Raw genomic sequence first — 57,671 nt, 5'->3', positions numbered from 1 at the left:
CTAACAATATCCATAAAATAAACCCATAGAAAAGCCCTAGTGAAAAATTACACTAGGGCTTAATTATTTTATGAGACCCTAGGAGCATATAAGAATATGTGACTAGGGCGAAGCAGCGCAGTTAACGCCGTTGTCGCTTCAGTGATGAAGAGTAATTATTGCGCTGCAGCCTCACGCGCTTCAATAAACTCAAGCGCCATTTGAATACGCGCCTTCACGCGATCTTTACCTACTAGCGCCATTACCGCATCGACTGATGGAGATTGACCACCACCTGTCACGGCTACGCGAAGTGGCATGCCGACTTTACCCATACCCACTTCTAGCTCAGTGCAAACTGCATTAATCACTTGCTCATGGATATTTTCAGTTGTGAAATCTTCTAGCGCTTCAACTTTTTCCAGTGCAAGTTCTAGTGGCGCTTTGGCTACGCCGCGAAGGTGTTTTTTAGCTGCCGCTGCATCAAACTCGCTAAAATCTTCATAGAAATAACGGATTTGGCTTGCAAGTTCAACTAGCGTATTACAACGCTCACCGACTAGCGCAATCACTTCTTTTACGTCTGGACCGTTTGCTGTATCGATTTGTTGCTCATCTAGGTGCCATTGTAAGTGCTCGGCAACATACGCAGGATCAGATGTTTTGATATAGTGGTTATTCAACCAGTTTAGCTTTTCAGTGTTAAATGCTGAAGCTGATTTAGAGATAGCATCTAGGCTAAATAGCTTGATCATTTCTTCTGTTGAGAAGATTTCTTGGTCGCCATGTGACCAACCTAAACGCACTAAATAGTTGTTCAGTGCATTTGGCAGATAACCTTGGTTGCGATATTCCATCACACCCACAGCGCCGTGACGTTTTGATAGTTTCGCACCATCATCACCTAAGATCATTGCACAGTGCGCAAAAGTAGGCACTGGTGCGCCAAGTGCGTTATAGATGTTGATTTGACGTGGCGTGTTGTTGATATGATCTTCACCACGTACAACATGTGTGATGCCCATATCCCAGTCATCAACCACAACGCAGAAGTTATAAGTTGGTGAACCATCGGTACGACGAATAATCAAATCATCAAGCTGGCTGTTTGAGATTTCAATGCGGCCACGGATTTGATCATCAAAAACAACGCTACCCTCAGTTGGGTTTTTAAAGCGGATCACACATGGATCACCATCTTTCGCAGCGTCATTCGCAGCTTTGATTTTTGGATGGTTCGCATCGTAACGCGCCATTTGTTTATTTGCTTCTTGCTCTGCGCGCACTTCATCTAAAAGCTCTTTGCTTGCATAACAAGGATAGGCTTTGCCTTCGGCAAGAAGTTTATCGACACATTCGTTATAACGGTCAAAACGCTTGGTTTGGTAATAAGGACCTTCATCCCAATTTAAACCCATCCACTCCATGCCTTCTAGAATAGCGTCGACAGCTTCTTGAGTTGAACGTTCAAGGTCTGTATCTTCAATACGCAGCACAAATTCGCCGCCTTGATTTTTCGCATAAAGCCAAGAGTACAGCGCAGTACGTGCGCCACCTACGTGCAGAAAGCCTGTTGGGCTTGGAGCAAAACGAGTTTTAACTGTCATTGAAGTTACCTTTAAATTGGGATCAATCAAATACTAAAGTTTTCGTGGCAGGAATTTGAAAGCCTGCCCTACCACTTAGAAAATCCACGCCATTCTAGCACTGCTCGCCACTTGGATAAAGTTGCAAAAATGTTTATCTCTGCAGAAAAGCGTCAAGCTAACCAAGCCTGCTCAAAATTCAACCTAAACATAGCCGTCATAAAACTGATTTAAACAGTTATGCTTTATCAAGATATATAGATATAGAAACTTATTCGATATGTTAAATATAAAAATTCACATCTAATTTAACAATCAAATAAATAATCCTTTACAAAAGGAACAAATTATTAATCTTATAAGAGTAAATACATTTTACCATTTCAATTTAAATATGATCTAGATTAACTATCAAATATATATGACGCTTATAATTAATTTTATAATAATAAATTAATATAATTGAAAGGCTATATTCTATGAAATTATTAAATAAAAATTCTTTACTTATTTTATTCTTATCACCTGTGCTTTTTACCTCTTTTCAGGTGAATGCTGAGCTTGTTGATACAGGGATAGCTTTTCATTTAGCTTATGGAGAAGATGGCAACACTAGTGGCGATACTAGAGGAGTGAAACTTGCATACCAAGGCTACTTTGATACCTTTAAAAAGTGGGCACCAGATCTTGAATTTATTACCGAAGCTAGCTTCAACTATTTTCATCTTGCGAATACAAAAATAGATGAAAGCAAGCATAATGATCTCTTTATTATATCCCTTGCTCCTATCTTTCGTTATCCCGTATATAAAACGCAATCAGTTGATGTCATGTTTGAAGGAGGAATAGCACCAGCCTTTTTATTAAATGATCATAAATTTGGAACTAAAAACTTAGGCGGCCATTTCATATTCGAAGATAGAATTGGACTTGCATTTAGATATGGCGCAGATCGTCGACATACTATTTCAACAACTTATTTGCATTACTCAAATGGAAGTATCTATAAACACAATCCTGGAATTGATTTCTTTAACTTGTCTTATAGCTACAAGTTTTAACTAGATCTAAGCTCGGAACTTGGTACAATCAAAGCTAAGTTTATGGATGATAAAGTGAATCAAATGAAGAAAATACTTGTTTTAGTTGCAGCGACACTAACACTGGCAGCCTGTGCCCCAGCGGTCGGAACACAGGCTTGGTGTGATCAAATTAAGGCGAAGCCAAAAGGCGATTTAACAGCAAATGAAATGATTGATTTTGCCCAACATTGTGTGTTCAAAACCAATCAAGAATCATAAACTACAATCATAAGTAGAAAAATAAGAGTCGAGTTAACTTGCAAGTCGTTTTTGATGACGCTCGCGGTTCTCGGCTTTTTTTTCAGCGCTTTTACGCAGCAATACATACACAGCGCCAGTGCCACCATGTTGCGGCAACGCCGAGTGATAACATAAGACTTCTTCAATTTGAGTCAGCCAATTAGCAATATGGCTTTTCATTAATGCGGGTGGGTTTGATTTGGCGCCTTTACCGTGGACGATAATCACGCTGCGGCTATCATATTTTTGCGCTTGGCGTAAAAAGCCAACCACTTCATCACGCGCTTGGGTTAGTGTCATCTTATGCAAATCAAGCCGCGCATTGAGCTGATACTTACCTAAACGCAGCTTTCTATGCACACCTTCTTGGACACCATCACGCTTAAAGCTAATCACATCTTCTGGCTTAACCGGTGGCGCATCATCAATCGACAAACCATCTTGAGTTTGCTGCATTAAGGTCACGGCTGCGTGTTGACGAATTTTATGTGTCTGGGTTACCTCATTTTTTTGTAAATTAATACAGGTATCTTGTTTCAGGGGTTTTACATCTTGCATCATCTCTTGAAAGAGTGCCATTTCATCATCATTTTCAAACATAATTGCCCCGCTTTTCCAGTGAACACTTTTTCTTTTATAGTCACTCTTTCGTTAAAAAACAACTCTTTTGCATCTGCTTTTTCACTAAGAATTCAATAATCCAACAACTTGGCTTGGAAAACGCCAAATTGAGCAAAAGATAAACATAAAACCTAGTGCCTAACAGTGACTTTATTTGCAAAACTTGCTACACTGCGCTGCCTAAAATCTAGCCACTCCTTGGTTATGATTGATTGTTGTGAAACTTACTTACCGTTGTGAAACGTTTATCGAGAAAATTATGCCCTCTACAAATCAAACTCCCCTTGTTCGTTTAAATAAATTTATTAGTGATTCTGGCTTTTGCTCACGTCGTGAAGCCGACAGACTAATTGCTGATGGTCGCGTCACGATTAATGGCAAAGTGCCTGAAATGGGAATGAAAGCCAGTCCAGATGATGAAGTTTGCGTGGATGGCAAGCCGATTCGCGCGAAAGAAAAACCTATCTACATTGCGCTAAATAAACCAACAGGGATCACTTGTACCACTGAGCGTGACGTGGAAGGCAATATCATTGATTTTATTGGTCATCATAAACGTATTTTCCCAATTGGACGTTTAGATAAACCCTCTGATGGTTTGATTTTCTTGACCAATGATGGCGATATCGTGAATAAAATTCTGCGCGCAGGGAATAATCACGAGAAAGAATATGTGGTACGTGTCGACAAGCCTATCACAGATGAATTTATCACCAAGATGTCGCAAGGCGTTGAGATTTTAGATACTGTGACCTTGCCTTGCGCAGTGGAAAAGGAAACGCCTTATTCATTTCGTATTACCTTAACCCAAGGTTTGAACCGTCAAATTCGCCGCATGTGTGAAGCGCTTGGCTATGATGTTTATAAACTGCGTCGCGTGCGCATTATGAATATCTCGATTGAAGGCCTGCCAAATGGCAAATGGCGTTATTTAACTCAAGATGAGATTGATGAAATTCATCGCTTGATTGCGGATTCGAGTAAAACCGAAGATGCGTCTAAGCTCGATGGGCATAAAAAAGCGACGGATGCAAAACTCTTTGATGCGCGTGAGCAAGATAAGCAAGCGCAAAAAGACAACCGCCCTTCTCAGCCACAAGAATTTAAAACTTACCGCGCGAAAGGTGAGTTTGAACGTCGCCCTGGCGCAAGCAAGCGATCTGGTGCAAATGCGAAATCAACTGGCAATCGCAGTTTAAATAAGAATCCGAAAGCGAAAGACTCGAAGCCAAGCTTTAGCCCAAATGCGAGTAAGATTAAGAAGTGGGTACCGAAGGCTAAGTAATTTGCTCTAATGACTTAGCGATATAGGCACTGATGTAGGTGTAGGGTCATTTCTTTTTGATTAAATGCTTTTGCGTAACTGATCTAGGTGTAGGTGGAAAAAATATCAGCGTAGCAAGGCAGCAAGATATAACAAATAGAATGAAGTGGCTTAGCATAGGTGGACCAATATCGACTAAGCAAAGCCGCTCTCAGCCATCCTTGGTACGCTCTGCTCACACATCCATGTGTTCGCTTTACTTTGCAGCGCTGATATTTGCTCCACCTATACTTTAAAGTTTCGCAATATTACTAATTGAAAATATTAACTTTTTAATTAATCAAAGCCGCAAACTTACCACGGGTAAGGCTCGCTAAATCTTTGGCTGCAAGTTCAATCTCAAGGCCACGTTTGCCGGCGCTAACGCAAATGGATTCAAAATTTAAGGCACTCTCATCGATAAATGTTGGGAGTGCTTTTTTTTGCCCCAAAGGACTAATTCCTCCCACGACATACCCCGTCACAGTTTGGGCTACTTTTGGGTCTGCCATTTCTGCTTTTTTCGCGCCAAAAGCTTTTGCCGCTTGCTTTAGATTTAACGTATGACTCACAGGGATCACAGCAACGCCTAAGTTTTTCGGTTCACCATTGACACTAAATAACAAAGTTTTGAACACTTGATCAGGATTTTGACCCAATGCATTGGCAGCTTCCAAACCATAGCTTTGCTCACTTGGATCATGCTGATATTGATGAATGGTGTGCGGGACTTTTTTCTTTTTCGCTAAGTTAATTGCCGGAGTCATCTGTTTTTCCTATTTCTAATCAATAGCTTTGCTTTGGGTATATAAAGTTTAGCGCATATAAAAAAACTCCCAAATATCAAATCCAATGATAGATGGGAGCTTAAATGTTAAACCTATTTATGTCAGATTTAAATGATTAAAGATAAGTGATCTCACCTTTTGGTTCAAAATCATTGACATCAATTGGGCTGTTTTGCTCAAGGAAATCTTTCAATACTTCAGCATCCACAAAGCCAGTGTTTACATAGCCAGCTTTGTCTGAAACTTTCGGATAACCGTCACCGCCGGCAGCGTTAAAGCTTGGGATAGTAAAACGATAGGTTTTGTTTAGATCAATCGCTTTGCCGCCAATCTTCACATTTGAAATCGTATCACCTTTGACCGTCATTGAAACATTTGCAAACTGAGCGTAAGCACCTGAATCAACTTGTTTTGTACCTACAACTTGTAAGTAATCTAAAACTTCACGACCTGTCATATCCATATAGCTGACAATATTGCCAAATGGCTGAACAGTTAACACATCTTTATATGTGATTGGCCCTGCTGCAATCGAGTCACGCACGCCACCTGAGTTCATGACCGCAAAGTCTGCGCCCACTTTTTGCATGTGCGCGGTTGCAATTAAACGCCCAAGGTTAGTTTGCTTAAAGCGAACCACATTACGGTCGCCTTCAAGTTTGCCATTCGACTCGGCAATCTGAACATTTAGCTTTTCTTGGCCTTGCTCTTGGTATTTTTCAAGCTCATTGCGCAGCTTTTGATCTTGCTTGATTTCTTCGCCGATAAATACTTTTTGCTCTTCACCGTTAAGCTCGATTTTCTTCTTCAAGTTAACTGGGATAAGATTATAGCTAACAAGGGTTAACTCACCGTTTTGGAAGGTGTAATCCGCGCGGCCAACATATTTGCCCCACTCGTGTGCTTGCACAATCCAAGTTCCGTTTTGTTTATCCGGCACACAAGCATCACCCGGTTGATAGTTCTCAACGCTACGCGCAGTGGTTTCCATACACACAGGATCTTGTGAGTGACCACCGATGATCATATCCAGATCACCTTCATTTAGATAACGTGCCAGCGCTACATCACCCGGTGCATTTGAGCCATGCTTGCCATTGTCATAGTGACCCATGTGGGTTGCAGCAAAGATAAGATCAGGCTTTTCATTTGCTTTTAGCTCTGCAATAACCTTTTTCGCTTCTTCTTTTGGATCACGAAACTCAACATCGCCAATATATTCTGGGTTACCAATTTTCGCTGTATCTTCCGTGGTTAAACCGATCACTGCGATTTTAATGCCTTGCTTATTGAAGATATGGTAAGCAGGGAAAAGACGCTCGCCGGTTTGCTTGTTATAAATATTTGCCGCAAGCATTGGGAAGTTCGCCCAATCTTCTTGCTTCATGAGGACATCAAGCGGGTTATCAAATTCATGGTTACCGACGGCCATCGCATCATAACCAATCGCATTCATGCCTTTAAAATCAGGTTCAGCGTCTAAAAGGTCTGATTCTGGTACACCTGTGTTGATGTCACCACCAGATAAAAGTAATACGCTACCACCTTCTGATTTAACTTCTTTGCGAATATTATCAACGAGTGTTTTACGTGCAGCCATGCCGTATTCACCGTCCTTGCTTTCCCAGAAACGACCATGGTGATCATTAGTATGTAAGACTGTGATTTGATAAATTTCGTCTTGTTGCCAATGATCTGGTGTACTTGAACAGCCCGCAATTGCGGCAATAGAAAGCGCTAACACTGAGGCTTTAAGTTTGAAGTTTTTCATCAAGAATAATCCTTTAATTGATAGAGGGACAAACAAGCTCAAATCATATCAGAATACGTCCTGACATGGAAAAGGTTAAGTTTAGGAAATATATAGGATTTTAAGCACAAAAAAAGCCAATCCTGCGATCGGCTTTAAAAATTTATAGATTCTTTTTTTAATATCTTAAATAGAGATAAAAATCCTATTTGATATCAATATGCTCAAAACCTTTAATCAAATCATCTAAAGACTTCATTTGAGCAAGGAAAGGCTCAAGCTTATCAAGTGGCAATGCAGATGGTCCATCACAGAGTGCTTTTTCTGGATTTGGGTGCGCCTCTAAAAATAGACCAGCGATGCCAGTTGCAAGACCTGCTTTAGCAAGTTCAACCGTTTGCTCACGACGACCACCAGATGCAGCGCCTGATGGGTCACGCATTTGCAAAGCATGGGTCACATCAAAAATGATTGGGCTACCGTTTGATACTTTCTTCATCACGCCAAAGCCAAGCATATCTACAACTAAGTTGTCATAACCCATGCACGCGCCACGCTCACAAAGGATGATTTTATCATTGCCACATTCAGCAAATTTATCAACGATATTGCCAACTTGGTTCGGGCTCATAAACTGAGGTTTCTTCACATTGATCACAGCACCAGTTTTTGCCATCGCTTCAACGAGATCAGTTTGACGCGCCAAAAATGCTGGCAATTGGATCACATCCACGACGTCCGCAACAGGTTGCGCTTGTGCTTCAGTGTGGATATCTGTGATGATTTTGACGCCAAACGTATCTTTTAGTTCTTGGAAGATTTTAAGACCTTCTTCCATGCCAGGACCACGATAAGAGTGAATCGAAGAGCGGTTGGCTTTATCAAAAGATGCTTTAAATACGTAAGGAATGCCTAACTTTTCAGTCACTTTGACATAATGCTCACAAATTTGCATCGCCAAATCGCGCGACTCAAGCACATTCATGCCTGCAAAAAGGGTAAATGGCTTGTCGTTGGCAACTGGAATATCACCAACCTGAACTGTTTTATGTTGCATTGCTAACCTCTAGAATATTAATGAAGCACGACACTATCATGCTTTAAAATTAATGCTTGCAAATGTAGCATCTTGGCTGCGGGATCGTCGGGACATTGCTCAACGAAATATTCAAAATCATCAGCAGCCATTTGATTATACTCGATCATTTGATAGATATGACCACGATCGCGAATTTCATGCGGATCATCTGGCGCAAAGCTTAAAGCTAAATCACAGCAATTTAAAGCTAAATCAAACTTTTTCTCGTTTAGCAGTGAGAACTTCATGATCGCAAGCCAGCGGCCTAAAATACTAGGTGGATCGATCGTTTCAAAATGCTCGGGTTTTAAACTTGCTAATGGGCCATAATAACCTTTGAGCCACGCAGTTAAGGTATGCTTGCTTAAGCGCTCACCATTGGACGGGTCGATGTAATAAGGATGTTGGCCTTCACAATCAACACGTAAAATCAGTTGGCTAGGGAAAAGTACCCCATGCACAGGTAAATTAAAGTGCTCACAAAAATACAATAAGACAGTGCCAAGGGAGACGGGAATGCCTTGACGGCTCTCGATAACCTTGTCTATAAATTGATTTTTTGAGAGATAACTGGTTTCAATATCCGCGCTAAATCCCCAAACTTGATAAAAATGGCGCAATAAAGCGTCTAAGCGTTGCGACTCATCTTGCTGCGCAATTAAGATATCTTCTAATTCAAACACCATTTGGGTTAGCTTGGCTTCAACCCAAAAGCGATCAAAGCTAGGATCGATAGCTGCATTTAACGCCATTGCGCCATCAAATAAACTTAAGCTGTCTAAATCTAGATCTAAAATAGATTCGAAATTCTCATCAGACATACAAGTTTCACCCATTTAAATAATGATAATTAAAACGTTGCGACTTTTGTCATCGCCAAGTGCGCCGCCCAATATAACCAGCCGAGTGCGCCAAAAAATGCAATACTGCGAATAAGCTTAGTGCGACCAAGTTTTAGCGCGACAAAACCAAGTGCGATATACACCAGCACACAAGTGATTTTTTGCGTCATCCATGGGAAGTTAGCGGTAAACGGCATAAAGCCTGTTAACATAACTAGCCCAATACCACTGGTTAATAAAATGGTATCAATAACATGCGGAACAACTTTCAAGAATTTCTTTTGTAATAATGGTGAGTCCATCATCATTAAGACATAGCGAATTGTCAAAAGAAGCACACTTAACGCAATGCTGGTTAAGTGAATGTGTTTGAGAGCCATGTACATAAAAGTTATCCTTTTCTTAGCTTATTATTTCAATTTTCGTGATAGTTAAGATAATTAGTTTTTAAACCATTGACCGAGCGTGACTCTGTCATTTTGCGCATAATCTTGGCTTGTGACGACATCTTGATAACCAAAACTATTTAAGATTTCTCTTACTGCTGCGCCTTGCTTATACCCGTGTTCGAGCAAAATCCAGCCTTGGTCATGCAAAAAATTACGTGCTTTGTCGCTAATATAACGCAAATCAGCAAGGCCTTTATCGGCGGCAACTAATGCGCTCATCGGCTCAAAACGCACATCACCGCGGGCAAGGTGCGGATCATGCTTGTCAATATACGGCGGGTTGCTCACAATACAAGAGAATTTAGGCCCAGCAAACAGCGTATTTTCAAAAGGCTCAAACCAACTGCCTTGTAAAAATTTCACATTTTGTATATTTAGATTTTGTGCATTACGCGTCGCCAACTCTTGCGCTTCTTGCATTAAATCAATTCCAATCACTTTGCGCTGTGGCAATTCACTGGCTAAAGCAAGCGCGATTGCACCTGTGCCTGTACCAAGATCCAAAATATCACCATCTTGATCAGAGGTTTTTTCGAGTGCGAGTTCAACCAAACGCTCAGTATCGGCGCGAGGGATCAAGGTTGCGCTGGAGACTTCAAGCGGCAATGACCAAAACTCACGCACACCTATAATATAAGCGATAGGTTCACCTTCCAAACGACGCTTAAGCACTTGTTGGAAGTGATTGGTTTGCTCTAATGTGAGCGTTTTTTCAGGCCAAGTAAGTAAATAACTGCGAGGCTTATCGAGCACATGGCAAAGCAAAACGCTGGCATCTAAGCGTGGCGTTTCACTTTTGTTTTCAGCAAGCAAACTTGCCGCAATTTGCAGTATGCGCTCAAGGGACAAATTTGGCGCATCAAATATTTCCATCTGCAGACCGATTTTAGACATCAATGCCTCGCTATTTTATTTCTTACTTTTGATTCAATTAGTTTTGCTCTGAAAGCGCTGCCAATTGATCCGCTTGATATTCTTGCATCACAGGATCAGCCAATGATTGCAAGTCACCTTCCATCACTTCAGATAGACGATATAAGGTTAAGTTGATGCGGTGATCCGATACGCGCCCTTGTGGGTAGTTATAGGTACGGATGCGGTCACTACGATCGCCCGAGCCAAGTAAGTTACGACGTGTGTCTGATACTTCAGCAGCGCGTTTTGCTTCTTCGGCTTGAATAATACGTGAAGCAAGCACGGCCATAGCTTTGGCTTTGTTTTTGTGCTGCGAGCGTTCATCTTGACACTCAACCACTGTACCTGTTGGTAAGTGGGTAATACGAATTGCAGAATCCGTGGTGTTAACGTGCTGACCACCAGCGCCCGATGAGCGGAAGGTATCAATTTTAAGATCCGATGCTTTGATTTCTGGCATATCTGCTTCTGGCACTTCAGGCATGACAGCAACAGTACATGCAGAAGTATGCACGCGACCTTGTGATTCTGTTGCCGGCACACGTTGCACGCGGTGACCGCCTGACTCAAATTTTAAAATGCCATATGCACCATCACCTGAAACTTTCGCGATCATCTCTTTATAACCGCCATGCTCAGATTCATTGCTGCTCATGACTTCAACACGCCAGCCTTTTTTCTCAGCAAAACGGCTATACATGCGGAATAAATCACCCGCAAAAATACCGGCTTCATCACCACCAGCGCCGGCGCGAATTTCTAAGAAGCAGTTACGCTCATCGTTTGGATCTTTTGGTAGCAGCAGAATTTGCAGCTCAGCTTCCAAGCGCTCAATGTCAGCTTTGGCTTGAGTGATTTCTTCTTGCGCCATTTCACGCATTTCAGCATCATCTTCATTCGCCATTTCATTGGCTTCAAGCAGGTTTTCTTGTGCTTGCTGATAGCTTTGGAAGCATTTAGTGATCTCTTCAAGCTGAGAGTATTCTTTTGAAAGTGCGCGGAACTTGTCTTGATCCCCAATCACGTCAGGATCGCCAAGAAGGTGTTGGACCTCTTCGTAGCGTTCAACTAAGGTTTCAAGTTTGGTTAAAATAGAAGGTTTCATAGGTTCTCTTAATCTATAAATCTTTAATAAAAAGATCTTAACAAAAATATCTTAAATAGGAAGTCGTTATCTTGGTCTGCTAAGGGCGTGCAAACACTAAGCTTTACATTGCGCTAAATATCGCGCTAAGGCTTTTCAAGGCCTAAGCTTTGGCGGATCACTTCAAGCTTTTCGACTTCACCTCGCTCTGCAACAACTTGCATCGCGCGTGTTGGGGTATGGATGAGACGGTTGGTTAGTTTATTGGCAAGTTCACGCAACACCTTTTCAGGATCGCCGCCTTGAGCAAGCGTGTTTAAGCTTTTGGCCACCAAATCTTCTTTTACTTGCGTGGCTTGATTTCGATAATCACGAATACTATCAACTGCTTGTAATGAGTTTAGCCAGCCCATAAAAGCGACACACTCTTCCATTACGATGGCTTCTGCTTGCACGGCTTCAACTTTACGCTGCGCCATATTTTGATTCACTATCCCTTGTAAGTCATCCACACTATATAAATATGCATCGCTCAAATCACCGACTTGTGGCTCGATGTCACGCGGCACCGCAATATCAACAAACAGCATAGGTTGATATTTACGTCTTTTTAATGCAGTTTCCACTGTCCCTTTGCCTATAATCGGCAATTGACTGGCGGTAGAGCTTATCACTATATCTGCGTGATGCAAGGTTTCAGGGATTTCGGCAAGGCTTATCACATCAGCGCCAAATTGGTCGGCAAGGGTATGTGCGCGCTCGATAGTGCGGTTGGCAACGATCATGCGTTTGCAGTTGGTATCCGCTAAATGCTTGGCGACCAGCTCAATCGTCTCGCCTGCGCCAACCAGTAGCACAGTGATGTTTTTCATTGATTCAAAGATTTGTTTTGCCAAGATACAAGCCGCATAAGCCACAGAAACGGCGCTACCACCAATCTCTGTTTCAGTGCGGATTCGTTTAGCAACCGAGAAGACTTTATGGAAGAATTTTTCAGTTAAGCCATTCACGGCTTTCATTTCTTGCGCTTTGGCATAGGCTTGCTTGACTTGGCCTAAGATCTGCGGCTCACCTAAAATAAGCGAATCAAGACCTGCGGCGACACGCATTAAATGCTTCACTGCGGCTTCTTCTGGATAGACATATACAGAAGGCATCACCAGTTCATGATCTAAGTCGTGAAACTCAACTAGCCAGTCGATCACATCTTGCTCTGTCGCACCTTGGGCAAGATCACAATAGATTTCTGTGCGATTACAGGTCGATAAGATCACACCGCTTTTGATTGCCTGACTCTCTCGAATGGCAGATAAAGCACTTTCAAGTTTTTCAGGTGAAAAGGCAACTTTTTCGCGGAGGTCGACCGAAGCTGTATTGTGATTGATTCCAATTGCAAGCAAAGACATGAAAAAAAATAATACTCAAAATGAATGAAAAAGACGCTTAATTTTACTTGATGCAATAAATGAATGAAAGCAACTTCCCCTTTAATTCGATAAAATAACAATATAAAGTGATATACTTCGCTTATATTCCTCTTATTGATAATCATTATTAATTAGAGATTGGTTTCAACTTGTTATTAACCGCTTATAAATACAAATAAGAATTAATATCAATTAAATAAATTGGTTTTTCCGATGAATATTATGCGCTTTAAAACGCCCTTTTTGATTTTATTTGTTTGCGCCTTGCTTAGCGCTTGTAGCACAACACCAGATAACTTACCCAAAACCTCATGGCCTGAGCATCAAGCGGCTTTGCAAGCTCTGGATACCTATCAAGCCAGCGGTAAGATTGCCTACCGCGATGCGCACCAAAAAAAGAGCTTAAACTTCTCTTTGAGCCAAAAACCAAATTACACCAAGCTACGTCTATTTAGTTTTATTGGCCAGACAGTGTTAACCGTTGAAATCACCGCGCAAGGCACTCAAATTGTTGATTTGCATAATCAAACCTATCAATCACAAGATGCTGATGCTTTAGTCGCTGAACTGTCTGGAATAAATGTTCCGGTTACCCAACTCCCAGACTGGCTCAAAGGCTTGCCAAGTGGCGCGGATACGATCCAGTTAAATCCAAATGGCCGCGTACAAAGCTTTACCAAGCAAATTGAGCATCAAAATTGGCAGCTGATTTATCAAAGTTATCAAAGCGCTGCGCAAACGACGCAAGCATTACTAGGCATGCCGAAAAGCATTGTCTTGCGCCAAGGCCAAACTGAACTCAAGCTCGCAATTACAAATTGGTATTATTAACTTTTATTTTAATGGTTACACATGCATTCAAAATATTGGGGACGTAAAACCCATTGGCCTGCCCCAGCCAAATTAAACTTATTTTTATATATCACCGGCCAGCGTGACAATGGTTATCACGATTTACAAACCTTGTTTCAGTTCCTCGATTATGCCGATACTTTAACCATTACTCCAAATCACTCTGGAGAAATCAGCATCTTGCCTGAAATTGAAGGAGTCGCACTGGAAGATAATTTGATTTATCGCGCAGCTAAATCTTTACTCGATGCCGCCCAAGCAACGCAAAACTATTCTATCTCTGATTTAGAGACACTTGGCGCACAGATTGAGCTTGAGAAAATCTTACCTATGGGCGGCGGTTTAGGGGGCGGCTCTTCAGATGCTGCAACCACTCTCGTTGCATTAAACTTTTTGTGGGGCTTTAAGTTTAGCTTAGATGAGCTGGCACAAATTGGGCTAAAACTTGGCGCTGATGTGCCAGTATTTGTCAAAGGCCAAGCAGCATTTGCCCAAGGCGTTGGCGAGGATCTTACCCCTGTCACGCCAAAACAAGATTGGTACTTAGTTGTAAAACCCGATCAACATATTTCGACAGCTGATATCTTTACGCACAAAGATTTAACTCGTAACACCCCAAAACGCCCACTAAATCAGCTTTTAGAGAGCAATTACGAAAACGATTGCGAAAAAATTGTGACTTTACTCTATCCTAAGGTTGCAAGTGCGCTTTCATCGCTGCTACAATATGCGCCGTCTAGACTGACAGGTACAGGTGCTTGTATTTTTGCTACTTTTTCCAGCAAAGAAGATGCCCTGCGCGCCCAACAAGCGCTCACTACCAAAGAAGAATTAGACCCAAATGCTGAAGTTTTTGTCGCGCAAGGTATCAACACCTCGTCGTTACATTTAGCATTAGAAAGCTATCTAAGCCAAGATACTCTCTAATTAAAGCTAGGTTGAATTAATTTAAAGCAATGCTGATTCAACTAATGCTTAAAAAAACAACAAATTTACTTTATACTTGTAAGGTAAATTCACAATCTATTTTAAAACTGGACGCAACCCGAGGTTTCCACCGTGCCTGATATGAAGCTATTTGCTGGTAACGCCACACCTGAACTAGCCCAACGTATTGCTGATCGTCTCTATATCTCTTTAGGAGATGCCACTGTTAACCGTTTCTCTGACGGCGAAGTCGCTGTACAGATCAACGAAAATGTCCGTGGTAGTGATGTATTCATCATTCAATCAACTTGTGCCCCAACCAACGATAACCTTATGGAACTAGTTGTAATGATCGATGCAATGCGCCGCGCATCAGCCGGTCGTATTACTGCTGTGATCCCATACTTTGGTTATGCGCGTCAAGACCGCCGTGTGCGTTCTGCTCGTGTGCCAATTACGGCTAAAGTTGTTGCTGATTTCCTTTCTAACGTTGGTGTTGACCGCGTCCTAACTATCGACCTACACGCAGAGCAAATCCAAGGCTTCTTCGATGTACCTGTAGACAATATCTTCGGTACACCTGTACTAATGGAAGATATGCGCTCTCGTGGTCTTGAAGATCCAGTTGTGGTTTCTCCTGATCTAGGCGGCGTTGTACGTGCTCGCGCAACAGCGAAAATGCTCGATGACACAGATATCGCTATCGTTGATAAGCGTCGCCCACGTGCAAACGTTTCTGAAGTCATGAACCTTATCGGTGATGTGAAAGGTCGCGATTGCGTGATCGTTGATGACATGATTGATACAGGTGGCACACTTTGTAAAGCTGCTGAAGCACTAAAAGAGCGTGGCGCGAAGCGTGTATTCGCTTATGCAACGCACCCAGTATTCTCTGGTACAGCCGCGCAAAACATTGCAAACTCAGTGCTTGACCAAGTGATTGTAACTGACTCAATTACCCTATCTCCAGAAATGGCAGCAACAGGTAAAGTCACTCAGTTAACACTTTCAAGCATGCTTGCTGAAGCGATCCGTCGTATCAGCAATGAAGAGTCTATCTCTGCAATGTTTAACTAAGCTAGATATAGTGATTAAGTAAACAAAATCTTAAGCCCAGAAATTATTTCTGGGCTTTTTTTCACTTTTAATTCGCTAGACTCTCAAACTTGTATTTACAATAAAAAAACGACTTTTACTTATTTTTTGATTTAGCCCTCTGCATTCAATGAGTAAAACTGTTTAAATGGCAGCTATCATATCGCCTCAAATTATAATAAAAAGTTATGAATGAATTCAAACATATACTAGATATCCATCCCAGCCCTGTCGTCGTACATATGAACTTCAAACCTTTATATGCAAACGATGCTTTTGCCGCCTTTAGTGGCCTAGAGAGCGCCGAAGATATTCTAAGCTTAGATTCACTCTTAACTTTAATTAATCCAGACGAGCATCAAGACTCCAAAGAACGTTATCAACTTGCCTTTGATAATGCACAAACACCCGCCAAAGTTGTGCCGCATATTGATCTCAAAGGAAACCCAGTGATTGCTGAAATCACTGATAAACCTATTATCTGGCAAGGCCAAGAGGCGTTATGCACTTTTATCAATATAGTGACGGATAGAGTTAAAAGAGAAGAAAGAGTCAAGCGCCTGCTCGAAATTGACGAACTCACTCAAATCCACAACCGCCGCTATATTCGAAAAGTATTAGACAATATTATCGAATCAAACACCGCCGAAGAATACTATTTGTGTGTCTTAGATATAGACTTCTTCAAAAAGGTCAACGACACCTATGGGCACCCCGTTGGGGATATGGTTTTAATTGAACTGGCGCAACGCCTACAAAGCTTTTGCCAAGCCAAAGATCATTTAGCCCGCATTGGCGGTGAAGAGTTTGTCTTACTATTACACACCCAAGATATTGATGTTCTCAAGAAGTATTTAGAAAGACTGCGCCAATATATTGCACAATACCCATTCCATATCCAATTAAAGGATCAATCCGAAGAAACCCATGCGCCACGAGAAGATCTTATCCTGCATATATCAATTTCTATAGGTGTCACGAAACTTGCTCAGGAAGATGAAATTTTAGAAGCTTACCAAAGAGCGGATAAGGCTTTATATCAGGTCAAAAAGCAAGGCAGAAATAACATTGTCTACGCTTGATAGGGAAAGATCTTCGGCACTCAAAACGGCATATCGCTAGTATTTCAAGCAAAAAATGGTAGAATGCGCCCTTTCTATACTGGTTTAGATAAAAGGGTATATATAGTGACACAACCAATCAAACTTCTTGTCGGGCTAGCTAACCCTGGCGATCAATACTTAGGTACTCGTCATAATGCTGGCGCTTGGGTCGTTGAGGAACTTGCACGTGTGCATAATATTACGCTAAAACCAGAAGCAAAATTCTTTGGCTTAACCGGCCGCATTCAGACTCAAGGGCAAGATCTACGTTTGCTTATCCCTACAACTTTCATGAACCTTTCTGGTAAATCCGTCGCGGCTGTGGCGAAGTTTTATCAAATTAAACCAGAAGAGATCATGGTGGCACATGATGAGCTAGACTTACCTCCGGGCGTCGCAAAGTTTAAAAAAGGCGGTGGTCATGGCGGGCATAATGGCCTACGCGATATCATTGCTAAGCAAGCAAATAACAAAGATTTCTATCGTTTACGTATCGGTATTGGTCACCCTGGACACAAAGATAAAGTGGCAGGTTATGTGCTTGGTCGCCCACCTTTAGCAGACAAAAAGCGTCTCGATGAAGTGGTGGATGAATCAGTTCGCAGTTTAGATATTTTATTAAAAGATGGGCTTGCTAAAGCGCAAAATCGTCTTCATACATTCAAAGCAGAATAAGCAATATTTAGTTATTCAAAGCTATTATTTACAAGTAAGGTTTATATCATGGGTTTTAAATGTGGCATCGTCGGTTTACCAAACGTAGGTAAATCAACCCTTTTCAATGCACTCACTAAAGCTGGTATCGAAGCGGCAAACTTCCCGTTTTGTACTATCGAACCAAATACAGGTGTTGTGCCTGTGCCTGATTTACGTTTGGATGCATTAGCTAAAATCGTTAACCCAGAGCGCATCTTGCCAACAACTATGGAGTTTGTTGACATCGCAGGTTTGGTTGCTGGCGCATCAAAAGGTGAAGGTCTAGGTAACAAATTCCTAGCTAATATCCGTGAAACTGATGCGATTGGCCACGTTGTGCGCTGCTTTGAAGATGAGAACATCGTCCACGTTGCAGGTAAAATCTCACCGCTTGATGATATTGAAGTCATCAACCTTGAGCTTGCACTGGCAGATTTAGACACCTGTGAGCGTGCGATTCAACGCCAAGCAAAACGCGCCAAAGGCGGTGATGCAGATGCTAAATTTGAAATCAAAGTGCTTGAAAAACTTCTTCCTGTATTAACCGAAGGCGGTATGGCGCGTAGTGTTGAACTGGCAAAAGAAGAAGAAGCGGCTATTGCTTATCTTAACTTCTTAACCCTTAAACCTACTATGTATATCGCAAACGTAAGTGAAGAAGGTTTTGAAAATAACCCTTATCTTGACCAAGTGCGTGAACATGCAAGCCATGAAAATGCAGTAGTTGTGCCAGTCTGTGCTGCAATTGAATCAGAACTTTCTGAGCTTGAAGAAGAAGATAAAGCTGAGTTTTTAGAAGATCTTGGCATTGAAGAGCCTGGTCTTAACCGTGTGATCCGTAGCGGTTATGAGCTATTAACTTTGCAAACTTATTTTACCGCTGGCGTAAAAGAAGTCCGAGCATGGACAATCCCTGTTGGTGCAACTGCGCCGCAAGCTGCGGGTAAGATCCACACCGATTTTGAGAAAGGCTTCATCCGCGCTGAAGTTGTTGGTTATGATGACTTCATCCAATATAACGGCGAATCTGGTGCAAAAGAAGCTGGTAAATGGCGTCTTGAAGGCAAAGAATACATCGTAAAAGATGGTGATGTTGTTCACTTCCGCTTCAATGTTTAAAGATTAATCAATTAGTTAGTCTTCAAATATAACAAAATAAAAAGATCAGCTCTCGAGTTGGTCTTTTTTCTTTTTAGCAATATCTAAAATCTGTAGCTCAAGCTTACATCTATACGAGATCTACCTCAAAAACGTTCATAAACACTACATTTCGATTAGTTTTAAACCAAACGCACTTATTTTTTAAAAAATTCAAAAAAAACTATTGACGAGTTACGCGAAGATACGCATAATGCGCCCCGTTCCCAAGACAAAGCAGCAAACAAAACGCTGATGGGAAAACAAAAATTTGGCTACGTAGCTCAGCTGGTTAGAGCACATCACTCATAATGATGGGGTCACAGGTTCGAATCCCGTCGTAGCCACCATACAAATTCATATTGATTCTCCAATTATCGATATGATGACAAATTGATGCGGAAGTGGCGGAATTGGTAGACGCACCAGATTTAGGTTCTGGCGCCGCAAGGTGTGAGAGTTCAAGTCTCTCCTTCCGCACCATTATTTTATCGTTGAGCATTCTTTTTAGAACAGTCTCCGATTAAGTTTAGTTGGGCTATCGCCAAGCGGTAAGGCACCGGCTTTTGATGCCGGCATTCCCTGGTTCGAATCCAGGTAGCCCAGCCATTTTCACCCTTTTGGGTATCTAGTAAAAAAAACTAGACTTTTGAGATAAGTTATTCTATATTTCTTGGCTCAAACAAAATTTGGCTACGTAGCTCAGCTGGTTAGAGCACATCACTCATAATGATGGGGTCACAGGTTCGAATCCCGTCGTAGCCACCATACAAATTCATATTGATTCTCCAATTATCGATGTGATGACAAATTGATGCGGAAGTGGCGGAATTGGTAGACGCACCAGATTTAGGTTCTGGCGCCGCAAGGTGTGAGAGTTCAAGTCTCTCCTTCCGCACCATTATTTTATCGTTGAGCATTCTTTTTAGAACAGTCTCCGATTAAGTTTAGTTGGGCTATCGCCAAGCGGTAAGGCACCGGCTTTTGATGCCGGCATTCCCTGGTTCGAATCCAGGTAGCCCAGCCACTATTTAGCTTAGTTCTACTAAGTAATTTTGGAGGAATCCAAAATAAAGACAACGTCCTTAGATTCACCAATCATCTAAGAGACTACAAAATTGATGCGGAAGTGGCGGAATTGGTAGACGCACCAGATTTAGGTTCTGGCGCCGCAAGGTGTGAGAGTTCAAGTCTCTCCTTCCGCACCATTATTTTATCGTTGAGCATTCTTTTTAGAACAGTCTCCGATTAAGTTTAGTTGGGCTATCGCCAAGCGGTAAGGCACCGGCTTTTGATGCCGGCATTCCCTGGTTCGAATCCAGGTAGCCCAGCCATTATTTAAAGCGCTGAAATTGAATCGATAAGCCGAGGCTTTTGATTTGTTTACCTTGAACATTCCCTGAGTTTGATCTAGGTAGCCCAGCCACTATTTAAACTTAGTTTTAACTAAGTGATTTTGGTAAAGTCCAAAATAAAGACAACGTCCTTAGATTCACCAATCATCTAAGAGACTACAAAATTGATGCGGAAGTGGCGGAATTGGTAGACGCACCAGATTTAGGTTCTGGCGCCGCAAGGTGTGAGAGTTCAAGTCTCTCCTTCCGCACCATTATTCTTCGTATGAAGATCTGTTGGGCTATCGCCAAGCGGTAAGGCACCGGCTTTTGATGCCGGCATTCCCTGGTTCAAATCCAGGTAGCCCAGCCACTATTTAAGTAAAAGACAACGTCCTTAGATTCACCAATCATCTAAGTGACCACAAAATTGATGCGGAAGTGGCGGAATTGGTAGACGCACCAGATTTAGGTTCTGGCGCCGTAAGGTGTGAGAGTTCAAGTCTCTCCTTCCGCACCATTATTTCTTCTTGATGAAGATTAGAAAGCCCACTATATGTGGGTTTTTTAGTATCTGGCAGATAGAAAAATAAAAGGTGGAGCCTGCTCCACCTCATCAAATCACCACATTAATTAAAATCGACACATCAAAGCCCAAGTGCATATTTTAAAACTTGGTTCTTTACTCCCCCTGAATGCTCAGCAAGTTTTAGCCCCAAATTACGCGCCAACTTCAACGGCAAAATATCATTGCTAAACGCTTGATAAAACACATCCATTCCAGTTTGCATGAGTAAATTATCTTTACGTCTTAGAGACTCATAGCTTTGCATGGCTTCTAATGTTAAGCCTTTATCTGCAACTTCTTCTAACAGCGCCCACACGTCTTTAAAACCAAGGTTTACGCCTTGCCCTGCTAGCGGGTTGATCGTATGCGCTGCATCCCCCAGTAGCACACAGCCTCGCGCAACATATTTTTGCGCATGACGACGGGTTAAAGCAAACGAAGCCGCTTGCAAAGCTTCTATCTCGCCAAGCTCAGCAGGGAAAGCCTGCATGATCTGCGCGCTCAACTCAGGCATAGGCAATCGCTCTAATTGTTTGATTTTCTGCGGCGAGTCATACCAAACGAGTGATGCTTGATTGCCAGCAAGTGGCAAATATGAACGAGGACCGCTAGGATAGAAACATTGCCATGTCGTATGATGTTGGATTTTAGAGACAGTTTTCACATTGATAAGCATGCAGCGCTGACGATAATCCCACGCAGTGATCCCAATACCTGCCATCTCACGTACTTTTGAGTTTGCACCATCACAGCCTAAGATCCACGCTGTTTCTAGTATTTTTCCAGAAGATAAATAGACGTGATTTAAGCTCTTTTCTTGCGCAAAGTTAATCTTATCTAGCGTATCTGGGCAAAATATATCTAAATTATCAAAATCATCAAACTGCTCCCACAAACCCAATTGTAGAATGCGGTTTTCCGCCATCACCCCAAGCTCAGATAAATGAATATCACTTGCTGCAAAGCGTGTTCGACATGCCTCAAGCTCCCAAGTTTCAAGCCCAGAATAAGGATGAATACGTTTAGACTCAATACTTTCCCAAGCGCGCAAGCTTTTTAAAAGATCAATCGATGTTTTGGAGATCGCACTGATTCGTAAGTCCATCGCTTGCTCTGGCGAAAATTCCTGCGGCGCATACCCTTCAACTAAAGCGACTTTTTTCTTTTGCCGTGCAAGACCAAGCGCCGCTGCTGCGCCTACCATGCCACCACCGATCACCACAACATCATACTGGGTCATTCCTGCCTCAACTGTCCTGATAGCTCAAAATACTGAAAATGAGCTTAATAATAAAAAGATAATTAGGATTATTTTACCTGAAAAATGGATAGGAAAACCAAGGCTTAGCGAAAATAGCCAAAGATCTTGGGAAAATTAAATCGACAAGCTTCAAAAAACTAGTCATTACTGCTCGAAAGCCGTACAATATGCGCCCCTAGGCCCTGCGTATAAAAACCAAGCAGCCACTAGGCGTTTGCTCCTTTTCACTGGAAGAGCAAATCAATCAACCGCAGTTTAAAATGCGAACTTGATCTTAACGAGCGATATTATTATGACTAAAAAATTACTTATCAAAACTTGGGGCTGTCAGATGAATGAATATGATTCATCTAAAATGGCCGATCTTCTAGGCGCAGCCAATGGTTATGAACTAACAGAAGTGCCTGAAGAAGCAGATGTTTTACTCCTAAACACTTGCTCTATTCGTGAAAAAGCCCAAGAAAAAGTCTTCCACCAACTTGGCCGTTGGAAAACCCTAAAAGACAAAAAAGAAGGTGTCGTGATTGGCGTGGGCGGCTGCGTTGCTACCCAAGAAGGCGATCACATTCGTCAACGTGCACCTTTTGTTGATGTAATTTTTGGTCCACAAACCCTGCACCGTTTGCCTGAGATGATTAAACAATCTCAATCAAACACGGGCCCTGTGATGGACATCAGCTTCCCTGAAATTGAAAAATTTGATAGCTTGCCAGAGCCAAAAGCTGAAGGCGCAACTGCATTCGTTTCTATCATGGAAGGCTGCTCTAAATATTGTACTTACTGCGTCGTGCCTTACACCCGTGGTGAGGAAGTTAGCCGTCCTATGGATGATGTGCTATTTGAAGTGGCGCAACTTGCTGAGCAAGGCGTGCGTGAAGTCAACCTGCTTGGCCAAAACGTAAATGCTTACCGTGGCCCTATGCATGATGGCGACATTTGTACCTTCGCGCAATTGCTACGCCTTGTGGCATCAATTGATGGCATCGACCGCATTCGCTTTACCACAAGCCACCCGCTTGAGTTTACCGATGACATTATCGAAGTCTATGAAGATACACCAGAGCTAGTTAGCTTCCTGCACCTGCCAGTGCAATCAGGCTCAGATCGCATCTTAACCATGATGAAACGTCCGCACACTGCAATCGAATATAAATCTATTATTCGTAAATTGCGTAAAGCGCGTCCTGATATTCAAATCAGCTCTGACTTTATTGTTGGCTTCCCAGGTGAAACCAAGCAAGATTTCGAAGCGACAATGAAGCTAATTAAAGATGTTGATTTTGATATGAGCTTTAGCTTTATCTTCTCACCTCGCCCAGGCACGCCTGCTGCGGATTATCCTTGTGATACGCCAGAGCAAGAGAAGAAAGATCGCCTATATGAGCTGCAACAGCAAATCAATAGCCAATCTATGCGCTATTCACGCTTAATGCTTGATACAGAGCAGCGCATCTTAGTTGAAGGCCCATCGAAGAAAAACTTGATGGAGCTACGTGGTCGTACTGAAAACAACCGTGTGGTGAACTTTGAAGGCAGCGCTGATCTTATCGGTCAATTCGTTGATGTGAAAATTGTAGATGTATTCCCGAACTCACTACGCGGCGAGCTGATCCGCACTGAAAGTGAAATGGGTCTGCGCTCTGAAATCACACCAGCGCAAATGATTGAAAAAGTTCGCAAAGAAGACGACTTAGGTGTTGCGACCTTTACGCCATAAATGAATCGTCATATTTAGGCTTTATAATCGAAACGGTTGAGGGAGTTCTCAGCCGTTTTTTGTTGTCGTATATAAGCAAAATAAATTTGAAGGATAAGATAAATCATTTCGATAATTGCGATTTGCTTTATTCTGGCTTAAATTAGCTATATACAATACCCAAAATCATTGAAGGGTATACAATTTATTTTAAAGCACCAGCATTCATCCAGAGAGGGATTTGTGAGCGAAACTGCATTCAATACAAACAAAGCAAATATTAAAAAACTATCCACCCTAGATCTGAGTTTAGAGCCTTCAGACAATCAAAGACTCTCTAGTCTATGTGGCCCTTTTGATGACAATATCAAGCACCTTGAGCGCCGCCTTGGGGTTGAAATCAATCACCGCGGGCAGAATTTCACAATTGTTGGTCAGCCACATACAGCTGCCGCCGCTTTAGATATTTTGAAAACCCTTTATGTCGAAACTGCGCCAGTTAAAGGCAAAATGGTCGATATCGAGCCTGAAATGATCCACCTTGCGATCAAAGAAACCGGTATTTTAGAGCAAGAAGCCAAAGCTGAAATTGATTACGGCAAAGAAGTTTTTATTAAAACCAAAAAAGGCGTGATCAAACCGCGTACGCCAAACCAAGCTAAGTATTTGGTTGATATGGTGCGCCATGACATTAGCTTTGGGATTGGTCCTGCGGGGACAGGTAAAACTTACCTTGCTGTGGCCGCAGCAGTCGACGCCCTTGAGCGCCAAGAAGTGCGCCGCATCTTGCTCACCCGCCCTGCGGTTGAAGCCGGCGAAAAACTTGGCTTTCTACCAGGCGATTTAAGCCAAAAAGTCGACCCATATTTACGCCCACTGTATGACGCCTTATTTGAAATGCTTGGCTTTGAGCGTGTTGAAAAGCTGATTGAGCGCAACGTGATTGAAGTCGCGCCTCTTGCTTATATGCGTGGCCGAACTTTAAATGATGCCTTTATCATCTTAGATGAAAGCCAAAACACCACGGTTGAGCAAATGAAAATGTTCTTAACCCGTATTGGCTTTAACTCACGCGCCGTGATCACAGGTGACGTGACCCAAATCGACTTACCACGCGGCGCGCGCTCTGGTCTGCGTCATGCGATTGAAGTACTTTCAGAAGTCGATGATATTAGCTTTAACTTCTTCTTAGCCGATGATGTGGTGCGTCACCCAGTGGTTGCACGAATAGTCAATGCCTATGAGAAGTGGGAAGCGAAAGATCAAAAAGAGCGTAAAGCGCGCGAACAAGCACGTCGTGAAGAAAAAGAAGCCCGTGAAGCACAAGCTGCGGCAATCTTTAATCAAGCATCAAGCTCATCTCAAGAGACAAAAAATAATGACAATTGAACTCGATCTACAAATCGCCACCCAAAGTGAGCAAGACCTTCCAACCGAAGCGAATTTCCAAGCTTGGTTAGAAGCAGCGCTAAATGGCTTTCGTGAGCAAGCAGAAGTCACTATCCGCTTGGTCGATAGCGTAGAAAGTCAATCACTTAACTCTGATTATCGCGGCAAGGATAAACCAACTAATGTGTTGTCATTTCCTTTTGAAGCGCCACCGGGAATCGAGATAGATCTACTTGGCGATTTGGTGATCTGCAAATCTGTTGTTGAAGCAGAAGCAAGCGCCCAAGACAAGCCATTAGAAGCCCATTGGGCACATATGGTGGTGCATGGTTGTTTGCATTTATTAGGTTTCGATCACATAAATGATGATGAAGCTGAAGAAATGGAAACATTAGAAACACAAATACTGTTGAAATTAGGGTATGCTGACCCATATATTACAGAGAAAGACTAGAATCTAATATATTCAAGATGATTGGAATTCTGAGCAAACAAGACGTTAGAATTTCAATCATGCTAGAATATAAAGTGCGCTACCCACTTCGGTAGTAACCAACAATAGAGATAAAATGAACAGCGAAACTTCACCCTCAGCGTCTGAAAATAAAAAAGACACTTCAGATGGTCCCAGTAGCAAGTCATTCTTAGAAAGAGTCGGCCAGCTATTCCAGAATGAACCCAAAGATCGTCAAGATCTGATGGAGGTTTTCCGAGATTCAGAAGAAAACCACGTCATTGATCCAGACACCCGAGATATGCTTGAAGGCGTTATCGAGATCTCCGAAATGCGTGTTCGTGACATCATGATCCCACGCTCACAAATGGTCACTATCAATAAAGACTATGGTCTGGATGAACTCGCGACCTTGATCATCGATGCATCGCACTCTCGTTACCCTGTGATTAACGAAGATAAAGATCATATTGAAGGGATCCTGCTGGCAAAAGATTTACTCCGTTATTTGGTGTCAGACAGCACACCTTTCTCGATTGAAGAAGTTGTTCGCCCTGCAGTGGTTGTGCCGGAAAGCAAACGCGTGGACCGTCTGTTAAAAGAGTTCCGTGAAGAGCGCTACCATATGGCTATTGTGGTCGATGAGTTTGGTGGCGTGTCTGGTCTGGTGACTATCGAAGATATCTTAGAAGAAATTGTTGGTGAAATTGAAGATGAGTTTGATGAAGAAGACTCAGTCGATATTCGTAAACTCAGTAAACACACCTATTCGGTCAAAGCCCTCACCCCTATCTATGACTTTAACCAAGAGTTTGGTTGCGAGTTTAGCGATGAAGACATAGATACAGTTGGCGGCCTTGTGATGACAAGTTTTGGCCACCTCCCAGAGCGCGGTGAAGTGGTCGACATTGATGGTTACAGTTTTAAAGTGACCATGGCGGATAACCGTCGTATTATCCAACTTCAAGTCACCATCCCAAACCAAGGTGACGACGAAGCAATGGACAGCATTTAATAGCTGTAAAACTTATGTAAGCGCGCAATGAAAAACTTGTGTTTCGCTTTCATAAGCCACAAACTGCTGGTATAAGAAACGCTATAACCCAAGCCGAGGATTCTGCTTGGGTTATTTTAATCCAGCAACCAAGATCTCTTGATTGATATTCTCAACCTAATAATAAATTTACAGTCGCATCTATGAAAAAATCTTGTCTCCAGTTTTTGTTTGCCACAGCAGCAGGTGCACTTGCTACCCTTTCTTTCGCACCTTTTAGCCTTTGGCCTTTGGCTATATTAAGCCCTGCTATTTTGCTCTTTTTATTACATAACCAAAGCGTTAAAAAAGCCGCTTGGATAGGTTTTTTCTGGGGTATAGGTCAATTTGGGACAGGGATTAACTGGGTTCACGTCAGTATTGATACGTTTGGCGGCATGCCTAAAATCGCAAGTCTTTTCTTAATGACCTTGCTAGTGAGCTATTTAGCCCTTTACCCTGCGCTTTTTGGCTATTTATTAAATAAATTCTTTCCCAATAACAAAGACGGCTCAGCAAATCAAAACGGTCAAAAAAGACGTTTATTGCTCGCTGCGCCTATTTTATGGCTGATTTGTGATTGGCTACGCGGCTGGGTGATGACGGGCTTTCCTTGGCTTTGGCTTGGATACAGCCAAATCGATAGTCCATTAAATGGCTTCGCACCTGTTTCTGGTGTCGAGGCAATTACCTTAGCTATCATGTTAATTGCTTCAAGCTTGGTCTTGTTAGCAACCAATAACAATTTCACTCGAGCTAAAAAATATCGCTACCTTGTTGTCCCTGTAGCTATTTTTGGCCTAAGTTATCTCTTAAATCAAGTGGCTTGGGTGACAGAAGATAAAGACTCCAACACACGCTTTGCGCTGGTTCAAGGGAATATCCCTCAGCATTTAAAATGGCAAAAAGATCAGCAATGGCCAACCTTGATGAAATACACAGATCTCACCCGTGAGCATTGGGATGCCGATGTGGTGATCTGGCCGGAGGCTGCCATTCCATCGATTGAATACCAAGTGCCAGCATTTTTAGCCAACATAGATGAAGCCGCGCGTGAAAGTGATACTGCGCTAATCACCGGCATTATTAATATGCCTAACTTAAACGAATTTTATAACAGTGTGATTAGCTTAGGCGCAACTGAGCATGGCGCCTATAACTATGACAGCCAACCAAGATATAGCAAACATCACTTGCTACCTTTTGGTGAGTTTGTGCCTTTTGGTGATTTGCTGCGTCCACTTGCGCCTTTCTTTAACTTGCCAATGTCGTCATTTAGCCGTGGCGGTTTTGTGCAACAAAATGTTGAAGCGAATGGACGCCATTTTGCTGCAGCGCTTTGCTATGAAATTATTTTCAGCGAGCAAGTGCGCCAAAACATTACAGATGACACAGATTATATTTTGACCCTTTCCAATGATGCTTGGTTTGGTAAATCAATTGGCCCATTGCAACACTTTGAAATAGCAAGAATGCGCGCGCTTGAGTTAGGTAAACCTATGATCCGCGCAACCAATAATGGCGTCACAGGGGTGACAGATTTCAAAGGTAAAGTTTTAAAAACTATTCCACAGTTTGAAACTGGCGTTTTGGATATAGAAGTGCCAACGAGCAAAGGCAATACGCCATATCGTTATTTAGGCTCTTATTTACTTTATATCTGGTGTTTATTTGGTTGTGTGTTTTGTTATTTAGCCCAAAGAAAGTCACAATAAGCCAGTGATCGAATGACATAAAAAAGGAGCAAAAACAGCGATCTAACATGCTATTTTTGCTCCACTATATTCATTCTCTAACTAGCGATAACAAGCTATAAAAATTAAGGATTTAGCGACTCGCGTTTGAAGGTGCCATTGCCGCATTTAATACAAGGCTCAACAATGCTCGCATGGTTATAGGTACGTTTATGCTGACATTTATCACAAACTAATATGCCAAGCCCAATCACATCATCCACTTCATACACACCTTTATGCTCAAAGTCTTGGAAAACTTCCATCCATTCCAGTTGAGTCTTATCGGTAATTTCAGCAAGCCCCTCCCAAATTGATTCTTTGGTTAGTTCGATAAAAGGGTCATCGGTTTGTTTTTCAGTTTCTTGCGCCTTTTTGAACTCTTGCCCAAAAGACTTCAAATCTGACTTCAAATAGGTCGCAATTAAGGACCATTCATCCTTTGCCATGTCCTCCACGGCCTGCATAAAGCTTGACTCAGACTTCTTTTCATCTTGCTCTTTTGGGTCGGCACGTTTCAGGCTATCAATGAGGTGTTCGAGTGCTTTTTTATATTCTTGCTGACGTTTTGGCATAAAGGCTCCTCATATGCTGGCTATTCCTTAAGATTTAGGTGCTTTCCTACAGATTGTTATTGTTGATAGCACCTACTTTAGGTATTCTATGCAGATCAAGTATCGTCTATCTCGATCAGTATCACAAATTTCATTAATGGTATTCAAGATGCAAGAGCAATATAACCCGCAAGATATTGAACAAAAAGTTCAACAGCACTGGGACAACCAAAAAACATTCGAAGTCACAGAAGACGCAAATAAAGAAAAATTTTACTGCCTCTCTATGTTCCCATATCCAAGTGGTCGTCTCCACATGGGTCACGTGCGTAACTACACCATTGGTGATGTCATTGCTCGCTATCAACGCCTGCAAGGCAAAAACGTTATGCAACCTATCGGTTGGGATGCTTTTGGTCTACCCGCTGAAAACGCAGCGGTAAAAAACAAAACTGCGCCAGCACCTTGGACATATGAAAACATCGAATACATGAAAAACCAGCTTAAACTTTTGGGCTTTGGTTATGACTGGACGCGTGAATTTGCAACTTGTACCCCTGAGTACTACCGTTGGGAGCAAAAATTCTTCACCAAGCTGTATGAAAAAGGCTTAGTGTATAAAAAGACTTCTTCTGTAAACTGGTGTCCAAACGACATGACAGTTCTTGCCAACGAGCAAGTTGAAGACGGTTGCTGCTGGCGTTGTGACACCCCAGTTGAGCAAAAAGAAATTCCACAATGGTTTATTAAAATCACTGAGTACGCACAAGAGCTACTTGATGATTTAGACAATCTTGACGGCTGGCCTGAAATGGTTAAAACCATGCAGCGCAACTGGATTGGTCGCTCTGAAGGTGTTGAATTAAGCTTTGCCGTAAAAGGTCAAAAAGACTTAGAAGTTTATACCACACGTCCTGATACGCTAATGGGCGTGACTTATGTTGGCATCGCTGCAGGTCACCCACTGGCTGAACTTGCTGCGCAAAACAACCCTGAGCTTGCAGCTTTCATCGACGAGTGTAAAAACACCAAAGTTGCTGAAGCTGAACTTGCGACCATGGAAAAGAAAGGCATGGATACAGGCTTAACGGCTATCCACCCTTTAAATGGTCGTGAAGTGCCAGTATATGTGGCGAACTTTGTATTGATGGATTACGGCACAGGTGCTGTGATGGCGGTTCCTGGACATGATCAACGTGACTTTGAATTTGCAACTAAGTATGGCCTAGATATTGAAGCAGTTATCTTAGATGAAGCAGGCAATGCACCAGATATCTCTGAAGCGGCTTATACTGAAAAAGGCAAACTATTTAACTCTGGTGAGTTTGATGGTCTTGATTTCCAAGATGCATTTGATGCAATCGCGGCAAAACTAGAAGCTGAAGGCAAAGGCAAGAAAACAGTTAACTTCCGTCTACGTGACTGGGGCGTTTCTCGTCAACGTTATTGGGGCGCGCCAATTCCTATGGTGACCACTGATGACGGTGAAGTTCACCCAGTGCCAGAAGCTGATTTACCAGTTATTCTACCTGAAGATGTCGTAATGGATGGCGTGACGAGTCCAATTAAAGCAGATAAAGCTTGGGCTGAAACCACATTCAATGGCGAGCATGCGCTACGTGAAACCGATACTTTTGATACTTTCATGGAGTCATCTTGGTACTACGCACGTTACTGCTCACCACAAGCGGATGATATTTTAGATCCAGAAAAAGCTAACTATTGGCTACCTGTTGATCAATACATCGGCGGGATCGAGCACGCGTGTATGCACCTACTTTACTCACGCTTCTTCCACAAATTATTGCGTGACGCAGGTTTTGTCACCTCTGATGAGCCATACAAACAACTTCTTTGCCAAGGCATGGTGCTAGCAGACGCTTTCTATCATACCAATGAAAAAGGCACTAAAGAGTGGGTTGCACCAACAGATGTAACTGTTGAGCGTGATGGCAAAGGCCGCATTGTTAGCGCAACAGATAACCAAGGTCGTAGTGTTGAGCACTCAGGCATGATCAAAATGTCTAAGTCGAAAAACAATGGTATCGATCCACAAGAGATGGTGAATAAATACGGCGCGGATACAGTTCGCCTATTTATGATGTTTGCATCGCCTGCTGACATGACACTTGAGTGGCAAGAATCTGGCGTTGAAGGTGCCAACCGCTTCCTAAAACGTGTTTGGAAACTTGTGTCTGAGCACAGCAGCAAAGGTGAAGTCAGCGCACTTGATCTTGGCGCATTAAGCTCAGATCAAAAAGCACTGCGTCGTGATATTCACAAAACCATTGCCAAAGTATCGGATGATGTTGGCCGTCGCCAAACCTTCAACACTGCAATTGCTGCCATTATGGAGCTAATGAACAAACTTGCCAAAGCACCGCAAGAAAGCGAGCAAGATCGCGCTATTCTTGATGAAGCGCTTAAAGCTGTGGTTCGTATGCTTTACCCAATTGCGCCGCACATCTGCTTTGAAATGTGGTCTGCACTGGCAGATACAGATATCGATGCTGAAAGCTGGCCAACCCATGATGAGAAAGCACTCGTTGAAGATGAAAAACTAATCGTTGTTCAAGTCAATGGTAAGCTACGTGCTAAAATCACAGTCGCTGCAGATGCGAGCCAAGAAAGCGTTGAAGCGCAAGGCCTATCTGATGAAAACGTGACGAAATTTACGGATGGCAAAACGATTCGTAAAGTGATCTATGTACCAGGTAAGCTGCTTAACATTGTAGCAAACTAATATTGTTGACGATAAAGTCGACCTAAGACAAATAAATGAGGAGTGATTTCCATTGCTCCTCATTTTTTTGCATAATAAGGGTGTCGCGACATCAACCAAACCGAGGGATCTTTTGTGAATCGCAATATCAACCGTTTTATTCAAATTTTTACTATTGCAAGTTTATCAATCGCACTAAGCGCTTGTGGCTTCCACCTGCGAGGTGAATACCTGCTTCCAGAAGGTATCGATAAGGTTTCACTGACAAGCTATGATGAATACAGCACTGTCACCAAAGCCCTGCGCAAACAGCTAAGAAACAATGATATTGAAATTGTTGCCCCTGGCGCAAATGTTCCAAACATTGATCTTATCAGCGAAAGTGATAGTGAAGATGATGACGGCAGTGATAGCGATAGCACTCTTTCGATTTATCAAAATGGTCGCACCGCAGAGAAGCAGTTAAATTATACTGTTGTCTATCAGGTGACTCTACCAGGTAAAGGCACACAAAAACTTTCAAGTTATTTAAGCCGCAGCTATCTTGATAACCCACAAGCATCGCTTGCAAAGTCAATCGAAGAAGATTTGCTTTTAGATGAAATGCGAGAAGAAACTGCAGTGCAAATTATGCGTCAACTTGCGCGCTTAAAAGACACCAATCACGCCGCCGAGCTTGAAGCTGTTGAAGCCACCGCAGAGCAAGCAGCGATTGATACGGGTGAAGTCGAAGCGCCGCAGCGCCCTGCTCGCAACTTGCAAGAAGCTATGTTTGGGATTGAAGAGCCAGAAGCGAGCGTTGAAAGCGCCAATGCATTGCAAGCACAAGCGCAAGATGAAGCCCAAACCATCACGACCTTAGACGACACTGTAACGCTTGAAAAAGTCGCCCCACAAAGCAACTAAAATCAATTACCTAAACAAGGATATTTGTTGAAACTTTCAGCACATATCCTTGTCTGATTACCATCTAGCTCAAATTCTTATCTTACTTTCGGAACCGATTCGTGCGTATATATTCAGACAAACTGCCCGAAACACTTACAAAGAGTACTCACCCCATTTATTTGATTTTTGGAAATGAGCCGCTCCTACGCATTGAAAGCCAAGATTTAATTTGGCAACACTTGCAAAAACAAGGTTTTGAAGAAAAATATCACTATACGCTTGATAGCAGCTTGAATTGGGATGAATTATTCCAACAAGCACAAGCCTTTGGTTTATTCTCCAGTAAACAGGTCTTTGTGTTGGAAATCCCTGAATCGGGAATTAACGCTAGCGTGCAAAAACCTCTTACCCAATTACTCAGCATGCAGCACAGCGACCTTTGCCTAGTTTTTGTCAGCACTAAATTTAATCGTGCTATGGAAAATACCAAATGGTTTAAAGCCTTGCACGAAACCGGTTTGCTTATTTTATGCAATACGCCAGATTTAAAGTATTTACCTAACTTTGTGCGTCAGCGCTGCCAGCAATTAAAACTCAAAGCCGATCAAGAAACGATTCAAATGCTGGCGCAATGGCATGAAGGCAACTTACTGGCGTTAAAACAAAGCCTAGATAAATTAGCATTGCTTTATCCGGATGAAAACCTAACCATGCTCAAAGTAGAGCAAGCGCTTTCAAGGCATAACCACTTTACCCCGTTTCAATGGACGGATGCCTTATTAGAAGGCAAAGCAAAACGCGCACAACGTATTTTACGTGAGCTAGAAGCCGAAGGCAGTGAGCCGATTATTTTATTGCGCAGCATACAAAAAGAGATTTTTTTGCTCATTCAAATTTATAATGCAATGCAGCAGATGCCAATGGCGCAAGTCTTTAACCAGTTTAAAATTTGGCAGAACAAGCGCCCTTTTTATCAAGCTGCATTAAATCGCTTAAGCCCACTGAAATGTCAAAAATTACTCCAAGAACTGACTCAGATTGAGTTGGTGGCGAAAACAAGTTTTGACCAAGATGTGTGGATAGCTTTAAGTAAGATCTCAATCTTTTTCAGCACGGGCCAAGATGTATTGCCTCAGCGAAATAGCCCTTTAGGTAAAGCTTTTGTCTGAACTGGTTGAAAATAAAAAATTCATGCTATAATCAGCGCCCATTTGGTTTAAGCTAAATAATATTTAAAGCTTAAGCTAAAGTGAGTGAAATTAAACACCCAATCAAAAGCCAAGAGCGCTTTTTGATTGCCATCAAAGCCAAGGATACACAGTTGCAATTTAATGATTTAAAAAGCTTTCTAGCAGATAAAGCCGATGATATGAAAGCAGAAGATATCATCACCTTAGATGTTTCAGACAAATCTAATATTACGGATGCAATGATTATTTGCACCGGTACCTCAAAACGCCACGTTGCATCCATTGCAGACAATGTCGCAGTTGAAGCGCGCAAAATTGGCCTTGAGCTCTTGGGCATTGATGGCGAAGATGAAGGTGAATGGGTCGTAGTTGATTTAGGCAGTGTCATGATCCATGTAATGCAAGAAGCGCCGCGTGAACTCTATCAACTAGAAAAACTATGGGCGAATTAATTTGAAAATTCAATTAATTGCAGTTGGTACTAAGATGCCAAAGTGGGTTGAAGAAGGCTTTCATGAGTATCAACGCCGCTTCCCTAAAGATATGCCTCTTGAGTTAGTTGAGATCACCGCAGGCAAACGTGGTAAAAATGCCGACATCGCGCGCATCTTGCAAAAAGAAGGTGAAGCTATGCTTGCGGCTGTGCCAAAAGGCAACCGCATCGTCACTTTGGATATTCCGGGAAAACCTTGGGATACGCCAACGCTTGCCAAGCAACTGGATGCTTGGAAGCTCGATGGGCGTGATGTCTCGATTCTAATTGGTGGGCCTGAAGGCTTAGCGCCAGAATGTAAAGCGATTGCAGAGCAAAGTTGGTCTTTATCTAACTTAACCTTGCCACACCCTATGGTGCGAGTGATTATGGCTGAAAGCCTTTATCGTGCTTGGAGTGTGACCACTAATCACCCATATCACAGAGAATAAGCCGTATGAGACGTAAGCGTACGACGATCCGTGATTATACTGCGGAATACAACTTATTTAAAAACCGAGCCATCGTATCCTTCATCGGGATCCTTGTGCTTATGGGTGTTCTCCTCACCAATCTCTATTTCATCCAAATCGAGCAATATCAAGATTATAGCACTCGCTCAAATGATAACCGGATCAAGGTTGTACCTATTGCACCTAACCGTGGCCTTATCTATGACAGAAATGGTGTCTTGCTTGCATCCAACCGCCCTATCTTTAACTTAGAGCTAACCCCTGAAAATATTAAAGATATGGATCAGACGATTGCTGATCTGCGCGAGCTTTTTGAAATCACGGATGATGATCTCAAAGCGTTCGAACGCGAAAGACACCACACCAAACGTTTTGCTTCTGTGCCTTTACTCACGCAACTCACGGAAAAGCAAGTGGCGACATTTTCGGTCAATCAGTTCAAATTTCCAGGTGTTGAAGTCACTGCAACCTTAAAGCGTTATTACCCATTTGGTAAGCTTTTAACTCACGTATTAGGCTATGTTTCACGCATCAATGACAGAGATGTGGAACGCCTCACGCGTGAAGATAAAATTGCGAACTACAAAGCAACCCGAGATATCGGCAAGCTTGGGGTTGAGCGTTATTATGAAGACTTGCTTCACGGTACATCTGGCTATCAAGAAGTTGAAGTCAATAGCCGTGGCCGCGTGATCCGCACTCTTAAATATGTGCCGCCGATCCCTGGCCGCGATATTGTCTTAAATATTGATATTAAGCTGCAAAAATACGTCACCAAAGTGCTTGGCGATCGCCGCGGCGCCATTGTTGTGCTTGATCCAAAAGATTCTGGCGTACTCGCTATGGTGTCTTATCCAAGCTATGATCCAAACCAATTCGTGCATGGGATCAGCAGTAAGTCTTATTCAAGACTGTTAAACGATCCAGACCGACCTCTGGTGAACCGTACGACGATGGGGATTTATCCACCCGCATCAACAGTCAAGCCATTAATCTCAGTAGCGGCACTCACTGAAGGCGTGATCACTGAAAACACGACTCGTAATGACCCAGGATACTGGCAAGTTCCGAACTCAACCACTAAGCGTAAGTTTAGAGACTGGGCGCGTTGGGGTCATGGACCAGTCAATGTGCGCAAAGCGATCGAAGAATCAGTGGATACCTTCTTCTATCAAGTTGCCTATGATTTGGGGATTGATCGTTTATCTGCATGGATGAATAAGTTTGGTTATGGCGAATACACAGGCATAGATATTCGCGAAGAAAGTCGCGCCAATATGCCAACTCGTGAATGGAAACAGTCTCGTCATAAACAGCCTTGGTATCAAGGGGATACAATTCCTGTTGGGATAGGTCAAGGGTATTGGACGGCTACGCCGATGCAAATCGTCAAGGCACTTTCGGTCTTGGTAAATAATGGTCAAGTGAAGGCGCCGCACTTGTTGCGTGCATCCGTTGATAAAACCAAAAAACCATTAAAACCTGAATTTGCAGCAATCGAAACTTATCCGCCAATTGCTAATGTCCCGCAAAGATATTGGGATATCGCCAAAGAAGGTATGTATCGTGTGAACTATGGCTCACGTGGTACAGCGCGACGCGTATTTGCTGGAACGCCATATAAAAGTGGTGGTAAATCAGGGACAGCGCAGGTATTTGGCTTAAAAGAAGGTCAAAAATATAACTCTAAAGCGCTGGCTGAACGCTTACGCGACCACGCACTCTTTATGAGTTTTGCTCCTTTTGATGACCCACAAGTGCTCGTTTCTGTCGTGCTTGAAAATGGCGAATCCGGCTCTCGCTTAGGTGGTGGCGTTGCGCGCGAAATCTTTGATTATGTATTGCTAGATAAAGGCAAAGATGAAGTCGATGATAAGCCACCGACACCACAAGAATTGGCGAAAGAAATTATCGATCCAGATGCAGCCGAAGCGCTACTCAAACAAAATGAGGCTCAACAATAATGAAAATGGATCCTTCAACAGGCAAAAGCCGTTCTGTTTTCGAACGTATGCATATAGATTTGCCGTTGCTACTTTGCTTGCTCGTCCTGATGGGAATGGGCCTTGTGATCATGTATAGCGCCTCTGGCCAAAGCATGGAAATGATGGACAAACAAGCCATGCGTATGGTGCTGTCATTAGTGGTCATGATAGTCTTGGCACAAATTAAGCCGCGTAGTTATGAAAGCATGGCGCCTTTGTTATTTTTATTTGGTATTTTGCTCCTTTTAGGGGTGCTCTTTTTTGGCGAAAGCTCCAAAGGTGCGCAGCGTTGGCTCAACTTAGGCTTTGTACGTTTTCAACCTTCAGAGCTACTCAAGCTTGCTGTGCCCCTAATGGTTGCCACTTATATTGGACGCAAAGCGCTCCCACCAAGTTTAATGACGCTTTTTGTTTCCCTTTTGATGGTCTTTGTTCCAACCATTTTAATCGCCAAACAACCTGACCTCGGTACATCTATTTTGATTGCAGCGTCAGGGATATTCGTGATATTTTTAGCGGGAATTAGCTGGCGTTTAATTATGGCGGCAGCCGTTGCTGTGGGTGGCTTCATTCCGATCTTATGGTTCTTCTTAATGCATGAGTATCAAAAAACTCGTGTAAGAACCTTATTTGATCCAGAATCTGATCCGCTTGGCGCTGGTTATCATATAATTCAAAGTAAAATTGCAATTGGCTCTGGTGGTTTATTTGGTAAAGGCTGGTTGATGGGAACCCAATCACAGCTTGAGTTCGTACCGGAGCGTCATACTGACTTTATCTTTGCAGTAATCGGCGAAGAATGGGGTATGGTAGGGGTATGCGTCTTGTTAGCGGTTTACTTATGTATCATCGCTCGCGGGCTGTATATCGCAAGTACAGCACAAACATCTTTTGGACGTATGATGGGCGGCAGTGTCGTCTTAAGCTTCTTTGTTTATGTTTTTGTAAACATAGGCATGGTAAGCGGCATCTTACCAGTTGTAGGTGTGCCTTTACCTTTGATCAGCTATGGAGGAACCTCAATGATTACTCTACTCGCTGGTTTTGGGATTTTAATGTCAATCCATACACATAGAAAAATGCTTTCAAAAGCAAGTTAATAAAGAGATCAAAGAATGGAAGCAAAAGTTTATCTTTCAGCAGTTTGTATCGCAGCACTGCTTGTTGGCTGTTCATCCGAGCCAGAAAAAAAGCAGGTGCCAAGCCAGCCAGCGCCAACTAAAACTGTCAGTAAAGAGAAGCCAAACCCTAACGGTGGACGCTATAGTATGACGCATGATGCAGAGCCGACTCAACTAAAGTCAGTGGCACATGTGCAAAATGCCGAGCCCAAGTATGAACCCTTGAGTCGTCGCGGAAATCAAGATTACAAATTACGTGGCGGCACCTATAATATAGTCAGAGATCCACGCGGCTTCACGCAAAGTGGTTATGCATCTTGGTACGGTGCTAAATTTCAAGGCTATGAAACATCAAATGGTGAAATATACGACATGTACCAAATGACAGCGGCGCACAAAACCCTACCGCTGCCAAGCTATGTCAAAGTAACCAACCAAAGCAATGGCAAAAGCGTTATTGTTCGCGTCAATGATCGCGGCCCTTTTCATGATGGACGTATCATAGATCTAAGCTATGCTGCGGCCTACAAACTCGGTGTTTACCAACACGGAACAGCGCCAGTTAAAATCGAATACATAGATAATCATAGTGGCGTCACAGATAGCATCATGCCGCCTAAAGAGAATCTTGAATATTTAGTCCAAGTGACAGCCTTATCCGATAAAGATAAAGCTCGAAGCTTGGCTAAAAACCTAGGACAAAGCTACTCTGTTGGCGCCCTCATTAATAGTGAAGGTGGGATCAACCGAGTCATGCTAGGTCCACTGACAAATGAAACACAAGCCGATGCTCTACTGCGCCGTTTACGTGCAGAAGGTCATCCGCAGGCTTATATTAAAGATAGAGAAAGAACGACTCAGTAAGTTTAGCTAGTCACTCATTTTTTAACTTTGTGTAAGTTTGGAAGTAACGAAATTTACGGGGAACTGCCCTTTTAATCGTCTTAGTTTATACTCTTTGTTCCAAGGAGCTATGTGTAAATTGGGCAACACTTTTTGATAATGGATCTAGGTACTATGAAAAAATTAATGAAACCACTACTTCTTGCTGGCGTTTTAGCGTCTTCTGCATTAACGCTTCCAGCAATGGCTGAGACAGCGTCTGCAACAGCTGCTAAGCCTGCAATGGAATACATTGTACGTGTAATGGGTGTAGATAAGCGTGACGTAGCACGTGCTATGGCTGGCGATCTTGCAAAAGAAATGCGTGTTGGCGCACTGGTAAATTCTGAAGATGGCACTTTCCGTGTTTTCTTAGGCCCAGTACCAACACCAGAGCAAGCTGACTTTTTATTGAAAAAAGTACACAAAGCTGGCTATAACGATGCAAACATCATTACTCGCCCTAAAAAAGCACGTAAGTCTTACGCGAAAACTGACGCTTAAGTCTTATCTAGCTTAGATTAAAGTAGAGTCTTCACTGATTGTGCTTTATATTCGACCAATCATAGGTTTATCGCTTGTGATTGGTTGAACTTTTTCTAAAATAAAGACTCTTTATCCTATGGTATCCAAAGCAAGACTTATTTTGATACCCGCCATGATTTTGATACCATAGGATAAATTCCGATTAATCTTATAAAAATCTCTAATTTTATTTAATAATAGCTAATCATATGAAAAATACAGCCCCATCTTTTACCCGTATGCTTGTGACAAGCTTGACACTTTGTGCAAGCGCCATGGCTTTCCAAGTGCAAGCCGCCGATCCAATTGCGACACCAAGCGCGCCTGCAATTGCCGCTGAAGGTTATGTCTTAATGGACTATCATTCAGGCCAAGTGATTGCTGAAAAGAACATGAATGAGCGCCGCCACCCTGCTAGTTTAACCAAGATGTTAACCAGCTATGTCATCGGCCAAGAAATGAAAGCCGGCAATATCACGCCGCAAGATGAAGTTGTCATTAGTGAAAATGCATGGGCGAAAAACTTCCCTGATTCATCGAAGATGTTTATCGAAGTTGGCACAACTGTAACCGTTGATGAGCTAAACCACGGCATCATCATTCAATCGGGCAACGATGCGTGTGTGGCAATGGCTGAGCACATTGCTGGTAGCGAAGATGCATTCGTTGATCTGATGAACAGCTGGGCGAAGAAGATTGGCATGACACAATCTCACTTTACCAATGTACACGGTCTAGATAATCCAGATCTTTACTCAACACCATATGACTTAGCACTCCTTGGCCGCGCCTTAATTAAAGACGTACCAAACGAATACAAGCTTTATGCTGAGAAAAAATTCACTTATAACGGTATTACTCAATATAACCGTAACGGCCTACTTTGGGATCGCAGCTTAAATGTTGATGGCATCAAAACTGGTCACACAAGTGGCGCAGGCTATAACCTAGTTTCTTCTGCAACCGAAGGCGACATGCGTCTTGTTGCCGTTGTGATGGGTACTAAGAGTGAAAATGCACGTAAAGCTGAAAGCAAAAAACTACTTAGCTATGGCTTCCGTTTCTTTGAAACAGTTTCACCACATCAAGCAAACAAAGAGTTCATCAAAGAGCGTGTTTGGCTGGGTGATAAAGATGAAATTAGCTTAGGTCTGGCGCAAGATACATTTGTAACACTACAACGTGGTCAAGCGAAAAACCTATCAGCAAGCTTCCAACTTGATGGCGAACTCAAAGCACCAATCAAAAAAGGTGACAAAGTCGGCACAGTCTTCTATCAATTAAATGGTGAAGATATTGCAAACTACCCATTGGTTGCACTTGAAGATGTAAACGAAGGCAGCTTCTTTAGCCGTATGTGGGACATGCTAATTAAATTCTTTTCAGGATTATTTAAATAACTAAATTTAGACTCCCCCACTGGGGTTAACCTTTCAGGGGCAAGTGTATAGCTAAGCCCTTGTTTAGCATTAAATTTAGCTTAATACCTTTAAGCCTAGTTAATGGTCTTGACCGATAGCTAGGCTTTTGTACATCAAAAACGTTTTTGGAGAAATGATGCAAGAGCAACCAAAACTAAAAGACTTACTTGAGTTCCCTTGTCAGTTTACCTATAAGGTCATGGGTTATGCAAAACCTGAACTGCCTGATTTGGTTCTTGAAGTAATTCAACGCCATGCCCCAGGTGACTACACACCAAAAGTCACCCCAAGCAGCAAAGGCACATATGACGCAGTATCGGTTACCATTACTGCAACTTCAATTGAGCAAGTTGAGACTTTATATAAAGAGCTTGGTGAAATTGAAATTGTACGTGTCGTGCTTTAATTTATATATCCGACTTTAATTAATCCACTTTTCGTGATTTAATTTGTCACACATATAAAATTTTTTTGTGATATATACAGAAAAAGTTGAAATCTCAAGCGATAACCTTGTACTGAATAGGTGGTTGCTTGAGATAACTCAAGGTATAATCGAGCCAATATCAGAGATTGGACCCTTTTCATGACACAAGCAAACCTGACGGTAGCCGATACACTTATCATCCGCAATTACACCGGCAAAGATGACAATCAGTCTTATCAAAACTATCAAACACTCTGGCAAGCTATGCATGACTTCACCGACTCGCGTCAAGATGACACTTTGGATGAAGTTTGGTTAGTCGAGCATAATCCAGTCTTTACTCAAGGCCAAGCCGGCAAAGCTGAACATTTGCTTAACACTGGTGATATCCCTGTGATTCAAAGTGATCGCGGCGGGCAAGTGACTTATCATGGCCCGGGTCAGTTGGTGGTTTATTTTATGCTAAACCTAAGACGCAAAAACATTGGCGTGCGCCAACTTGTGACCCATATAGAGAGCATAGTCATTGATACCTTGGCTGATTTTGGCATCCAGTCTCAGTCTCGCCCTGATGCACCGGGGGTATATGTGCTGCTTGATGGTCAAGATCAAAGCCAACCACATAATAAAATTTGTTCACTTGGATTAAGAGTGCGCCGCGGCTGCTCTTTCCATGGTTTGGCACTCAATATTAATATGGATCTTGCACCTTTTTTACGTATCAATCCTTGTGGCTACGCCGGTATGGAAATGGTACAAATGCAAGATTATCTAGACGATATTTCTCTTTCTCAAGTTGAAAAAGTGATTCTTGAGAAAATCGCAAAGCACCTTGATTATAAAAATATCGAATTTAAATAAGTAGGAAGTTATGAGCAAACCAATTCAAATGGAAAAGGGTGTCAAATACCGCGATGCCGATAAAATGGCCCTTATCCCAACTAAAAATATGCCGGTTGAGCAAACTCAAGTGCTGCGTAAACCTGAATGGATGAAGATTAAACTCCCATCAGATAGCAAACGTATTCAAGATATTAAAGCTGCAATGCGTAAAAACAAACTTCACTCTGTATGTGAAGAAGCTTCTTGCCCAAACCTTGCTGAATGCTTTAACCACGGCACAGCAACCTTTATGATCTTAGGTGCAATCTGTACGCGTCGTTGCCCATTTTGCGATGTTGCCCATGGTCGCCCAATTGCCCCTGATGCAAATGAGCCAAGCCATCTTGCGCAAACTATCTCAGATATGAAGTTAAAATATGTGGTGATCACCTCTGTCGATCGTGACGATCTACGTGATGGTGGTGCGCAACATTTTGCTGATTGTAATAAAGCAATCCGAGAGAAAAACCCAAATATTCGCATTGAAACTTTGGTTCCAGATTTTCGTGGTCGCATGGACACTGCGCTTGAGTTATTAAAAGATAACCCGCCAGATGTGTTCAACCACAACTTAGAAACTGCGCCGCGTCTATACCGTAAAGCGCGCCCAGGTGCGAACTACAAATGGTCGCTAGAGCTATTGCAAAAATTCAAAGCGCAGCACCCAGATGTTCCGACAAAATCAGGCTTGATGATGGGACTTGGTGAAACCAAAGAAGAAATCATTGAAGTATTAAAAGACTTACGCGCACACGGCGTGACTATGCTGACCTTAGGCCAATACCTAGCGCCAAGTCGTCACCACTTGCCAGTTGAGCGTTATGTGCCGCCTGAAGAGTTTGATGAGCTAAAAGAGATTGCCCTTGATCTAGGCTTTACGCATGCTGCGTGTGGCCCGTTTGTACGTTCGAGTTATCATGCGGATATGCAGGCGCAAGGCATCGAAGTTAAATAATAGCTGAGGTTATATAACCGCCATAGTTGAACTTACAACTGTCGCGGTATTTTAACCCCATCCACGCTTCCCCTTGTAAGCTTTCGTGCTTTCTTAGACGATTGACTACAAGGGGAAAATACACTCAAGCGATCGCTTCACATTTAAGAGCGAATGAGATAATCCGCTTGGCCGACCCACTTGTAGCTCGTCAGTTCAGTTAAACCCATAGGCCCGCGAGCATGCAGTTTTTGAGTTGAAACCGCTACTTCTGCGCCGAGTCCAAATTGCGCCCCATCGGTAAAACGAGTGGATGCATTGACATAAACCGCAGCCGATCCTGCGCTATTAATAAACTTCTCAGCATTGACCAAATCATTGGTCATAATTGCATCCGAGTGACTTGCATTGTGCACTTGCATATGCAAAATCGCCTGATCAATATCTTCCACTACTTTGATTCCTAGCGTGTAAGACAACCACTCAGTATCAAAGTCACCTTCTTTTGCATCACGCATCTTAGTCAGTGTATCCAAATAAGGTTTTGCGCTTGGATCCACCACAAAAGTGACTTCTTGATTAATCTTATCCGCAAGGCGTGGCAATAAATCTGTCGCAACTTTTTTATGTACTAGCAAAGTATCCAATGAGTTACATGCCGATGGACGCTGCATTTTTGAATTGGCAATCACTTCAATCGAGCGATTTAAATCCGCGCTTTCATCCACAAAGATATGGCTGATCCCAAAACCGCCAATGATCACAGGAATTGTGCTGTTCTCTTTGCACATTTTATGCAGACCAGCACCACCACGTGGGATGATCATATCCACATAATCATCGAGCTTTAATAACTCAGTGACGAGCTCGCGATCTGGCTTTTCAATATATTGCACGCTAGCAGCAGGCAGCCCAGCCTTTTGAAGAGCGCCTTGGATCACCTCAATCAAAGCCATGTTTGAATGAAACGTCTCTTTCCCGCCACGTAAGATGCTTGCATTACCAGTTTTTAAGCATAAGGCAGCAATATCTATAGTGACATTTGGGCGCGCTTCATAAATCACACCGACGACGCCAAGTGGCACACGGCGCTTAGTCAGGCGCATGCTATTTTCGAGCACTTTTGAGTCAAACTCACTGCCAACCGGATCATCAAGTTTGATCACATGGCGTACATCATTGGCAATATCATGCAAGCGTGCTTTGTTAAGCATTAAACGATCAAGCAAGGCTTCGCTGACAATCCCTCTTGCTGCTTCCAAGTCTTTTTCATTGGCAGCTAAAATATGCTCACTTTTGGCTTCTAACTCATCCGCAATCAGTTGTAGCGCATAGTTTTTTGTTTTGGTATCGGTAATCGCGAGTTGGTAGCTGGCAAGTTTTGCCGCTTTTCCCATTTCAATTAATTGCACTTTCGTTTCCTTATTATTCATGGATCACAACAAGATCATCACGATGTAAAATCGTTGAACCATGTTCATGACCTAAAATCGTCTCAATTTCTTGGCTATGCTTACCTATGATTTGTGCTAAGTCGAGATGATCGTAACGAATCAAACCTTTCGCAAGTAGCTTGCCTTCAAGTGAACGAACGCGAACCACATCACCACGCTCAAATTCACCATTAAAATGGCGGATCCCTTTGGCAAGTAAACTACTACCACGCTCAATCACAGCTGTCGCTGCGCCATCATCAATGTATAGATCCCCTTCCACTTGCGGGCCTGCTAAAATCCAACGTTTACGACTTTCAAGTGAGGTATCTAACGCAACAAAATGTGTCCCTTGCGGCTTATCTGAAACAAGATCTAAAATCACATTGGGACTTGAGCCTGCAGCAATCACCACATCTATGCCAGAATGACGCGCGACATCGGCAGCTTGCAGCTTAGTTGCCATCCCACCAGTACCAAGAGTTGTGCCACTGCCACCAGCAATTTTACGTAAGGTTGCATCAATTGTTTTCACCTCACGGATAAGCTCAGCCTCAGGATTTGAGCGCGGATCGGCTGTGAATAAACCTGGTTGGTCGGTTAATAATAATAGTTTATCCGCATTACATAAAATGCCAACTAAAGCGGATAAGTTGTCATTATCACCGACTTTAATTTCATTGGTTGCCACTGCGTCGTTTTCGTTCACAATTGGTACTACATTATGTTCAAGCAAAGCGTTGATCATATCGCGCGCATTTAAAAAACGTTCTCTATCTTTTAAGTCTGCACGGGTTAATAACATCTGCCCAACTGGAATACGATAAAGCTCAAATAAGGACTCCCAAATTTGAATTAAGCGGCTTTGGCCAACAGCGGCTAAAAGCTGTTTATTGGCCATAGATTGAACAAGTTCAGGATAATTTAAATGCTCACGACCGGCTGCAATCGCGCCAGAAGAAACGACGACAACTTTGTGTCCCATTTCTCTTAATGCCGCGCACTGACGCACAAGATCAACCATGCGAGATTTATCTAATGCCAAGCTGCCACCGGTTAAGACGCTCGTACCAAGCTTAATTACTATAGTTTGCTGCTTGTGATTTGATGAAACATCAGGGGTGCTTGCGGGTGAAGATGTAGGCGCATTCGTCATTGAAGATTGGGAGTCGAGATGATTGTGCGAAGAAGAAGAGTCAGAATGAGTCATGCTTTGCCTGCTAAAATAGAAATAGGTAAATATATACCCCAAAAAACTTGAAGATGCAGCGTGAAACATCACTTTACTGCAACTTCAAATCAAAAAGGTTTAATGGGTATTATTTTTATCAATACTTCACTAAATAAACAAGTAAAAGCGTAGAAAATCAGTTAAATTGGACGGAATCCTTACTAATGCTAAGCGTTAAGCCATGTTTGTCTTGAGCGACGGTAAGAAGTTTTTCTTCAAACACCTCTTTACTTGATATAACCTCTAAAATCTCAGCGCCAGGAACCTCTTCTAATTGCCAGTTTCCTTTATCATCATAACGACCAAATTTATAAGTTGCTGTTAAATTTTTCCCTTCACGAGCCAATATCATCCACCAACCCCAAAATTCTCGCTTTTCAGGTGAAATATTGTCATTAATACAAACAGATAAACAATCGAAAAAATAAGAATCAACCTCACATAAGCCTTCTCTTAGATAAGGTCCAAATGCCTTGAAATCATACATAAGCTTATGATGTGTCGGTTGGATTACATTTCCTTCATTCTGATTTGGCATGAAACATCCTTTTTTATCGCAAAACCAAGCGTAATAATTACTCTATAAGAGGCCCTATCTTTGCCTAATTTGCTTAAAAAGTCATCTATTGATCTCTGTTATTAACCAATCTGTCACATTTTTTAGAGCTTCTTCATATCCTTGATGCAGAGTTTTCGCTTTAATATTTATAGCTTTACCGCCCTGGCTATAAGTTGCGATACTTTGATTATCTTGTTTACTACTGACAGGATCACCTTCTAAGGTTAAAGCAAGCATTGGCACAGGCGTCGTACGCCCAGCAAGAATCCCTTGTGACTTTAAAGACCATGCATTTAAAATCCGCGAGAAGGTCGGAATATCAACGACTCGTTTCCCCATTCTTGATGCCAGCATATCTAGGTACATTTTTGGCATATTGGCAATTTGTTCAGGATTTTTAAATAAACTTTCAATTGGCGCACCAAGTGCAATACAAGATTTAACCTTATCTGGCTTTAAAAATGCGAGACGCACTAAACTATTGCCGCCAAAGCGAAATCCCATAAAGTGAACATTAAAGTGATCCACCCAAGGCACTTGTGGCAAGTGCTCAAGTAAAGCCTGATGGATGCTAGAAGAGTCTTCAGTTAACGCAAATGAGCTGCTATGGCCTGCGCCGGGTAAGTCTAAGGTCAGCATGGCGATACTATGCTTGGCTAAATAATCGGTGAAAAGTCGCCACAAATCTGTTTGCAAACTGCCCATACCACCGCTGACAATCACCACAGGTAATGGTTTTTCCGTTTCGTGGGGTAAATGTAGGTTGGCTAAGACTTTTTTACCCTGATACGGGACTTCGATTTGCTTTAGTATATATGGACTAGCTTCCATTGCATCGACATAAGCCTTATTGGCTAACACCTGAGCTTGCAAAGATAGCGTATCTTGTTTGAGATGCGGATAACTTGCCAAACTAAAGCAAAGGCTCGCGACAAACAACTGACGTGATTTTTGTTCTGCACTGAGATCATCTGCATGCAAGGCGCTACGCTGATGCATCATGCCCTGCTGGGTCCATTCATAACACCAGTTACCATGACGAAAACCTGCCACTGTATCCAGCCATTTAGGATGATTGGTGGCAATGCTTGAACTGGCAATACGCGCGAGCACGGATTCAATTTCAATGGGATCAAGTCCTTGCCAAGCCCACTGCGGTCTTGGCAGCTGGCGATACCAAGCATTTTGTTCGCTTTCTTGCTTCTCATCTAGCATGGCTTGGCTGTCACTATGGTAACCAATGATCCCTGACGTCTCAGGCGTGCTTAATCTAGGTTTGAATAATTCTTCTGAAGTATTTTTATTTTTATCCACGAGTCTGCCTAAATGTTTATGATGCGATTGAAGAGCTTACTTGAGTATATGTATACCCAAAGTCATTGAAGCGTAGTGTTACTTTACCATTCTAACAAAGCATTTGCATAAAAAGAAAACTGCCTTAAATGAAAGTCACTTAAGGCAGTTTTTTGCGCTCAATTCATCTCTACAGATTATCTTACTGAACCTCTCCTTCGACATGTGTTAAGCGTGCACTTCTCTTCAAACCATAACCAACTAAGCCAATACCTAGCGCGCAGCCAAGGAAAACCAAACGTCCCCACCAAGGATTAGGAATGAGAACCATCAAGCATAGACCAGCAGCCATATAAGTTACCACTGTACCAAGTTTATGGCGTTGTAATCTATCTACAATATCTTGCCCTGGCGCTGCGACACATTCAGTATCAACGTCTTCAAAAAATGCATCACATGCTTCTTTGTTAATATCTTTTTCTTCTTTATAAAATAGAGTTGAAGCCCAGAAGAAACCACCTGTTAAAACTAAGTGAGCAATAATGGCGACGATAGTTCTTGATTCTGAAATTTCGCGTTTAGTCAGATCTTCAATCCCAAAGACACTGCTCGCAACCACTTCAGGTGTCACCACATTAAAGACTAACCAAGAAACAAAACCGCCAAATACGACTGTCGCCCATGGTGCCCAATTTGGCGTTTTACGAATAAACATACCAAAGCATAATGGAACTAAAATAGGACCTTGCAATAAGGTTGCAACCTGCATCATTAAGTCAAATAGGCTTAACTCTTTCAATGAATTAAAGAACTGTGCAGCAAGTATGACAAGGATCCCATTGATCACACATACTAATTGACCAACTCGAAGCTGCTCTTTATCCGATGCCTTACCTTTACGTACAAATTCAGAATAAAAACTACGAATAAAAATACCTGAATTACGGTTTAGCGCCGAATCCATTGAAGACATGGTCGCCGCAAAGAGCCCCGCCATCAAAATACCTACAGTTCCAACAGGCATATATTCACGAGCAAACACGAGATACACGGCATCACTAGCTTTCGCGCCTAAAGCTGGGTATTGATTGATAGCATCAGGATTTAATATTGCAACAACCCAAGCAGGAATAAACCAGATCACTGCGCCAATAATCATCATAACCCCAGCCATTAAAGCTGCTTTTTTAGCATTGATTGAGTCTTTCGCTGTAAGGTAACGATATGAATCTTGCATGTTGTTAATGCTTTGAATTTGCTTAACAAAATAAAAGAGGAAAAAGGCAAATATAAGCACCGGATAATTCATATCGGGGCCAATAAAAAAGTCTGTGGGAAATTCTGTGATGATTTTTGAAGGCCCGCCAATAACAACAAGTGCGACTACGGCGCATGCAATGGAGGTGACGGCAACAACAAGCGACTGGATGAAGTCTGAAGCAACCACGCCCCAAGCGCCACTAATTAATGAGACAATTAGAACAACTAAACCTGTTATCCAAATAGTGCTAATGATATTAGCTTCAAAAACAGCCGATGCAAACACGCTCAAACCATTCAGCCACACCCCGCCACTGATTATACTTAACGGGATGATCATCCAAGTAAAAAACTGCTCATTGACTGTGCCAAAACGACGCTTTATACCTTCAGTTGGTGTATCGACACGCATCTGACGAAACTTTGGAGCGAAATAAACATAGGCAAGAACATAAGCTAGTGCATTGGCAACAAACACGCCAACCACTAAGAATCCATCATTGAATGCTTTACCTGCTGCCCCAGTAAAAGTCCATGCTGAAAACTGGGTCATAAATGCGGTTGAACCTACCATCCACCAGAGCATCTTACCGCCCCCACGGAAATAATCACTGGTACTTTGGGTTGCCATTTTTTTAAATAAGAAACTCACACCTATCATAAGTGCGAAGTAACCAAGAATTACTATGTAGTCAAATTCCATCTTGCAGCTCCTTATATATCTATTTTTTGATATACCTTCTTGTTATCGCTGTAATTCTTGACTTATATTTTCAACCTTATTGAACCTCTCCTAAGGCAACAATATGAGGAGATAAACCAAGTTACATCTAACAGTTTCAAGCAAGCTAATACATAAATTGTTTCACGTTATTGAATTTAAGGGATACCCTAACAACTGATATTTCAGCTGTTTTGGGGTTGGCACATAATTTTATTTTTAGTAACTAAACTTTCTTATTAATTTATAGTTATATTAGGGTTTAAATTTAATAAGCAGTTAGTTTTTATAGTCGTAGGTGTTTCAATTCTCTATCTTCTGATGGTTTTTGCTCCTTATCTATCTCGACAGAATACCCATCGAGATAGGTTTGTTTTCCAAATGATCAAATAAGCTTAGTCACATCGGTTGCAAAGTCATTTTCACGGATCATATCAATCAAAGCTTGGTATAAATAACCTTCTTTAAAGCTTTGATATTCTTCAATTGGCTCTCCCATGACATCTTTCACAAATAGACCAGCTAAATGTGTCCAACTACGTTGAGTATCATCTTTAATATCAGGTAATTGCTCAGTGATTTCTTTTGGAAGTGGTACCTCTTGCCACTCTTTATCTTTGCCCCATAAATAAAGTGGACCGCCGCCATAATGGCCTTTGATATAAATCGAGCCTGCTGAACCATGGAAAGCGATATAATCATCATTAAAACGAGGCACTAAACCGCCATGTTTAAATAAAACCGATACGGGCTGCATAGCTTTCTTACTTTCAAGTTGCATCAAGACGGTATAAGACCATTCAACATCGCAGTCTTTCCATTCTAGTTCTGGATCATCAATGTCTTTAGGAATAAAGTTGCGACGCTCAGTAAAGTTATGCACACCTGAAACAACAGGCGCTTTTGGCATATCATTACGAACTTCACCCGAGACAGATAAAATCTTTTCACCGATAACAGAAGTCACAATTGACACTAAGTGAGTGAAGTTGTTATTTAAACGACCACCACCTGCCGCTTTTGTATGTGACCAGCCAAATGGAATATGTGGGTCAAGGTTAAAGTGAGAAATACATTCCACCTCTCTTGGCTCACCGATAGCGCCCTGCTCAACCATTTGTTTAGCTTGGATAATATGTGGCATATAGCGAAAGCTTGAAGCATAAGCTGTTTTTAAGCCTTTTGCCTTTGCAAGCTCGTATAAGCGTTTGGCACTGGCGCTATCTTGAGTTAAAGGCTTGTCACATAAAACATGGCAGCCAAAATTTAGCGCAGCTTCAATCGCTTCAACATGTGCACCACCTGGGGTTGCGATTGAAACCATATCTGGCTTACATTCTTCAAGGGCTTTTTGCCAGTCCGCGCCAAAGTATGGAATTGCCATTTTTTGTGCGACGTCCTGCACAACTTCAGGGGTTCGCCCTACAATACCGACGACTTCTGCGCCTACATCACGAAAAGCTTGAGCATGACCTTGGCCTGCGAATCCTGTTCCAAATACGAGTACTTTTTTCATTTTATTATCCTGTGCTTGTCTTGCTTATGCTGATATCACGACGCAAAGACGCTGTCCCATCCATGGTCGCTATAACTTGTACATCCCTGTACAAGTAATCTTTGCTTTGTTGATATCAACACAATCAAGACTAAAATTCTGAGTAAATAAAAATTTTAAAAAAAAATCAAACAATTACCAATGCCACAAGGTACCATCTTCAAGGCGACTGACTGGTAAATAAGAGCGCTTATAGACATGTTTTTGCGCTTCCTCTTCATCAAAATCAACCCCTAGCCCTGGCGCATCGCTAACGTAAATCATGCCATTTTCAAGCTTCATGCCATGCGAGAAGATTTTTTGCGAGATCTCATTACCAAAACCGACAAACTCCTGGATACCAAAGTTGTGGGTTGAGATATTTAAATGCATATGCGCAGCAAAACAAATTGGTGATAAATCTGGCGCGCCATGTGGCGCAGTGCGTACGTTATACACGCTTGCAAAGTCAGATATTTTCTTCACCCCAGTGATCCCACCAGCGTGCGTTGCGGCAACACGAATAAAGTCAATCAATTGATTTTGAATTAAATCTTTGCAATCCCAAATCGTATTATAAGTTTCACCAATCGCAAGCGGCGTGGTGGTATGGGCGCGGATCAATTTATAATTATCTTGGTTTTCTGCAATCGAGCTATCTTCTAAAAAGAAAAGATTATACGGCTCAAGCATCTTACCTAACTTGGCTGATTCAATTGGAGTTAAGCGGCTATGTACGTCATGCAATAAAGCCACATCATCGCCTAACATCTCTTGCGCTTTCTCAAATAATTCAGGCACTAGCTTAAAATACTTACGTGTAGACCACTCTTGTTCAGGTGGTAGCGGACGCTCGCCTTGAAGCTCAAAATAATCTTTTTTATCGCCTAAAACGCCATAAGTTTCAGAGAGCCCAGGAATCGCCGATTGTAGACGAATAGCTTTAAAACCTTGATCAGCAAGTTCTTTTGCTTTGACTAAAGTATCTTCTATATTGGTGCCATTGGCATGTGCATATAAAGAAACAGCATCACGGCATCTGCCACCTAAAAGCTGATACACAGGTAAACCTGCTACTTTGCCTTTAATATCCCACAATGCCATATCAATTGCGGCAATCGCTGCCATGCAAATTGGCCCACGGCGCCAGTACACGCCTTGATACAAGTATTGCCAAATATCTTCAATATTGTGCGCATCACGCCCCACAATACAAGGGATCACATGCTCCTCTAGATAAGTCACAACAGCCATTTCACGGCCATTGACCGTGGCATCACCAAGACCATATACACCAGATTCAGTGATCACTTTCACGGTCACAAAGTTGCGTCCTGGGTTGGTAACAAAAACTTTTATCTCTGAAATCTTCACATCAACACTCCATGACCGATATAAGAAATTTAGGTACAAAATCGGTTTAGTAAATCGATTTACTTGATTAGCGTAGAACATCTGCGTAAAATATTCAATAGGCGAAAAATTAGTTTTCAGCAAAAAATAAATATTTCTATTCCTAAAGAAAGGCATGCATGAAAAAAGTTCGAATCATAGATGTGGCAGAACATGCTGGCGTCTCTAAAAGCACTGTTTCACAATACTTAAACGGACGCTTTGGACATATGTCAACTGATACCAAGGCGCGTATTGAGTCTTCTGTGGAAGCCTTAAACTATGTGCCAGATAGAATTGCGCGCAGCTTAAAAAGTAATAAAACCCGAACCATAGGCGTAGTGGTACGAGATATTGCTGGCTTTAATACAGCCAAAATATTGCGTGGAATGGATGATTTTTGCAAAAAAAATGATTATAACCTTCTGATTTACAATACAGATTTTGATTCAAAAACCGAAAAGCAGTCGCTTGAAATTTTACGCCAAATGCGTGTCGATGGGATCATCATCACCTCATCGGGCAAAAACTATCAGCAACTTAATCATTATACTGAAACAGGGTTTCCGATCGTTCAATTTCAACTTGAGTATCCAGAAACCCAAACCCATTTAGTGTCTTCCGACTATTTTCAAGCCGCTAAGGATGGTATGCAGTATTTGATCGATCTTGGGCATAAAAAGATAGGCTTTTTAACTCAAAGTTTTGAAGGAAATAATTCACGCTCACAGCGTTACCAAGGCTACCTTGCAGCATTAGAAGAAAATAATATTGAACTTGACCCAAACATGGTTTTGTTCTGGGAAAGAACCCATGGTTTTGAGCGCTCACCTCTATCTCTTTTAAATCAGCATCAAGCAACGGCTTTATTTAGCCAACACCTTGCGATTAGCCTCGCACTTTTACAAAGCTTAAATCAAGCCAAAGTAATGATCCCAAGCGATGTGTCAGTACTGGGCTTTGATGAGATCCCTATGGTCGATATGTTTAAAGTGCCAATTAGCGTCATCAAGCAAGATGCCTACCAGATCGGCTATGAAAGCGCCAAGATGCTGCTTGATCTTATCGATAATAAACCAAGAGATAAAAAACTAATTTTGCCTTGTGAGCTGATTAAACGTGACTCTTGCCGTAAGCTCTAAGCCAGTTATAAGCTTTTAAACCAAGTATTCAGGCAATAAAAAACCTCACATACATTTAAGTTATGTGAGGTTTCAAAAAATCATCTTTAAGTCGATAAAGATTAAGTCAAATTATTGCTTACGGTTGACTGGTTGGATGAATTGTAGACCCATATCCCATGGTTGCTCAATCCAAGTTTCTTGTTCAATATCAACAACATACTCATCAACTAAATCTTTACCTGCTGGTTTTGCGCACACAGTGATAAGCTTAGCTTTTGGATACATTTCACGAATTTTCTTCGCTGTATCACCACTATCAACTAAATCATCAACGATTAGCATACCTTCGCCATCACCTTCGATAGTTTTAAGTACTTTCATTTCACGTTGGTGATCGTGATCATAGCTTGAAATACAAATCGTATCGACATAGCGGATACCTAGCTCACGAGCCAAAATTGCAGCAGGAACCAAACCACCACGGCTCACGCCAACGATAGCTTTCCATTGCTCAGCTGGCATTTGCTTTTGCGCAAGCTCACGGCAATATGTTTGCATGTTATCCCAAGTGATCACAAATTTCTTAGTCATAATAAAACCTAAATGTTATATAGAAAAAGTTGCATGCCTTACACATTCCCCGAAGAGTAAAGTAAGCCATACAACTTATTTGAATTAATTCTGATTATTTTACCTGAAAAGGCACTATCAGTAGAAGTAAAATTAGCCGCCTGTGAAGATAAACTTCGCAAGGAAGATAGCTGCTAGGATCCAGATCCCATAATGTACTTCTTTATAACGGCCTGATAAAAGCTTAATCGCAGCGTAGCAGATAAAGCCCATTGAAATGCCTTCTGCGATTGAATAAGTCAAAGGCATCATCAAGCAAACCACAGCTACAGGCGCAGCTTCAGTTAAGTCATGCCAGTCAATATTCACAAGACCTGACATCATTAAGATAGCGACATAAAACAGTGCACCTGCGGTTGCATAAGCTGGAACCATGCCTGCAAGCGGTGCAAAGAATAAGGCTAATAGGAATAAAATCCCAACAACCACAGCAGTTAAACCTGTACGACCACCTACCGCAACACCAGCTGTACTTTCAACAAAAGATGTGGTGTTTGATGTACCTAATAGTGCGCCGATTGAAGTTGCTGTTGAGTCTGCAAGAAGCGCTTTATTTAAGCGAGGAATTTTACCATCTTCTTTAACCAGATTTGCTTTGGTTGCAACGCCAACAAGCGTGCCGGCTGTATCAAACAAATCAACAAATAAGAATGCAAACACAACCGAAATCAGACCTACATCGAAAATTGCAGAGAAGTCTAGTTGCATAAAGGTTGGCGCAATGCTTGGTGGCATAGACATCACGCCTGTGTATTGCACATCACCAATTAAAATACCAATGGCTGTCACTGCAAGAATAGCAATCATCACGGCTGCTTTTAGGCCACGATTAACTAAAACAATCGTTAAAATAAAGCCAAGTGCGCCAAGCGCTGCGGTCACGGTACGCATGTCACCCACGCCAACTAATGTTGCAGGGTTATCTGTCACTATGCCTGCATTTTGCAAAGCGATAAACGCAAGGAAAAGACCGATACCAGCAGAGATCCCAAGGCGTAATGACATAGGAATCGCATTAATGATGAGCTCACGAATTTTAAATAAGCTTAGGATAATGAACAAGATACCAGAGCAAAAAACCGCAGCCAGTGCGACTTGCCATGAGTGCCCCATTCCCAACACAACACTATAAGTGAAGAATGCATTTAGCCCCATACCCGGCGCTTGCGCAATTGGGTAGTTGGCATATAAGCCCATAATAAAGCAGCCAATCGCAGCAGCGATACAAGTTGCGACGAACACCGCACCATGATCCATGCCCGCTTGAGACAAAATTGATGGGTTCACAAAGATAATGTAAGCCATGGTCAAGAAAGTGGTGACTCCGGCCAACACCTCTGTTTTCACATCAGTGTTATTTTCAGATAGCTTAAAGAGCTTCTCCAACATCTTCTTATTCCTAAAAGTGTAGTAAAAAAGGGGATTTAACGCCTAGTACGCTCAGCCTGTGTGTTGAGTATTCGAAGCTCAACTAAACGTTTGCGCAACCGTTAAAAAGGAGTGTATTTTTCCAAAAAAGACCAAATAAAGCAAATTAATTTATAAGTTTAGTCACATTTTTTAAGCTTAGTTGAAAAAAAAGAGCTATATCTGTCACAAAAATAATGAGAAATGAAAGAAAATGACAATATTGAGGCAAAAAAAACCACCCAGGTAAGTAGGTGGTTGAAATAAACAAGTTCTATCGAAGTTGAATCTCTAATTTGGGGTAAAGCAAAGATATTTACTAGCAAAAAGAACAAATTGGGGGTTGTTCATACTAGAAACGGAAACATTTCAGCTAAATATCTATTTCACTCAAAAAAACCTAGCTAGTGCATTAGGTTCCCTATCAAAGTGAATTCAATATAGCTAATTCGTGGTAAAATTACAACCTTTTTAATTAAAAATGTTCAAAAAAGATCAAATTAAGTGATATTTATAAGTTAATTACACAATTATCGTAATTTTAATTCACACCATGAAATAATAATGTTCAAAATTCAATCGAAAGATTTGCGTTCACCCTAACTTGTGTGACTTCCATTAAGCTTAGGTATATGATGAGCTTAAAGCTACTCCTCTCCTATTTTAGGCTTTGGGGTACATAGATATTTGTTTTCATAAACAAACCAATTTGGTCACTAACTAAGGAGCTAACGTGTCTGACGCTCAAATCTCTTCTATTGCAGAACTTTCCCCAACGCCGGTATGGCAATTTTTCGCTAAAATCTGCTCGATTCCACATCCATCGAAACATGAAGCCGCACTTGCTGGCTATATTATGGATTGGGCTAAATCGCAAAATCTAGAAGTTAAACAAGATCCTGCTGGCAATGTGTTTATCAAAAAACCTGCGACAGCTGGCATGGAAAATAAAAAGCCAGTTGTGCTGCAAGCCCACATTGATATGGTGCCACAAGCAAACAGTGATTCAAACCATGACTTTACTAAGGATCCTATCCTTCCTTATGTTGATGGCGAATGGGTTACAGCTAAAGGGACAACGTTAGGCGCAGATAATGGTATGGGTATGGCGGCATGTCTGGCTGTCTTGGCATCAACTGAGATCAAACACGGCCCGCTTGAAGTACTATTAACGATTGATGAAGAAGCTGGCATGACCGGCGCCTTTGCACTTGAAGAAGGTTATCTTGAAGGTGAAATCCTTTTAAATACCGATTCTGAGCAAGAAGGTGAGATTTACATGGGCTGCGCGGGTGGCGTGAATGCTTCAATGATCTTCAACCTTGAACGTCAAGCAGCGCAAACTGGCTTTGTTGCAAAAAGACTAAGTGTTGCAGGCTTTAAAGGCGGTCACTCTGGTTGTGATATCCATACTGGTCGCGGCAATGCGAACAAATTCCTTGCACGCTTTTTAGCAACTCAGCAAGACGCTTTAGGTTTTGAGCTAGTTGAATTCCAAGGCGGTAGCCTTCGTAACGCGATTCCACGTGAAGCCAGTGTTGTGATTGCGATTGCCGCCGACAAGCTTGATGCTCTTGAAAGTGCATATCAAGAATTTACAGCCCTTGTGCAAACTGAGCTGGCAAAAATCGAGACAGGCATTACATCAAGCATTACTGATGCAGAGCTAAGCCCTGTGTTCACAAAAGCTGACCAAACTCGTTTTATCAATGCATTAAATGCATGTCCAAATGGCGTGATCCGTATGGATGATAACTTTGAAGGTGTGGTTGAAACCTCATTAAACGTTGGTGTGATCACAACCGAAGGTGACCAAATCACTGTGCTTTGTTTGATCCGCTCACTGATTGACTCTGGTCGTGAACAAGTTGAGCAAACTCTCGCATCACTTGCCGCCCTTGCTGGCGCAGAATTTGAGCTAAATGGCACTTACCCTGGTTGGAAGCCAGATCCAGATTCTGCCATCATGCATGTGTTCCGTGATGTATATGAAGGTATTTATGGAAACAAACCAAACATTATGGTGATCCACGCAGGTCTTGAGTGTGGTCTATTTAAAGAACCTTATCCAAACATGGATATGATTTCTTTTGGCCCAACCATCAAGTTCCCACACTCTCCTGATGAAAAAGTTGAGATTAAGAGTGTTGGTTTATTCTGGGAGCAGATGATTGCTATTTTAGAGAATA

At 42.2% G+C, this 57,671-nt stretch carries 51 protein-coding genes and 11 tRNA genes (2 of these 62 running past the window's edge); 41 read left to right on the top strand and 21 right to left on the bottom strand.

Features of this window, described 5'->3' with window-relative positions:
* On the top strand, window positions 1–4 hold the final stretch of the coding sequence (locus tag AC2VOY_RS09820) for a phospholipase A (protein WP_491833072.1). It extends 1,088 nt beyond the left edge of the window; the window shows 4 of its 1,092 coding nt (coding positions 1,089–1,092); the start codon falls outside the window, past its left edge; the stop codon is at window positions 2–4.
* Between the two features lie 151 nt (window positions 5–155).
* Here the strand turns inward: AC2VOY_RS09820 and gltX are convergent, their stop codons facing one another.
* Window positions 156–1,586 carry a glutamate--tRNA ligase gene (gltX, locus tag AC2VOY_RS09815; protein WP_491831150.1) on the bottom strand — a complete coding sequence of 477 codons (1,431 nt, stop codon included), beginning with the start codon at window positions 1,584–1,586 and terminating at the stop codon, window positions 156–158.
* Window positions 1,587–2,044: 458 nt separating this feature from the next.
* Between gltX and AC2VOY_RS09810 the strand changes: the two genes are divergently transcribed.
* Complete coding sequence (locus tag AC2VOY_RS09810) at window positions 2,045–2,626, top strand: acyloxyacyl hydrolase (protein ID WP_491831148.1); 582 nt, start codon at window positions 2,045–2,047, stop codon at window positions 2,624–2,626.
* Between the two features lie 42 nt (window positions 2,627–2,668).
* Window positions 2,669–2,866 carry a DUF3012 domain-containing protein gene (locus AC2VOY_RS09805; protein ID WP_491831146.1) on the top strand — a complete coding sequence of 66 codons (198 nt, stop codon included), beginning with the start codon at window positions 2,669–2,671 and terminating at the stop codon, window positions 2,864–2,866.
* Window positions 2,867–2,899: 33 nt separating this feature from the next.
* Here AC2VOY_RS09805 and smrA read toward each other — a convergent pair whose 3' ends face one another.
* A complete protein-coding gene (gene smrA, locus AC2VOY_RS09800) occupies window positions 2,900–3,487 on the bottom strand; it encodes a DNA endonuclease SmrA (RefSeq protein WP_491831144.1) in 588 nt (195 codons plus the stop codon).
* 280 nt (window positions 3,488–3,767) lie between these two features.
* Between smrA and rluF the strand changes: the two genes are divergently transcribed.
* On the top strand, window positions 3,768–4,793 hold the full coding sequence (rluF, locus tag AC2VOY_RS09795; protein ID WP_491831143.1) for a 23S rRNA pseudouridine(2604) synthase RluF: 1,026 nt from the start codon (window positions 3,768–3,770) through the stop codon (window positions 4,791–4,793).
* 311 nt (window positions 4,794–5,104) lie between these two features.
* Here the strand turns inward: rluF and ybaK are convergent, their stop codons facing one another.
* The 8 genes from ybaK to hemA all read right to left on the bottom strand — a co-directional run bounded on the left by ybaK (window position 5,105) and on the right by hemA (window position 13,123).
* Window positions 5,105–5,578: a Cys-tRNA(Pro) deacylase gene (ybaK, locus tag AC2VOY_RS09790; RefSeq protein WP_491831142.1), complete on the bottom strand. Its 474-nt coding sequence runs from the start codon at window positions 5,576–5,578 to the stop codon at window positions 5,105–5,107.
* 136 nt (window positions 5,579–5,714) lie between these two features.
* Window positions 5,715–7,370, bottom strand: coding sequence for a bifunctional UDP-sugar hydrolase/5'-nucleotidase UshA (gene ushA / locus AC2VOY_RS09785; RefSeq protein WP_491831141.1), 1,656 nt, complete (start codon window positions 7,368–7,370; stop codon window positions 5,715–5,717).
* Between the two features lie 184 nt (window positions 7,371–7,554).
* Window positions 7,555–8,406: a 3-deoxy-8-phosphooctulonate synthase gene (kdsA, locus tag AC2VOY_RS09780; RefSeq protein WP_491831140.1), complete on the bottom strand. Its 852-nt coding sequence runs from the start codon at window positions 8,404–8,406 to the stop codon at window positions 7,555–7,557.
* Between the two features lie 17 nt (window positions 8,407–8,423).
* Entirely contained in the window at window positions 8,424–9,248 is an 825-nt protein-coding gene (locus AC2VOY_RS09775; RefSeq protein ID WP_491831139.1) for a SirB1 family protein, read from the bottom strand.
* Window positions 9,249–9,277: 29 nt separating this feature from the next.
* Complete coding sequence (locus tag AC2VOY_RS09770) at window positions 9,278–9,655, bottom strand: SirB2 family protein (protein ID WP_491831138.1); 378 nt, start codon at window positions 9,653–9,655, stop codon at window positions 9,278–9,280.
* A gap of 54 nt (window positions 9,656–9,709) precedes the next feature.
* Window positions 9,710–10,612 (bottom strand): peptide chain release factor N(5)-glutamine methyltransferase, encoded by a 903-nt coding sequence (gene prmC / locus AC2VOY_RS09765; RefSeq protein ID WP_491831137.1) that lies wholly within the window; start codon window positions 10,610–10,612, stop codon window positions 9,710–9,712.
* Between the two features lie 37 nt (window positions 10,613–10,649).
* A complete protein-coding gene (gene prfA, locus AC2VOY_RS09760) occupies window positions 10,650–11,738 on the bottom strand; it encodes a peptide chain release factor 1 (protein ID WP_491831136.1) in 1,089 nt (362 codons plus the stop codon).
* A 125-nt stretch (window positions 11,739–11,863) separates the two neighbouring features.
* Window positions 11,864–13,123 (bottom strand): glutamyl-tRNA reductase, encoded by a 1,260-nt coding sequence (gene hemA / locus AC2VOY_RS09755; protein ID WP_491831135.1) that lies wholly within the window; start codon window positions 13,121–13,123, stop codon window positions 11,864–11,866.
* 234 nt (window positions 13,124–13,357) lie between these two features.
* Here hemA and lolB point away from each other — a divergent pair, with 234 nt between their 5' ends.
* The 17 genes from lolB to AC2VOY_RS09670 all read left to right on the top strand — a co-directional run bounded on the left by lolB (window position 13,358) and on the right by AC2VOY_RS09670 (window position 20,808).
* Window positions 13,358–13,975 (top strand): lipoprotein insertase outer membrane protein LolB, encoded by a 618-nt coding sequence (lolB, locus tag AC2VOY_RS09750; RefSeq protein WP_491831133.1) that lies wholly within the window; start codon window positions 13,358–13,360, stop codon window positions 13,973–13,975.
* A gap of 21 nt (window positions 13,976–13,996) precedes the next feature.
* Window positions 13,997–14,923: a 4-(cytidine 5'-diphospho)-2-C-methyl-D-erythritol kinase gene (gene ispE, locus AC2VOY_RS09745; RefSeq protein ID WP_491831132.1), complete on the top strand. Its 927-nt coding sequence runs from the start codon at window positions 13,997–13,999 to the stop codon at window positions 14,921–14,923.
* A gap of 132 nt (window positions 14,924–15,055) precedes the next feature.
* Window positions 15,056–16,000, top strand: a complete 945-nt coding sequence (locus AC2VOY_RS09740) for a ribose-phosphate pyrophosphokinase (RefSeq protein WP_491831131.1) — start codon at window positions 15,056–15,058, stop codon at window positions 15,998–16,000.
* Window positions 16,001–16,206: 206 nt separating this feature from the next.
* Window positions 16,207–17,100, top strand: coding sequence for a sensor domain-containing diguanylate cyclase (locus AC2VOY_RS09735; protein WP_491831130.1), 894 nt, complete (start codon window positions 16,207–16,209; stop codon window positions 17,098–17,100).
* Between the two features lie 105 nt (window positions 17,101–17,205).
* Window positions 17,206–17,796: an aminoacyl-tRNA hydrolase gene (pth, locus tag AC2VOY_RS09730; protein ID WP_491831129.1), complete on the top strand. Its 591-nt coding sequence runs from the start codon at window positions 17,206–17,208 to the stop codon at window positions 17,794–17,796.
* Window positions 17,797–17,844: 48 nt separating this feature from the next.
* Complete coding sequence (gene ychF, locus AC2VOY_RS09725; protein WP_491831128.1) at window positions 17,845–18,936, top strand: redox-regulated ATPase YchF; 1,092 nt, start codon at window positions 17,845–17,847, stop codon at window positions 18,934–18,936.
* A 291-nt stretch (window positions 18,937–19,227) separates the two neighbouring features.
* Window positions 19,228–19,304 (top strand) — tRNA-Met (locus AC2VOY_RS09720).
* A 48-nt stretch (window positions 19,305–19,352) separates the two neighbouring features.
* Window positions 19,353–19,437: transfer RNA gene (locus AC2VOY_RS09715), tRNA-Leu, on the top strand.
* 51 nt (window positions 19,438–19,488) lie between these two features.
* Window positions 19,489–19,563 (top strand) — tRNA-Gln (locus AC2VOY_RS09710).
* An 82-nt stretch (window positions 19,564–19,645) separates the two neighbouring features.
* Window positions 19,646–19,722: transfer RNA gene (locus tag AC2VOY_RS09705), tRNA-Met, on the top strand.
* 48 nt (window positions 19,723–19,770) lie between these two features.
* A tRNA-Leu gene (locus tag AC2VOY_RS09700) sits at window positions 19,771–19,855 on the top strand.
* 51 nt (window positions 19,856–19,906) lie between these two features.
* Window positions 19,907–19,981 (top strand) — tRNA-Gln (locus AC2VOY_RS09695).
* A gap of 96 nt (window positions 19,982–20,077) precedes the next feature.
* Window positions 20,078–20,162 (top strand) — tRNA-Leu (locus tag AC2VOY_RS09690).
* 51 nt (window positions 20,163–20,213) lie between these two features.
* A tRNA-Gln gene (locus AC2VOY_RS09685) sits at window positions 20,214–20,288 on the top strand.
* A gap of 190 nt (window positions 20,289–20,478) precedes the next feature.
* A tRNA-Leu gene (locus AC2VOY_RS09680) sits at window positions 20,479–20,563 on the top strand.
* Between the two features lie 23 nt (window positions 20,564–20,586).
* Window positions 20,587–20,661 (top strand) — tRNA-Gln (locus AC2VOY_RS09675).
* Window positions 20,662–20,723: 62 nt separating this feature from the next.
* Window positions 20,724–20,808, top strand: a tRNA-Leu gene (locus AC2VOY_RS09670).
* A 127-nt stretch (window positions 20,809–20,935) separates the two neighbouring features.
* Here AC2VOY_RS09670 and AC2VOY_RS09665 read toward each other — a convergent pair.
* The gene (locus AC2VOY_RS09665) at window positions 20,936–22,096 is read right to left on the bottom strand and encodes an FAD-dependent oxidoreductase (protein WP_491831127.1); all 1,161 of its coding nucleotides are present in this window, start codon (window positions 22,094–22,096) and stop codon (window positions 20,936–20,938) included.
* 313 nt (window positions 22,097–22,409) lie between these two features.
* On the opposite strand from AC2VOY_RS09665, the gene miaB reads away from it, so the two are divergent.
* From miaB to lnt, 5 genes are all read left to right on the top strand, one after another.
* Window positions 22,410–23,834: a tRNA (N6-isopentenyl adenosine(37)-C2)-methylthiotransferase MiaB gene (miaB, locus tag AC2VOY_RS09660; RefSeq protein WP_491831126.1), complete on the top strand. Its 1,425-nt coding sequence runs from the start codon at window positions 22,410–22,412 to the stop codon at window positions 23,832–23,834.
* Between the two features lie 258 nt (window positions 23,835–24,092).
* On the top strand, window positions 24,093–25,202 hold the full coding sequence (locus AC2VOY_RS09655; RefSeq protein ID WP_491833071.1) for a PhoH family protein: 1,110 nt from the start codon (window positions 24,093–24,095) through the stop codon (window positions 25,200–25,202).
* A complete protein-coding gene (gene ybeY, locus AC2VOY_RS09650) occupies window positions 25,192–25,656 on the top strand; it encodes an rRNA maturation RNase YbeY (RefSeq protein WP_491831125.1) in 465 nt (154 codons plus the stop codon). The genes AC2VOY_RS09655 and ybeY overlap by 11 nt, the downstream gene beginning before the upstream one ends.
* A 115-nt stretch (window positions 25,657–25,771) precedes the next feature.
* A complete protein-coding gene (corC, locus tag AC2VOY_RS09645) occupies window positions 25,772–26,671 on the top strand; it encodes a CNNM family magnesium/cobalt transport protein CorC (RefSeq protein ID WP_491831124.1) in 900 nt (299 codons plus the stop codon).
* Between the two features lie 182 nt (window positions 26,672–26,853).
* Window positions 26,854–28,404, top strand: coding sequence for an apolipoprotein N-acyltransferase (gene lnt / locus AC2VOY_RS09640; protein ID WP_491831123.1), 1,551 nt, complete (start codon window positions 26,854–26,856; stop codon window positions 28,402–28,404).
* Window positions 28,405–28,508: 104 nt separating this feature from the next.
* Here the strand turns inward: lnt and AC2VOY_RS09635 are convergent, their stop codons facing one another.
* A complete protein-coding gene (locus AC2VOY_RS09635; RefSeq protein ID WP_491831122.1) occupies window positions 28,509–28,997 on the bottom strand; it encodes a zinc ribbon-containing protein in 489 nt (162 codons plus the stop codon).
* Between the two features lie 148 nt (window positions 28,998–29,145).
* Between AC2VOY_RS09635 and leuS the strand changes: the two genes are divergently transcribed.
* The 13 genes from leuS (at window position 29,146) to lipA (ending at window position 42,919) form a co-directional block, all read left to right on the top strand.
* Window positions 29,146–31,719, top strand: a complete 2,574-nt coding sequence (gene leuS, locus AC2VOY_RS09630; protein ID WP_491831121.1) for a leucine--tRNA ligase — start codon at window positions 29,146–29,148, stop codon at window positions 31,717–31,719.
* A gap of 114 nt (window positions 31,720–31,833) precedes the next feature.
* A complete protein-coding gene (locus AC2VOY_RS09625) occupies window positions 31,834–32,604 on the top strand; it encodes an LPS-assembly lipoprotein LptE (protein WP_491831119.1) in 771 nt (256 codons plus the stop codon).
* A 101-nt stretch (window positions 32,605–32,705) separates the two neighbouring features.
* Window positions 32,706–33,755, top strand: a complete 1,050-nt coding sequence (holA, locus tag AC2VOY_RS09620) for a DNA polymerase III subunit delta (protein ID WP_491831118.1) — start codon at window positions 32,706–32,708, stop codon at window positions 33,753–33,755.
* Between the two features lie 152 nt (window positions 33,756–33,907).
* Complete coding sequence (gene rsfS, locus AC2VOY_RS09615; protein WP_491833070.1) at window positions 33,908–34,228, top strand: ribosome silencing factor; 321 nt, start codon at window positions 33,908–33,910, stop codon at window positions 34,226–34,228.
* 1 nt (window position 34,229) lies between these two features.
* Entirely contained in the window at window positions 34,230–34,700 is a 471-nt protein-coding gene (gene rlmH, locus AC2VOY_RS09610) for a 23S rRNA (pseudouridine(1915)-N(3))-methyltransferase RlmH (RefSeq protein WP_491831117.1), read from the top strand.
* Window positions 34,701–34,705: 5 nt separating this feature from the next.
* Window positions 34,706–36,685: a penicillin-binding protein 2 gene (mrdA, locus tag AC2VOY_RS09605; protein ID WP_491831116.1), complete on the top strand. Its 1,980-nt coding sequence runs from the start codon at window positions 34,706–34,708 to the stop codon at window positions 36,683–36,685.
* Complete coding sequence (gene rodA / locus AC2VOY_RS09600) at window positions 36,685–37,806, top strand: rod shape-determining protein RodA (RefSeq protein WP_491831115.1); 1,122 nt, start codon at window positions 36,685–36,687, stop codon at window positions 37,804–37,806. Before mrdA ends, rodA begins: the two co-directional genes overlap by 1 nt.
* Window positions 37,807–37,821: 15 nt before the next feature.
* Window positions 37,822–38,691 (top strand): septal ring lytic transglycosylase RlpA family protein, encoded by an 870-nt coding sequence (locus AC2VOY_RS09595; protein WP_491831114.1) that lies wholly within the window; start codon window positions 37,822–37,824, stop codon window positions 38,689–38,691.
* A 153-nt stretch (window positions 38,692–38,844) separates the two neighbouring features.
* Window positions 38,845–39,213: an SPOR domain-containing protein gene (locus tag AC2VOY_RS09590; RefSeq protein ID WP_491831112.1), complete on the top strand. Its 369-nt coding sequence runs from the start codon at window positions 38,845–38,847 to the stop codon at window positions 39,211–39,213.
* Between the two features lie 260 nt (window positions 39,214–39,473).
* Window positions 39,474–40,634 carry a serine hydrolase gene (locus AC2VOY_RS09585; protein WP_491833069.1) on the top strand — a complete coding sequence of 387 codons (1,161 nt, stop codon included), beginning with the start codon at window positions 39,474–39,476 and terminating at the stop codon, window positions 40,632–40,634.
* 157 nt (window positions 40,635–40,791) lie between these two features.
* Entirely contained in the window at window positions 40,792–41,061 is a 270-nt protein-coding gene (gene ybeD, locus AC2VOY_RS09580) for a DUF493 family protein YbeD (protein WP_491831111.1), read from the top strand.
* A 195-nt stretch (window positions 41,062–41,256) separates the two neighbouring features.
* A complete protein-coding gene (gene lipB / locus AC2VOY_RS09575) occupies window positions 41,257–41,943 on the top strand; it encodes a lipoyl(octanoyl) transferase LipB (RefSeq protein WP_491833068.1) in 687 nt (228 codons plus the stop codon).
* A gap of 10 nt (window positions 41,944–41,953) precedes the next feature.
* On the top strand, window positions 41,954–42,919 hold the full coding sequence (lipA, locus tag AC2VOY_RS09570; RefSeq protein ID WP_491831110.1) for a lipoyl synthase: 966 nt from the start codon (window positions 41,954–41,956) through the stop codon (window positions 42,917–42,919).
* A 143-nt stretch (window positions 42,920–43,062) separates the two neighbouring features.
* Here the strand turns inward: lipA and AC2VOY_RS09565 are convergent, their stop codons facing one another.
* From AC2VOY_RS09565 to manD, 7 genes are all read right to left on the bottom strand, one after another.
* Window positions 43,063–44,310 (bottom strand): glutamate-5-semialdehyde dehydrogenase, encoded by a 1,248-nt coding sequence (locus AC2VOY_RS09565; protein WP_491831109.1) that lies wholly within the window; start codon window positions 44,308–44,310, stop codon window positions 43,063–43,065.
* A gap of 13 nt (window positions 44,311–44,323) precedes the next feature.
* Window positions 44,324–45,487: a glutamate 5-kinase gene (proB, locus tag AC2VOY_RS09560; RefSeq protein WP_491833067.1), complete on the bottom strand. Its 1,164-nt coding sequence runs from the start codon at window positions 45,485–45,487 to the stop codon at window positions 44,324–44,326.
* A gap of 211 nt (window positions 45,488–45,698) precedes the next feature.
* Complete coding sequence (gene crl / locus AC2VOY_RS09555) at window positions 45,699–46,100, bottom strand: sigma factor-binding protein Crl (protein ID WP_491831108.1); 402 nt, start codon at window positions 46,098–46,100, stop codon at window positions 45,699–45,701.
* Window positions 46,101–46,181: 81 nt separating this feature from the next.
* Entirely contained in the window at window positions 46,182–47,435 is a 1,254-nt protein-coding gene (frsA, locus tag AC2VOY_RS09550) for an esterase FrsA (protein ID WP_491831107.1), read from the bottom strand.
* A gap of 181 nt (window positions 47,436–47,616) precedes the next feature.
* The gene (locus AC2VOY_RS09545; RefSeq protein ID WP_491831105.1) at window positions 47,617–49,377 is read right to left on the bottom strand and encodes a sodium:solute symporter family protein; all 1,761 of its coding nucleotides are present in this window, start codon (window positions 49,375–49,377) and stop codon (window positions 47,617–47,619) included.
* A 403-nt stretch (window positions 49,378–49,780) separates the two neighbouring features.
* Window positions 49,781–50,911 carry a Gfo/Idh/MocA family protein gene (locus AC2VOY_RS09540; RefSeq protein WP_491831104.1) on the bottom strand — a complete coding sequence of 377 codons (1,131 nt, stop codon included), beginning with the start codon at window positions 50,909–50,911 and terminating at the stop codon, window positions 49,781–49,783.
* Window positions 50,912–51,085: 174 nt separating this feature from the next.
* Window positions 51,086–52,303 (bottom strand): D-mannonate dehydratase ManD, encoded by a 1,218-nt coding sequence (gene manD / locus AC2VOY_RS09535; protein ID WP_491831103.1) that lies wholly within the window; start codon window positions 52,301–52,303, stop codon window positions 51,086–51,088.
* Between the two features lie 158 nt (window positions 52,304–52,461).
* Here manD and AC2VOY_RS09530 point away from each other — a divergent pair, with 158 nt between their 5' ends.
* Entirely contained in the window at window positions 52,462–53,463 is a 1,002-nt protein-coding gene (locus tag AC2VOY_RS09530; RefSeq protein ID WP_491831102.1) for a LacI family DNA-binding transcriptional regulator, read from the top strand.
* A gap of 111 nt (window positions 53,464–53,574) precedes the next feature.
* Here AC2VOY_RS09530 and gpt read toward each other — a convergent pair whose 3' ends face one another.
* Window positions 53,575–54,036 carry a xanthine phosphoribosyltransferase gene (gpt, locus tag AC2VOY_RS09525; protein ID WP_491831101.1) on the bottom strand — a complete coding sequence of 154 codons (462 nt, stop codon included), beginning with the start codon at window positions 54,034–54,036 and terminating at the stop codon, window positions 53,575–53,577.
* A 132-nt stretch (window positions 54,037–54,168) separates the two neighbouring features.
* Complete coding sequence (locus AC2VOY_RS09520) at window positions 54,169–55,464, bottom strand: NCS2 family permease (protein WP_491831100.1); 1,296 nt, start codon at window positions 55,462–55,464, stop codon at window positions 54,169–54,171.
* A gap of 751 nt (window positions 55,465–56,215) precedes the next feature.
* Here AC2VOY_RS09520 and AC2VOY_RS09515 point away from each other — a divergent pair.
* Window positions 56,216–57,671, top strand: the 5' portion of a protein-coding gene (locus tag AC2VOY_RS09515; protein WP_491831099.1) for an aminoacyl-histidine dipeptidase. It continues 17 nt past the right edge of the window; 1,456 of the gene's 1,473 nt are visible here — the first part of the coding sequence; it begins with the start codon at window positions 56,216–56,218; the stop codon falls past the right edge of the window.

Source organism: Vibrio sp. KMM 9700 (assembly GCF_058545285.1).
This window is presented reverse-complemented; position numbering and strand designations above follow the sequence as displayed.

What these genes read in the sequence shown, in the direction of transcription:
- gltX (WP_491831150.1), bottom strand. Translation starts at nt 1,586, where the DNA reads ATGACAGTTAAAACTCGTTTTGCTCCAAGCCCAACAGGCTTTCTGCAC.
- AC2VOY_RS09810 (WP_491831148.1), top strand. Translation starts at nt 2,045, where the DNA reads ATGAAATTATTAAATAAAAATTCTTTACTTATTTTATTCTTATCACCT.
- AC2VOY_RS09805 (WP_491831146.1), top strand. Translation starts at nt 2,669, where the DNA reads ATGGATGATAAAGTGAATCAAATGAAGAAAATACTTGTTTTAGTTGCA.
- smrA (WP_491831144.1), bottom strand. Translation starts at nt 3,487, where the DNA reads ATGTTTGAAAATGATGATGAAATGGCACTCTTTCAAGAGATGATGCAA.
- rluF (WP_491831143.1), top strand. Translation starts at nt 3,768, where the DNA reads ATGCCCTCTACAAATCAAACTCCCCTTGTTCGTTTAAATAAATTTATT.
- ybaK (WP_491831142.1), bottom strand. Translation starts at nt 5,578, where the DNA reads ATGACTCCGGCAATTAACTTAGCGAAAAAGAAAAAAGTCCCGCACACC.
- ushA (WP_491831141.1), bottom strand. Translation starts at nt 7,370, where the DNA reads ATGAAAAACTTCAAACTTAAAGCCTCAGTGTTAGCGCTTTCTATTGCC.
- kdsA (WP_491831140.1), bottom strand. Translation starts at nt 8,406, where the DNA reads ATGCAACATAAAACAGTTCAGGTTGGTGATATTCCAGTTGCCAACGAC.
- AC2VOY_RS09775 (WP_491831139.1), bottom strand. Translation starts at nt 9,248, where the DNA reads ATGTCTGATGAGAATTTCGAATCTATTTTAGATCTAGATTTAGACAGC.
- AC2VOY_RS09770 (WP_491831138.1), bottom strand. Translation starts at nt 9,655, where the DNA reads ATGTACATGGCTCTCAAACACATTCACTTAACCAGCATTGCGTTAAGT.
- prmC (WP_491831137.1), bottom strand. Translation starts at nt 10,612, where the DNA reads ATGTCTAAAATCGGTCTGCAGATGGAAATATTTGATGCGCCAAATTTG.
- prfA (WP_491831136.1), bottom strand. Translation starts at nt 11,738, where the DNA reads ATGAAACCTTCTATTTTAACCAAACTTGAAACCTTAGTTGAACGCTAC.
- hemA (WP_491831135.1), bottom strand. Translation starts at nt 13,123, where the DNA reads ATGTCTTTGCTTGCAATTGGAATCAATCACAATACAGCTTCGGTCGAC.
- lolB (WP_491831133.1), top strand. Translation starts at nt 13,358, where the DNA reads ATGAATATTATGCGCTTTAAAACGCCCTTTTTGATTTTATTTGTTTGC.
- ispE (WP_491831132.1), top strand. Translation starts at nt 13,997, where the DNA reads ATGCATTCAAAATATTGGGGACGTAAAACCCATTGGCCTGCCCCAGCC.
- AC2VOY_RS09735 (WP_491831130.1), top strand. Translation starts at nt 16,207, where the DNA reads ATGAATGAATTCAAACATATACTAGATATCCATCCCAGCCCTGTCGTC.
- ychF (WP_491831128.1), top strand. Translation starts at nt 17,845, where the DNA reads ATGGGTTTTAAATGTGGCATCGTCGGTTTACCAAACGTAGGTAAATCA.
- AC2VOY_RS09665 (WP_491831127.1), bottom strand. Translation starts at nt 22,096, where the DNA reads ATGACCCAGTATGATGTTGTGGTGATCGGTGGTGGCATGGTAGGCGCA.
- miaB (WP_491831126.1), top strand. Translation starts at nt 22,410, where the DNA reads ATGACTAAAAAATTACTTATCAAAACTTGGGGCTGTCAGATGAATGAA.
- ybeY (WP_491831125.1), top strand. Translation starts at nt 25,192, where the DNA reads ATGACAATTGAACTCGATCTACAAATCGCCACCCAAAGTGAGCAAGAC.
- corC (WP_491831124.1), top strand. Translation starts at nt 25,772, where the DNA reads ATGAACAGCGAAACTTCACCCTCAGCGTCTGAAAATAAAAAAGACACT.
- lnt (WP_491831123.1), top strand. Translation starts at nt 26,854, where the DNA reads ATGAAAAAATCTTGTCTCCAGTTTTTGTTTGCCACAGCAGCAGGTGCA.
- AC2VOY_RS09635 (WP_491831122.1), bottom strand. Translation starts at nt 28,997, where the DNA reads ATGCCAAAACGTCAGCAAGAATATAAAAAAGCACTCGAACACCTCATT.
- leuS (WP_491831121.1), top strand. Translation starts at nt 29,146, where the DNA reads ATGCAAGAGCAATATAACCCGCAAGATATTGAACAAAAAGTTCAACAG.
- mrdA (WP_491831116.1), top strand. Translation starts at nt 34,706, where the DNA reads ATGAGACGTAAGCGTACGACGATCCGTGATTATACTGCGGAATACAAC.
- rodA (WP_491831115.1), top strand. Translation starts at nt 36,685, where the DNA reads ATGAAAATGGATCCTTCAACAGGCAAAAGCCGTTCTGTTTTCGAACGT.
- AC2VOY_RS09595 (WP_491831114.1), top strand. Translation starts at nt 37,822, where the DNA reads ATGGAAGCAAAAGTTTATCTTTCAGCAGTTTGTATCGCAGCACTGCTT.
- AC2VOY_RS09590 (WP_491831112.1), top strand. Translation starts at nt 38,845, where the DNA reads ATGAAAAAATTAATGAAACCACTACTTCTTGCTGGCGTTTTAGCGTCT.
- AC2VOY_RS09585 (WP_491833069.1), top strand. Translation starts at nt 39,474, where the DNA reads ATGCTTGTGACAAGCTTGACACTTTGTGCAAGCGCCATGGCTTTCCAA.
- ybeD (WP_491831111.1), top strand. Translation starts at nt 40,792, where the DNA reads ATGCAAGAGCAACCAAAACTAAAAGACTTACTTGAGTTCCCTTGTCAG.
- lipA (WP_491831110.1), top strand. Translation starts at nt 41,954, where the DNA reads ATGAGCAAACCAATTCAAATGGAAAAGGGTGTCAAATACCGCGATGCC.
- proB (WP_491833067.1), bottom strand. Translation starts at nt 45,487, where the DNA reads ATGACGAATGCGCCTACATCTTCACCCGCAAGCACCCCTGATGTTTCA.
- crl (WP_491831108.1), bottom strand. Translation starts at nt 46,100, where the DNA reads ATGCCAAATCAGAATGAAGGAAATGTAATCCAACCGACACATCATAAG.
- AC2VOY_RS09545 (WP_491831105.1), bottom strand. Translation starts at nt 49,377, where the DNA reads ATGGAATTTGACTACATAGTAATTCTTGGTTACTTCGCACTTATGATA.
- AC2VOY_RS09540 (WP_491831104.1), bottom strand. Translation starts at nt 50,911, where the DNA reads ATGAAAAAAGTACTCGTATTTGGAACAGGATTCGCAGGCCAAGGTCAT.
- AC2VOY_RS09530 (WP_491831102.1), top strand. Translation starts at nt 52,462, where the DNA reads ATGAAAAAAGTTCGAATCATAGATGTGGCAGAACATGCTGGCGTCTCT.
- gpt (WP_491831101.1), bottom strand. Translation starts at nt 54,036, where the DNA reads ATGACTAAGAAATTTGTGATCACTTGGGATAACATGCAAACATATTGC.
- AC2VOY_RS09520 (WP_491831100.1), bottom strand. Translation starts at nt 55,464, where the DNA reads ATGTTGGAGAAGCTCTTTAAGCTATCTGAAAATAACACTGATGTGAAA.